This window comes from Mycobacterium conspicuum (assembly GCF_010730195.1).
Taxonomy (GTDB): Bacteria; Actinomycetota; Actinomycetes; order Mycobacteriales; family Mycobacteriaceae; genus Mycobacterium; species Mycobacterium conspicuum.
The window spans coordinates 6118302-6174046 of sequence record NZ_AP022613.1 but is presented as its reverse complement, the minus strand read 5'-3'; the positions used below and the strand labels follow the sequence as shown (position 1 = coordinate 6174046).

The following is a 55745-nucleotide window of genomic DNA, read 5'->3' as shown; positions in this document are numbered from 1 at the left end:
CGATTCTTCGGCGGCGTCGTCTTTCTCCGCCGGGTCGATGGTCAGATCACCTGCAGCAGGTTGCTGATCTTCCATTGGCTCCCTTCCTGCTTGGCGGTTGCCGTCCAACGATTGGTGTTCTCGAAGACCTGCTTTTCATCCGGCGACTTCGAGGTGACGCCGGTCGCCACCAACACGTTGACGCTGCCGTCGTCGTTCCACCTTTCCACGCCGGCGTCGAGGACCGCACCGGTGGTGGGCTCGGCGCGAGCCACCTGGAGCAGGATCTCGTTCGCCTTGTCGTGGTACTGCTTGGCGAAATCGCCGGTGGCCTGGGCCATGATCCGGTCGATGTAAGCGTTGGCGTGAAACGGATCAATGGACGTGAAGTCCACCATGAACCATCTGACATAGCTGAGCACCGCGCGGTCCTTCGCCGCGGCGCGCTCCCGGGATTGATGCGAGATCAGCATCATCGTGGACACGGTGAGCGCCGCGACCATGAGAAGCGCGGAAACCGTTGCCGCAAGCGGCAATCCCCAGCGGCGCCGCGACCGCGTCGGGTTTGCGACGAGGAGCGCCTCCTCGCCGGGCTGAAACTTGCGTCGGGGACTCATTTTCCGTTCCCCGGCGGCTTCGGCTTGGCCACGACGGTGAGGTCGTCGACGCGCCAACGGTGGTCGGGGCCGTCGGCGAAAACCACCTGGACGGTTGCGGTGATGTAGCGTTCTTCGGCGCCCTCGCCGCGCCGGCCGTGCATGAAGAGCAGCATCGTGATCCGATCGGGCGTCGCCGACTGAATCGCGGCGTCGTTGGGCCAGTATTCGTTGATGATGGGGTGGCCCGTTTTCACGATCTCTTGCTGCTCAACCAATTTCGGCCGGTACTTGTCGGTGGCCAACGACTGCGCCCGCGCGAAGTCATCGGGCAGCGTCTTCGGGTCGTAGGTCAGCATCTGCGCGACCATCTTCGGCCCCTGAATCGAAACCTCTTGACGCGCTTGATCGGTCGCCCGTTCGCGGGAGTACACGACCGCGTAGCTCAATGCCGCCCCCGCTACGCACACGCACGCGCACGTCAGCACCGTCGCCGCCATCCACCTTCGCACGAGGGCCGGCCGGTCTTGTGTTTGGGTGCCTCGCGCCTCGGTGCGCAGCAACATGTCCGCAAACGTCCGGCGTCGTGAATCCCACAGCGGCCATAGCCATCCGACGAACAGCGACAAGGTGTCGAGCAGATGGGCCAGGTCCCGCAGCAGCAGTCGCCATGGGCCGGGAGATTGCCCATCGCGCCCCACCACCGCGATTCCGCAGACAGCGCGCCCCAAACTCCACCCGGTGACCGTCGGCAGCACCAGGCGGTTGACCAACACCAGCAGGAAGGCCACTGCGGCAACCGACATGCTCACCCACCACCACACGCCGCGCGGCGGGACGGTGAAGGAGACCAACAGCATCGTGGCCACCACGGCCAGCCCCGGCAGGACGTCGACGGCGAACGCGCCGACGCGAATTTGCCAGGGCGCCAAGCTATTCTGCGATGACTCTGCGATGACCTCGGTGGCCTGAGTCTCCTCGACCACCATCGTCAGCACTTCTTCGTCACCTGGTCGGGCTTGGTCACCTGATCGAGTTTGGCGATCTTGTACTGGCCGTCGGCGGGCGCCATCCTCACCCGCAGGCGGTAGCCGGATTCCTGGTCTTTGGCTTGGTCGTTCGAGACCTTGACCCGCAGCGCGACCAGCACGTCGATCGAGCCGTCACAGTTGATGCGCTCGACGGCGGCCCGCTCATCGGACACCTGAACATGAACGTTGGCGGCCTGATACGCCTGCACCAGCATGCTGGTGTACAGCAGCGCCTGACTGCGGTACACGTCGGTGCCGCAGTCGATGATCTTCTGCTCGCTGGCGGCCATCGCGTTGGTGTCCGGCGCCTGCGTGACCGCCACGCAGATCTTCGCGGCCTCCAGCGCCGCCGCGGTGTTGCGCGCCGTCGTCTGGCTTTGGCGGTGGGCCCGCAGCGCGAAGTAGCCGCCGACCCCGACGCCGCCGGCGAACAAGACGAGCGCCACGGTGAGGCAGGCGGCCCACGCGAGACCGAGGCGCGACGGCCTCCGCTCGACGGCGGGAATCGCCGCCTCGGATTCTTCAGTCGCCTCGGATTCCGCCGACTCGGTCGGCGTCTCGTCCGGTTCCTCGACGCGGGCCTGCTCGGTCGCGGCCTCGCTCGAAACCGCCACCTCCGTGTCGGCCGAGTCCTCGGCCGTCACCTCCGCGGAATCTTGCGATTCCTCGGCCGTCACCTCCGTGGATTCCGCAGGAATCGTTGTCCGCCGATTACGCAGACGTCGTCTCATCGACATCGGTGGTGGTTCAGCCGGCGATTGGCGCCAGCATCTCCTTCCATCCGTCGTCCCCCGTCTTGACCGAATTCTGGACCGAGTACTTGATCCCGTCGGGTCCTACCAGCTCACCACTCTGCGGACTGTATACCGCAGTCGGGGGCCCGCCCGGAGTGTAGACACACGGGTTGGGCTGCTGTCCGTTGCACTGCACGCTGCCCGAACCGGGCCGTTGCAGCGGGTCGCTGATCGGGGGCGGCGTCAGCCCGCCCGGCGGCAGCCGGTCGGCCGGCGCCGGGTTCAACCCGTTGTCCACCGACGGCGCGGGGATCACCATGCCGGGCCGCACCGACTGGTCGCAGCGCGCCGCGGGCGCCGGGCAGGTCAGGATCTGGTTCGGCTCGCCGAACCAGGGGTTGGTGCCCAGCGGGACATACGGCTTGTCGGAGCGGCACTCCCGCGGCGAGGCCGCCCGCTTGCCCGGGACGTCGACACACGGAATGTTGCGCGATCCGCGCACGCTGTTGGCCGGCGTATCCATCGGGATCTTGCAGTAGGTGCCGGTGGGCAGCGGCGCCAGGCTGGTGTCGGCCGGGGACCGCCACTCCGATGCCGGAATGAAGCCCGTCAGGCAGGGCGGCGGCTGGTTGATCGACAACGCCAGGTCGAGGGCGGCCTGGCGGGGGAACGGCGCCGACACCGTCTGCGCGATCGAAGCCCCCTGCGGCAGGAACACCAGCACCTGCTCGACCCCGGCGTGGTACTTCTTCAACAGGTCGAACACCACCTCGAGGTTCGCCAGCGTCTGCGGCAGCGAGTCCCGGACGTCGTTGAAAAGCTCGTTAACCTGATCGGCGGTCGGCGCCGCCTGCCTCAGGGTGCTCCTGACGTGCTGGTCATTTTGCGCGGTCTGGGCCGCCAACGTGTTCAGGTTGCGCGCCCAGCGTTCGATCGCACTGCCCGAGTTGACCTGACTGTCCAGGACCGGCCCGGAGTGCTGAATGATGTCGTTGACGTCGTGGATCTGGTTTTTGAAGTCGCCGACGATCGCCTGGGTCCCGTCGACCAGCCGTTGCAACGCCGGACCCAACCCGCCGACGGAAAGCGCCGTCTCGTCGAGCAATTGAGGGATCTTGTCCGCCGGCAGCGCCGCAAGGCCCCGATTCGCGGTGTCCAGCGCCGGCCCGATCTCGCTGGGGACGGTGCCCTTCGCGATGGTCTGGCCGTCGGAAAAATACTTGCCGGGGTTGCCCGTCGACACCAGGTCCAGATACTGCTCACCGACCGCCGACACCGAGTGCACGTTGGCCGTCGCATCGATCGGAATCTTGTAGCGGCTGTCGATGCTCATCGTGGCCCGCGCGCCCTGTTCGGTCGGTTCGACGTCGGTGACCTTGCCGATGGTGATGCCGCGGTAGGTCACGTTGGCCGTCGGGTACAGCCCACCGGACGCCGGCAGCTCGGCCTTGAGGTCGTACCGGCCGATGCCGACCAGGCTGGGCACCTGCAGGTAGTAGACGCCCAGCACGAAAATCGACACCACGGTCAGGATGGCGAACGCGATCAGCTGGCGTCGGACGAACGGGGTCAGCATTGGCCGCGCTCCGCTCGCTCGATCAGCGGTCCGCCGGGCGCGTCATTGGGGTTCGGCGTGTAGCGGACGTCGGGAATCATCGTTTCGGGGTCGCGGCCGAACGACTGCTCGAGTGCGCGCAGGGCGCCGGACAACCCGGTGCCGGTGAGGAACGCGTTGTCGATCGAGCTGTAGGTCACGTCCAGCGTCAGCGACACGTTCTGGTAGTCGCCGCGGAAGATCTTCGGCACCGTGTCGATGTCGTACGGCTGGGTGAGGATCAGCTTCAGCGCGCCGATCAGATACGGCGAGGAGCGGCCCAGTTCACGCAGCGGGCACTGCAGCGCCTGCAGGTTCTCGTGCAGGGGTCCGCGCGTCTCCGAGAGGTACTGGTCGGCGTACTTGGACAGCATCCCCACCGAGTCGACGGCGTTGATCAGCAGTTGCTTGGTGTCGGCGAAATGCTTGATCAGCGGCGGGATGTCGGTCAGCACCCGGTCGATGACGTCGTTGCGGTTGCCGACGTAGGACAACAGCCGGTTGGTCGAATCGATCGCGTGGGTGATGTCGTCGCGTTGCTGGTTGAGTTGATCGGTGAAGGTGTCCAGCTTGCCGAGGAAGGCCCGGATCTGGTCGCCTCGCCCGTTGACGATGTTGTAGACCTCGTTCTGCAGGGCTTCCAGGTTGGGGATGCCGCCGCCGTGCAGGATCAGCGCGAGGCTGGCCAGTGTCTGCTCGGTGGTCGGATACGACGACGAGTTCTTCAGCGGAATGGTGTCGCCGTCCTTCAACAGCTCCGACGACGGGTGCGGCGGCGCGAGCAGTTCCACATGCTGCGAACCCAGCAGCGAAGTCTGGCCGATCTTGGCGAGCGCGTTCTTCGGCAGCTTGACGCTCTTGGACACCCCGAGCGTCAGGGTGGCGATCCAGTTCTTCAGGTTGATGGCCTTGATCGAGCCGACGTAGACGTCGGCGACCATCACCTTGCTGTTGCCGTTGATCGCCAACGTGTCCGGCACCTGCACGTAGAGGGTGTAGGAATTCGGGCCGCCGCCCGGTCCGCCCGGAATCGCCACGTTCGAGATGCCACGCCAGCCACACGAGCTTGCCACCAGCGCGATCACCAGCAGGACCAGCGCCTGCCAGCCCCTTCGACGCAACGCGCTCACTGGCCACCCCCGAACTCAGCCGGCAACGGCGGCCCACCGGCACCCGGGGCCGGTGCCGACACCGGCGCCGGCGTGGGCGCGACGGGACCGGGGCGCACTTCGGGTCCCGGTGGCGGGGGCTGGATCGGTACCGGGGCGTTGAGGCCGGCGGGCGGCACCCAGGGGTGCTCGTCGTAGGCGTTGGGCGGGCCCGGCGGCGTCTGCAGGGTGGACTGGACCGGCTCGATGTTGGGGCCACCCATCAGCTCGTTGAGCGACTCGGGGGTCATCAGGCCCGCGGTGATCGGGCCGACCTGCGCGCCCTGCATGCCCGGAGCGACGATCCAGCCGTGCTCGGTGTTGCGGTGCGACAGCGGCGTATCGGGCACCCAGATCCCCGGCACGGTGGTGTCCTTGTAGCCGTTGGGCGGCTGCAGCCGCGGCTCGGAGTAGGCGACCTCCTTGGGCAGCGTCTCGGCGGTGCTGAACAGGTTCAGCCCGAACGGCAGGTAGTTGAACTTGATCGCGTCCAGGATCGGGCTGAGGTATTCCGCGCACAGTTCGGCGGACTCCTGATACCCCAGCCGGCTGCCGGCCTGGATCGAGCTGCAGATGAACTGCAGCGGGTTGGAGAAGGTGATCGCCGGGATCGCGACCACCGAGCCGTGCGACGGGTGATAGATCTGGTTGATGTTCGCCGCGGCGGTGGGCACCACGTGCAGCGCGGTCTCCAGGCCATTCAGCGAATCGGGCTGCAGGATCGTGTTGGTGACCTCGGCGAGGTTGTTGACGTCTTGGGTCAGCACCGCGCGGTTCTGGTCCAGCCACGGCCGAATCGTCGTGAGCAGACCGTCGAACTGCTGCACCGCGTTGGCCAAATCGCTGTCGGAATGCGCCAGGTGCGTGGTGAAATCCGCGAGGTTCTGGTTCAGCGCGACGAACTGCGCATCGTCTTGATGCAGCGCGTTGACGAACAACGCCAGGCTGCGCACCACCGCAAAGAAGTCCCCGCGACCCTGGTTCAGCGCCGTCAACGCCTGCGACAAGCTGTTCAGCGTCGTGTTGATCTGCTTGCCCTTGCCCGCCAACCCATTGGCGAACGACTCGATGGCCTCACCGAACGGACCCTTGGGCTGCTCGGGCGTGGGCCCCAGCTTGGAGATGATGTTGGTGATGCTGTTGCGCAGCTGATCCCATTCCACGGGCACCTGGGTGCGCTCCTCGGGGATCACCGCGTTGTCGGCCATCACCGGCCCGCCCTTATAGGGCGGCTCCAACTGGATGGCCCGCGAGGCCACCAGCGTCGGGTTCAAGATCACCGCCGACGCGTTGGCGGGAACCTTGTACTTGTTCTGGTAGTGGAAGGTGACCCGCATCTTGTCCCCGACCGGCTCGATCTTGTCGATCGACCCCACCCGCAGGCCCATGATCTGAACCTTGTCCCCGGCATACAGCGCGTTCGCCGCCGGGAAGTAGGCCACCACGGTGTTATTGGTCAGCTTCTGATACAGCCGGAAACCGACATAACCCACGACCAGCGCCAAGATCACCACCAGCGACCCGATGATCACCGACGCGCGCGACAACTTCGGTAGCCGCAGGTTGCGAATGTCAAAGGCGGTACTCAATTCTGGCTACCTCCCGTCACGCCACTACCCCCTGCTCCGCCGGGATTGATGAACGGGGCCGGCAGCTGCGGCCCGGGCCCGGGTGGTGGAGGCGGACCCGGCGGGAACGCCGGCGGCAGCGAGAACGGCGCCGGCGGCGGCCCCGGGTTGCGGCGCGCGCCGGGCGGTGCGTCCGGGATCGGCACCGGGGTGCCCGGGACGTTCGCCGGCGGCGCGCCCGGAAGCGCGGCGCCCGGGATCAGGCCCGGCGTGGGCGGCAGCCCGTTCGGGTCCGGCGGCGAAATCTGCACGTCGACCGGCGCCGGGAAGGCCGGGCCGCCGAAGGGCCCGATCGTCGCGCCCGCGCAGGGCAGCGGGTTCCACGGCCGCGGCAGCCCGCCGTCACCGATGGTGACGTTGCCGTTCGGGTTCGCCGGCGCGTAGGAGCACGGCGACCCGGGCGGGACCGCCGGTCCCGGATGCTCCGGGGTGCCCTCGAGCACCGGCGGCGCGGGCGGCGGCGCCCCGTTGGGGAAGCGGGTGCCGTTCGGGTCGGGCCAGCGGTATGCCGGCAGCGCGGCGCCGCGCCAGAAGTTTTCCGGGTCGAGGCCACGCCGCTGGAACGCGGCGTCGATGAAGGGCTGCACGATCTGGCCCTGGGCCAGGTTGTGCAGCACCACCTTGAAGTACGGTCCCGACGCGATGGCCTCGTTGAGCGACGGCAGGAACGCGCCGACCTCGGTGAGCCCCTTGGCCAGGTCGTCCTTGCGCTGCACCAGGACGTCGCTGAGCGTGTGCAGTTGCTCGAGCACGTGGTTCAGGTTCGGGTTGTCGTTGATCAGCCCCTTCACCTGTTCGGAGAAGGCCGCGACGTTGCTGAGCAGCGCGTCGATGGCGCGGCCGCGTTCGTCGAAGGCCGCCAGCAGCGTCTTGGCGTTGACCAACAGCCGGTCGAACTGCTGGCTGCGGTCACCGAGGATGCTGGCCACCTGGTTGGCCTGGGCGAGCAGGTGGGTGATCTGCTCGTCGCGTTTGCCGATGGTGTCGGAGAACTTCGCCACCCCGTCCAGCGCCGCGCTCAGGTGCGGGTAGGTCTGGTCGACGGTCTGCGACAACACGTGCAGTGATTCCTTGACCGTGTCGATGTTCCAGCCCTGGGCCGCCTTGGTGACGTCGAAGAACGCGTCATAGATCTGGTAGGGGGTGGTGCTTTGACCCAGCGGCAGGGTGCCCCCGGGGGACAGCGCCTGCTTGCCCCGCGCCTCGACCTCGAGGACCTTCTTACCCAGGATGGTGTCGGTGCGGATCGCCAGCCGGCTCTCGGTGCCGATGCTGTTGGTGCCGATGGAGAACTTGATCACGACGTGGTCGCCCTCGATCTTCAGGCCCTCCACCTTTCCGACGTCCATGCCGGCGATGCGCACCTTGTCGCCCTTGCTGAGTCCGCCGCTGTCGGTGAACTGCCCGTAATAGCTGGGCTTGGCGAAGATCATCGGGACGCTGGTGAAGCTCTGGCCCACACCGATGACGAGCAGCATGACCAGGATGCCCATCAGGCCGATGCGCATCCGATTCGGAGGTTCCAGGGTTCTCATTGCGGCGAGCACCTACCCGAGGGCTGGTTGAAGAGCCGAACCGTGCGGACTGGGCCGCCGGGCTGCAGGCCGTTGATCTTCAGTGAGATGTCGCAGGCGTAGAAGCTGACGAAGTCGCCGTAGGAACCGATGTTGCGCCCGATCAAGTTCAACGCGGTGGGGACCTTGTGCAGGTAGTCGTCCAGCGCGGCACGCTGGTCGATGAGCGGCTGCTGCACCGCGTCGAGGTAGTTCAGCGTCTTGTGCAGCAGACCGCGGTCTTCGGCCAGCAGGTCGGCCACGGTTCCGGCGGCATTGCTGATGTGCGCGGTGCCGGCCGCCAGCGGATCGGCGTGATTCTTCAGGCCGGTGATGAGCACCTCGAGGTTGTTGATGGTCTGGTCGAATTGCTGGCGGTGCCGAACCGTGGTGTCCAGCACCAGGTTCAGGTTCTTGACGACCTCGCCGATCGCCTGATCGCGCTGGCCGAGCTGTGAGGTCAGCTGCGCGGTGTTGTCCAGGATGTCGTTGATGGTGCCGCCCTGACCCTGGAACACGGTCACGATGGCCGTCGCGATGGTGTTGACCTTCTCCGGGTCCAGCGCCCGGAACAGCGGCTTGAAACCACCGATCAGCGCGTCGAGGTCCAGCGCCGGCGAGGTCCGGGCCAGCGGGATGAACCCGCCCGCCGGCAGCACCTTGTCAGAGCCTTCGCCCTCGCCGCGCTTGAGCTCCAGGTAGCGGTTGCCGATCAGGTCGAGGTAGCGGATCTGCGCCGTCGTCGACTGGTACAGCGGTATCGACCGGTCGACGTTGAAGTCCACCCGCACCCGGGTGCCGCCGTCGATCAGGTGCACCGAGTCGACCTTGCCGATCTCCACGCCCGACGCGCGGACGAACTGCCCCGCCCGCAGCCCGCTGATGTTGCTGAATTCCGCCGAGTAGCCGGTGGTCCGGTCGAATCGGAGCTGGCCGAAAACCACGAAGATCATGGCAGTGAAGATCAGCAGCACCACGGAGAAGATGCTGAGTCGGATGATGGTCCCGGTGATTTTCATGGGTTGATCGTGTTATCCCCTACCTGACGGCCCCACACGTACTCGATGGCGTAGGGCGAACCGGTGTCCAGGTGGTTGTACGGCGCGATGCTGTTGCCGGTGTCCATCACCAGCTCCGGGGCGGGCCACAGGTCGTGGGTGATGTGCTGCCAGCAGCCCGGCGCTCCGCCGGGTCCGCCGCGAGCGTTGACCCGCGGCAGGTTCTCCGGATAGATGTACGGGTTCGGTGCCCCGCCGACCACACCGGCCAGTCCGCCGACGAGCGAGGCGACCGCGGCCACCGCGGCGACCGGGTTGAGGAACAGGCCCAACCCCGACAGCGCCTCGGTGTGAGTGTTCAGTGAATAGCCGTTGCCGCCCAAGAACTCTCGGGCCTTGGGCTCGATGTCGTGGTAGTTACGCACCGTGCAGAACAGCTCGGGGCTGTAGGTGTCCAGCAGCTGGGCGGTGGGCACCAGGTCTTGGGAACCGCGCGCCAGATACGGCCCGCCCCGTTTGAAGATGTCGGCGCCGGTGTTGCCGAACCCGGCCGCCGACAGCAGCGCCTGGTCCAAATCCTTCTGTTGGGCGTTGATCGTGCGCGACGTGACGACCGCGTTGTTGAGGAAGTCCAACAAGTCCGGGGCCGCGTTGGCGTAGGTGTCGCCGAGACCGGCCAGCTGCTGAATGTCGTGCCGCGCCTGCGGCATCTGCGGGTTGACGTCGTCGAGGATCGCGTTGCCGTTGACGATCGACTGCCCGAACTTGTCGCCGAGGCCGGTCAACGCCTGCGCGGCCGCGCTCAGCGTCAGGTTCAGCTTGACCGGGTCGACCTTCTCGGAGATGTCGGTGATGGTCTGGAAGAGCGTGTTGATCTCGGTGGTGACACAGTCGTGCGAACGCTTGCCGTTGGGGTCGATGCACGACGACGCGTCGATCGTGGTGGACGGGTTGAGGTGGCCCCTGGCGATGCTGTTGCCGTTGGCGTCTTTGGGCGTGGTGAACGAGACGTATTTGCCGCCGAAGACGGTGGTCGCCTTGATCTGCGCGTCGACGTTCGCCGGGATGATGGCGAGATACCGCGGGTAGACCTCCAGGTTGAACTTGGCCGCCGGCTTGCCGTCATGCGTGGTTTCCGAGATGCTGCCGACCCGCCCGATCTCCACCCCGTTGTAGGTGACCTTCGAGCCGGGATCCATCACCAGCCCGGCCCGCGGGGCGACCATCGTCAGATGGGTCTTTGGGGTGAAGTTGCCGCGGAACTGCCCGTAGATCAGGTAAAACACCACCGCCGCGATGACCAGCATGCCCACCGCGGCCAGCTTGTACGGCGGGGTCCGTTGCGAGTTGGTCTTAAACGGTGTGGTCATGGCGGTTACACCGTGAGCGCGAAGTTGGGATTGACGCCGTAGAGCGCCAACGCGGCGGACAACACGACAACCTGCACCGAGACCAACGAGAACCGCATCGACCGGCCGACGGCCTCGCCGACGCCCACCGGCCCGCCGCCGGCGTTGTACCCGTAGTAGCAGTGGGTGACCATCACGACCAGCGTGATGATGATGGCCTCCAGGAACGACCAGAACACGTCGTCGGGGCGCAGGAAGGTCCGGAAGTAGTGGTCATAGGTGCCGTGCGACTGGCCGTACAGCACCGTCGTGGTGACCTGCGGGGACAGGAAGCACATGATGATGGCCAGCGCGTAGATCGGGATGATGACGACCATCCCCGCGATCACCCGGGTGCTCGCCAAAAACGAGATCGACTTGATCCCCATCACTTCCAGCGCGTCGATCTCCTCGCTGATCCGCATGGCGCCGAGTTCCGCGGTCGCGCCGGCGCCGACGGTGGCCGCCATGGCGATCCCGGTGACGACCGGGGCCGCGATACGCACATTGATCAGGGCGGCGAAGAACCCGGTGAACGCTTCGACACCGATGTTTCCCAGCGACGCGAAACCCTGGATGGCGACCAGGGAGCTGCCGGACAGCGTGACGAACCCGACGATGGCGACGGTCCCACCGACGACGGCCATGGCGCCGGTGCCCATGCCGATCTGCGCGACCAGCCGCAGCGTCTCCTTGCGGTAGCGGCTCAGCGCGTTGGGGATGTTGCCGATGGACTGCAACGCGAACCAGGTCATCTGGCCGGCGACGTCGAGCCCGCGCGACGCGGCGCCGCCGTACTTGTTCAGGTTGGCCGAGGCCCGGGGGAAGCGGGCGCGCAGGACCGCGGTCGTCGACATGTCAGTGCCCCGTTCCGAATCGAACACCGATCGTGGTCAGCACGACGTTGACCGCGTAGAGCGCGACGACACAGAGCACCACGGTCTCGTTGACCGCGGTGCCTAGGCCTTTGGAGCCGCCGCGCACGGTCAGCCCGCGGTAGCAGCCGACCAGCCCGGCGATCAGGCCGAACACGGCGGCCTTGACCGTCGCGATCACCACCTCGGGCAGGCCGGTGATGGTGGTCAGGGTCGCCAGGTAGGCGCCGCCCGACACGTTCTGCAGATAGACACCGAACAGATAGCCGCCGACCAGGCCGACGGTGATCACCAGCCCGTTGAGCAGCGTGGCGACCAGGGTCGCGGCGATCACCCGGGGCACCACCAGCCGGTGGATCGGGTCGATGCCGAGCACCTCCATCGCGTCGATCTCCTCGCGGATGGTGCGCGCGCCCAGGTCGGCGCAGATGGCGGTGGAGCCGGCGCCGGCTACCACGAGCACGGTGGTCAACGGGCCGAGCTGGGTGACCGCGCCGATGGCCGCGCCCGCGCCGGACAGGTCGGCGGCACCGAACTGGGCCAGCAGCACGTTGAGGGTGAAGATCAGCAGCACGGTCAGCGGGATCGAGACCATGATGGTCGGTAGGAATGCGACCCGCATGATGAACCAGCACTGCTGGATGAATTCACGCCATTGAAATGGCCAGCGGAACAACGCTTTTCCGGTCAACACGCACATCCGGAAGAAGCCGCCGACGAGGGTAAGCGGCGTCTGCAGCTGGTCGCGGAAATAGCCGACCAGGTGCGGGCGCGTATCCGTCGTCACCGCTTCCCCCCTTGCCCAGCGTGTGTGATCATCGGCTCCCTACCGGCAAGTAGTAACGGAGACCACAGGAATCTACCCGATGGCCGAAACCGTGTGAACCGCATCCGCACAATTAACCCTTCGTCAACAGCTGGCAAACTTTATAGATAACCTCCGGCGCTCCTTTCACGTGTTCAAACTATTGACACATAACGGTTTTCAGGTTTATGAGCCTCCGTACCGCAAACGCAGTTCAGTTTTTAGAACCTTGCCCGCGGGGTTGCGGGGCAACGCGTCGACGATCTCGAGCGCCTTGGGATGCTTGTAGCGCGCGAGCCGGTCGCCGAGAAACTCAACCAAGTCTTCGAACCGCAACTCGTTGTCCGTTACAGCCGCGACCGCGATCGGCACCTCGCCCCACTTTTCGTGCGCGCGACCGATGACGGCGACTTCGGCGATGCCGGGATGGTCGGCGAGGACGTTCTCCACCTCGGCGCAGTAGATGTTCTCTCCGCCGGAGATGATCATGTCCTTCTTGCGGTCCACCACCCAGACGTATCCTTCCTCGTCCATCCGGACGAGGTCTCCCGAGTGGAACCAGCCGCCCGCGAACGCCTCCGCGGTGGCCTCGGGGTTGTTCCAGTAGCCGCTCATCAATGTTGGTGCGCGATAGACGATTTCGCCTACCTCGCCGATGGGCACGTCGTTCATGTCCTCGTCCACCACCCGGGCGGCGACGGTCGGAATCACCTTGCCGACGGACCCGCGCTTACGGATCGCGTCGTCGCCGAGCAGCATGCAGGTCACCGGCGACATCTCGGTCTGGCCGAATGCGGCCAGTATCTGGGTTCCGGGGAACACCGCCGACATCTCCCGCAGCAGCGCGTCCGGCGCCGGCGCGGCACCCCACGACATCACCCGCAGCTTCAGGTCGCGGGGGCGCGCCTTCTGCTCGGCGCAGACCGCCTGCCACTGCGCCGGAACCAAGAAGATGCCGGTGACCTTCTCGGCGGCCAGCACGTCGAGCAGCTGGCCCGGGTCGAACGCGCCCAACGGATAGATCACCGTGGGAGCCCCGAGCAGCAGCCCGGACAACAGGTTGCCGATTCCGGCGATGTGGAACAGCGGGACACCGATGAAGCCGACGTCGTTGTTGATGTCGGCGCCCATGGTGTAGAGCCCGGTCATGGTCTCGCCGGTCAAATTGTCGTGCGTCAGCACCGCACCCTTGGGGCGGCCCGTGGTGCCCGAGGTGTACATGATCAGCGCGGGCGCATCGTTGGGGATGTCCACCAGCTCGGCCGGATCGCCGGGCTCACCGACCACATCTTCATAGCCGAGCACGCTCTCGCCGGAGGGCCCGCCGGCCACGATGATCGTTTCCAGCAGCGGCTGGATGTCGCGCACGCCCGTGGCCACCGGGGCCAGCACCGCCTCGGTGATCAGCACGCGCGCTTCGCAGTCCTCGACCAAGAAGGCGATTTCGGCGGCGGTCAGCCGGAAGTTCAGCGGGACCGCGATGGCCCCGAGCATGTTGGCCGCCAGCATCGCCTCGATGAACTCGGTGCGGTTCAGCATCAAGATCATCACCCGGTCCCCGAAACCGACCCCTCGGCGGCTCAGTGCGCCGGCCAGCGCCGATACTCGTTCACGCAGGCCGGCCCAGGTCACCGTGCGGCCCAGATGCCGCAGCGCCGTGGCGCCAGGCTGCATCAGCGCGTGCCGCTCGAGCTGGTTGACCCAGTTCTGCCGGCGAGCAAGATACGGCTGCTCTTGCGCTGGAGTTTGGCCTTGCGTCTGGTGGCTGGCCAATTGCGCGGTCACTTAACCCGTCCCTTCACTTCCGCACCGCTTGCGCCAGGTTGATATTTGATAAAACATAGTGTTGTCTGGGTCACACTATGGCCTCAGAGGCACGGATGACAAGCCCCTAAAAGTCCTGGCAGCCCTTGTGAATGCGCAGTGAACGCACCAGTGAACGCACCGGTATCCGCGCGACCGCGTGGCCGGCGCACACTGCGCCGGGCGCAGCTGTCCGACGAGGTTGCGGGTCACCTGCGCGCGGCGATCATGTCCGGGAAGTTGCGGCCGGGGACCTACATCCGCCTCGACGAGACCGCGGCCGAACTCGGAGTGAGCATCACGCCGGTGCGCGAGGCCCTACTGAAGCTGCGCGGCGAGGGCATGGTGCAGCTCGAGCCGCACCGCGGCCACTTCGTTTTGCCGCTGACCCGACAGGACGTCAACGACATCTTCTGGTTGCAGGCAACGATCGCGCGCGAGCTGGCCACGTCGGCCACCGATCTGATCACCGAGGCGGAGATCGGCGAGCTCGACCACATCATCGATGCCATGGTGGCGGCGGTCGGATCCGCGCCGGGAGCCGAGCGCGCGGAAACCATCGCCAGGCTCGAGTTCGCTTTTCATCGCGTCTTCAACCAGGCCAGCGGGCGGATCAAGTTGGCGTGGTTTTTGCACAACGCGGCGCGCTACATGCCCGCGCTGATCTACGCCGCCGACCCGCAGTGGGGTGAGGCCGCGGTCGATCACCACCGGCAGTTGGTCGCCGCGCTGCGCCGCCGCGACACCGCGGCCGTCGTCGAGCACACGGTCTGGCAATTCACCGACGCGGCGCGCCGGTCGACCGAGATGCTCGACGAGGCCGGAATCTTTGCGCTGCGCCCCGCCTGAGGCGCCGTCACCGCGAGGCCAGCTCCTCGGCGCGCTTCTTGAGGGCTTCGGCGAGGCTGTCGAGCACCTGGTTGAGGAGCATCTTCACCATCGGCGCGGGCACCGGCAGCGTGGACTCGACGTCGGCGTCCACCGTCAGCAAGCTCGTCGACCCGGTCTCCACCACGCTGAACAGTTGCTCCTGCTTGGCGAACAGGTCACCTTGTTGCATGACGGTCTGGATCTGGTTCTCCCCGGGGTAATACACGGCCTGGATATAGGTGCCCGGCATGCCGTTGATCTCAATGTCGAGCCGCAGCTGGCTGGGGCGCCCGTCGTCGTAGCGGGCAAGTATCCATACGCCCTTGATCGGCTCGTTCCACTCGGGGTAAGCCTCGAAATCCGCCACGATCGCCATGATCGATGCGGCGGTGGCGCTGACCTCGACGGTTTTGCTCAAAACTGGCATCCGCCAAGCATATCGGGGTCCGCGGCGGGCCCGGTCACCGCGCAACCGTGCGCGGCCGGCGGGCTCACGTCACGCAGGCCGTCGACAGCAGCGACCGGATCGCGTCGGGAATCGGGACCGATTTGCGGTTGGTCCGATCGACATACACGTGCACCCAGTGGCCGAGCGCGGTGATCGGTTGGGCCTCTTCGCGGAACACGCCGAGCCGGTAGGTCACGCTGCTGCGCCCCAGCCGGGTCACCGCCAGGCCCACGAGAAGGCTCTCCGGGAAATGCAGTTCGGAAAAATAGCGGCAGCCCGACTCGGCGACGATGCCGAGCGCGGGCGTACTCAACGGGTCGAGCCCGGTCGTGGTGTTGATCCACGCGTTGATCGCGGTGTCGAACAGCTGGTAGTACACGGCGTTGTTGAGGTGGCCGAACATGTCGTTGTCGGCCCAGCGGGTTGTGACCGGCCACAGCACCGGAAAGTCGTCGGTGGTGAGCTCATCGGGTGCGGGCGGAACCATCTCTTCAGTATCCAAAAGCGTTCGACAGGGCGTGCCCCTGCAGCGCGTAAAGCCGCTGCGACACCGACCAGTCGGGCAACAGCGAATCGAATCCGTGACAGGTGCGGGCGAACACGTGCAACTCGGTGGAGACGCCGGCGCGCAGCAGCCGCAGCGCGTAGTCGACGGCCTCGTCGCGGAACGGATCGATCTCGGCGCAGGTGATCAACGCCGGCGCGACACCGGTGAACGCGTCGCGCCGCGCGGGCACGGCATCCGGAGTGCCGTCAGTGCCGAGATAGTGGCGCCACATCAGCTCCGCGCCCTCGCCGTCGAAGGCCGGGCTGGTGCGGAATTCCGCCTTCGACCCGGTCGGACGGTCATCGAGCACCGGCTGATGCAGCAGCTGGAACACGATCGCCGGCAGCGACCCCTCGGCCGCCCGGTGGGCCAGGCACGCGGCCAGGGCACCGCCGGCGCTGCTGCCGGCGACGGCCAGCCGTGCGGCGTCGACGCCCAGTTCGGCGGCGTTGGCGGCCAGCCAATTCAGCACCACTGCGGCGTCGTCGAGCGCGGCCGGGTAGGGATGTTCCGGTGCCAGCCGGTAGTCGACCGACACCACCGTGCAGCGCGCGCGCCGCGCCAGCTCCAGGCACTGCCGGTGATCGGTGTCGAGGTTGCCTAACGCGAATCCGCCTGCGTGGCAATAGATTACCGTCGGCGCTGGTGGCTCGCCGCCGCGATAGATCCGCACCGGCACTGTGCAGTCTTGCGATTCGGTGATGCTTACGCTCGACGAGTCGGTGTGCTCGGCGGTGTCGCGCCGACGCTCGTTGAAGGGCTCCCGAGTGGCCCGGATCGATTCGACCGAAAAATCCGTTCGCGTCGTCGCGACGGCGCGCAGCACCGGGTCGAGCCGCTCGGCGCCGTCGAGTTCGGTTACCGGATCTGCAGGCATTGCCCACCATCGATGACCAGCTCCGCACCAGTGATGAACGACGCGTCCTCGGAGACCAAAAACGCGACGGCGTCGGCCACCTCGTCGGGCTCGCCGATCCGGCCGAAGCTCGACGCCGCCGCCAGCCGCTCCTGGGTGGCCGCATCCAGCATCGGGGTGGCGATCGGTCCGGGGAACACGGCGTTGACGCGAATGCGGTCCGGGGCCAATTCGGCCGCGGCGGTTTGGGTCAGGCCGCGAAGGGCCCACTTTGACGAGCCGTAGGCGCTGTGCTGCGGGAAGGGGCGGATCGCTCCGGTGCTGCAGATGTTGACGATGCTGGCGTGCTCCGCCTCGCGCAGCCGGCTCAGCGTGGCCTGCATGCCCAGGAAGGCGCCCAAACAGTTGATCCGCCAGGCGTTTTCGAAGTCCTCGACCGTTTCGTCGGCCAGCGGGGCGCGGCGCAGCATGCCGGCCGCGTTGACCAGCGTGGTCAGCGACCCGAACCGTTCGACGGTCCGGGTGACGGCGGCCGCCCATTGGGGCTGCGAGGTGACGTCGAGTTGAATCGCGATGACGTCGTCGTCGCCCAACCCGTCGACCATCACCGACAACTCCTCGGCACGCCGATCGCAGGCGGCCACGCAAAAGCCAGCGGCGCGAAGCCTTTTGGCGATCGCCCAGCCCTGCCCGCCGGCGGCCCCGGTCACCAGCGCAACACGTCGAGTCGTCATGGAACCTCCGGGCTGTCGGACAGGCCGGCGCTGGTGACGAATCGGCAGCGCCGCCGCCGGAAACGCCACCGGCCGCCCTGGCGAACGAACTCGTCGTCGTACAGGGCCGGGCGCTGGTGTAGGTCGACGGCCCTGACGAACAGCACCTGCGACCGGCCCGTGGCGGTGTCGCCGTGGACCTCGATGCGCGAGACGCCGGTCAGGTGCAGGCCGCGCGGCGCGTCCTGGAACATCTTGCGGATACCGTCATGCCCGTCGTAAGTGCGCCCGTAGACCAGAAATTGGCCGTCGGGGACGAACAGCTGCACACACGCCTCGATGTCTCCCTCGTCAAGGGCCAGCGCGTAGGCGGCGATCAAATCGCGGATCGGTTCTGTCACTGTTCGTTCGCCTCGCGTAGGTGCTCGGTCGCTCCCCGCCGTAGCGCCTGCGATTCGGCCGCCAGCGTGATCATTCGAAACCCCAACTGGGCCATGGCGCGACCGGCCTTGCCCTCGCTGGCGTGTATCCCGGCGACGATCCCGGCTTCGGCCGCCGCGCGCTGGATGCGCCCGATCGCCTCCAGCACCTGCGGATGCTTGAGTGCGCCCACGGCTTCGGCACCCAGTGACAGCGCCAAATCGGCTGGGCCGACGTAGATTCCGGCCAGGCCGCTGACGGCGCAGATCTCGCTCAGGTTGTCCAGTGCCGCCGCGGTTTCGATCATCGCGAAGACGCTCACCCGGGACTCGAGCGCGGCGCTGTCATATCCCAGGCTGGCCCGCAACGGGCCGAAGCTGCGCACACCGGCCGGCGGAAACCGGGTGGCCGCCACCGCCGCGGCCGCCTCGTCGGCCGACTCGATCATCGCGATGATGACGGCGTCGGCGCCGGCGTCGAGCACGCGCCCGATCGGCGCGGCGTCGGCGTTGGGCAGTCGCATCGCGGTCGCGATCGGCACGTGCTCCAGCCGGCGCAGGATGTTCGCGACGTCGGCGTCGTCGAGGTAGCCGTGCTGCGCGTCGAAGCCGACGTAATCGTAACCGGCGTGCGCGAATTCCTCCGGCCCGATCAGCGTGGGGCCGGTGATCCAGCCGCCCCAGATCGGGGTCGTATTGTCCTGCTGAAAGACGCTCACTCGGCGATCGCGATCTTCACGCGCTGCGGGTCGGGCCGGCAGGCCAGGTCGAACGCGGCCTGCGCGTCGTCGACCCCGAACGTGTGCGTGAGATATCTGCCGAGCAGTTCCGGGTGTTCGGCGGCGAACTTGCCGGCCAGTTCCAGGACCCGGCGACGGTCAAGCGTCACACCGGATTTCAACGTCAGGTTGTTGCGCAGCATCAAACGCATGTTAATCGGATAGGCCTCGTCGTCGGCGACGCCGAAGTACAACACGGTGCCGCCGAACGCGGTGGCCTCGATCGCGTGCCCCAGGGTGGCCACCTGATGGCCGACCGCCTCGACGACGACGTCGGCGCGATCGGCTGCGGCGAGCCGGCTCACCCAGCGGTCGCTGGTGGCCCGCACCGCGTCGTCGACCCCGAATGCCGTTGCGAGGCTGTGCCGGTCGACGGGATCGACCCCGGTGACGCGCCGGGCGCCGGACGCCTTCGCGACGTAGGAGAACAGCAGGCCGATCGAGCCCTGCCCGATGATCGCGACGTGGCGGCCGGCCAGATCCGGCAGTTGTTCGCAGGCATACAGCACACACGCCAGCGGTTGCAGGCCGACCGCCTGCGCCGGGGTCAGCCCGGGATCGTAGGGCGCCAGCCCGTTGCCGTCGCTGATCACCCGCTCCATCAGGCCGTCGAATCCGGAGGCCCAGCCGACCACGCGATCGCCCGGACGGTGCTCCGGGTGGCGGCTGGCGATCACCTCGCCGGCGATCTCGTGGATCGGGAACCCGTCCTTCTCGGCGGCGCTGGCGCCGTCGTCACCCGGGAGGCGGCCCTTGGCGCCGCGAAAGGCCGGCATGTCGCTGCCGCAGAGGCCGGCGGCCAAGAACCGCAGCAGCACTTGGCCATCGGCCAGGTCGTCGGGCGTCTTGTCGGTGATCGACGTGCGCTCCAACAGATAGGGGGCGATGATCCGGTAGGACCACACGTCAGACCTCCACCGGGATCTTGTTCCATCCCCACTGGAAGCTGGACGGCAGCCGGGTGGCGGCGTCGCCCTGGATGGCGAAGTCCGGGACGCGCCGCAGCCATTCGGTCAGCAGCACATCGATTTCCAGGCGCGCCAGGTGGTAGCCGATGCAGAAGTGCTGGCCGCGCCCGAACGCCAACACGCGGCGGATCGGTCGGTCCCAGATGAATTCGTCGGGCTCGGCGTACTCCCGCTCGTCGCGGGCGGCCGAGGCGAGCAGCGTGATGATGCGCTGGCCCGGTTCGATGGTCTGTCCGTGAATTGTGTACGGCTTGCGCGCCGTTCGGGCGAACCACTGCGCCGGGGCGCAATAGCGGATCATCTCCTCGCGGGCGATCGGCACGTTGCCGGCCAGGTCGGCGCACACCGCGGCCATCTGGTCGGGCCGCTGGCTGAGCTCCCACAGCCCGTGCGCGACGATCTTGGGCACCGTTTCGGTTCCGCCGATGAAGATGCACAGCATCTGGGTCGCGACCTCGGCGTCGGATAGGGCGCTGCCGTCGGGCAACCGGTAGCCCAGCAGGCCGTCCACGACGGGCAAGCCGTCGCCGGACGGGTCCGCGCGGCGGCGCTCGACGACGGGGATTAGGTATTCGAGGTAGTTGGGTCGGGCTTGCGCGGTGTCGACGCCCTCGCCGGGCTCGGCCAGGCTGCCGGCATTGACCGCGGCCAGCACGTCAGGCGCGAGATCGTCTGGCAGACCGAGCAATCCGCACACCATCGAGGCCGCCACGATGCCGCCGTATTCCTGCGTCAGGTCGAAGGAACCCCGCGGCAGCAACACGTCGAGGCGCTCGTTGGCCAGCGCGCGGATCCGGGCCTCGAGTCCGGCGACGGACCGCGGACGCAACGGCTGCGAATGCGCGCGACGGATCTCAGCGTACAAATCCGTGTCGAACACCGCGTGAAACGGCAGCGGATGCAGCGGCGGGTCGTCGAGCGGACCGTCGTTGTGCCGAGCCAACACCGACGCCGGGGGCAGCGTGCCCTCCGTCGCGACGAACGTCCCGTCGTTGACTTCCAGTACCTGCCAGATGTCCTCGAACCGGGACAGCGCGAAGGTGTCCCACTGCGGCATGTAGTACGCCGGATGCTGATCCCGCAGAATGCGGTAGTAGGGCAACGGGTTTGCCATCACCTCGGGATCGAAGGGGTCGTAGCTGAAGCTCATTGCAGCGGCGACGGCGGTAGGGCCTGCAGGATCGAATCCTCCCAGCCGTCGCGCAGCGCGGGCGCCACGCTCATCCACGTGACGATCTCGGCGGGCGGGCTGTCCTTCCATGACGGGTAGTGATTGGCGAAGCATTCCCAGCCGCCGTCGAGCGCCCAGTAGTGGATGACCTCGTTGAAGCGGAAGGTGGTGGTGAACGAGCCGAGCCAGCGTTTGCCCGTGCGCTCCGACCAGGGCACGTAGAGCCGCTCCAGTTCGCGGATGTAGTCGTCTTGACGGCCCGGCTTGGTCTGCATGATCTCCTGAATCACCACCGGCGCAGTGAAATTCGCCTCGCGCAACTGTGCCAACGTCTTGTTGCTGGGCCCGGGGTACATGATGCGCCCCTCCCCCGACGCTCCGATGTCGGCCAGATACGCCGACCACTTTCCGGCGGCGGCCTCGTGGCTGCCGCCGCGTGCCTGCGCGGCACCGATGCGAGCGTAGTCGGCGAACTTGTCGATCTCCCAGATGATCGTGACCTGCGGCCAGTGGCCGTTGTAGGGAGTTGATTCCCAGATCGCGAAGAGCCGGGCGCCCAGCTCGGCCATCATGGGGTGATACGTGTCGGTGAATACCTCGGTGAACCGATCACTGCGCCCGGACCCCAGGTCGATCGTCTCGTGCAGGTAGAGCAGCGTATGACCGTAGTACTTTTTCATCGGCTAGCCGAGCCGGATGAGTTCGAAATCGGCCGGCGAACACGCCGCCATGTCGTAGAACATCGTCTCGGTGGGATCGACGGTCTCCCAACCCATTCCGGCCGCCGCCAGCGCGTAGCCCTTGAATGTCCTTGCCGCGGCGCTGAGTACGTGCTGCACGCGGTCCATGCCGCGACTGACCGCCAGCGGCCACCCGTCACCCCACAGCGCGACTTCCGTCAACGGGTGGTTCAGCGCCTTGAGCACCGTGCCACGGATCCGCTCATCGGCGGCGAATGCCTCGGCGCTGACCGCCAGGCTGTGAAAGGTCGAGGCGGTCCGATCCAACCCGGAGTCCAGGTCCGCCGCGTCTGCCCCGAGGATCCGCAGGGGTCGCGCGTCGCAGCTGCCCGCCAGCAGCACGGTCACCTCCCACCCCGCCATCGCCCGGTCATACAGCCACCCCCCGGCCGAGCACACCGCGTCGGCGGCGCTGGCCGCGACGACGTCGAGCCGATAGCGCGCGGGTTCTTTGGTATGGGCGCTGCGGGCGGTCCGGATGGACCGCACTCTGCTGTTGTCACCGATGTCGAATGTTGGCGTGACCATTCAATCCGTTCCTCATCGCCACGTGAGATGGCTGTGGGTGCGTCACCCAGGGTGACGCAATTCCACCGGACAGCGTGACACTTTTGCCGAAATTTGTAAAGGTACGCCGGCCGGTCAGGCGTCGCGCCGCACCTTCAGTTCGGCGAGAATTTCCTCGGTGTGTTGCCCGAGTTCCGGTGCGGCAGAACGCGGCGCCCACGGTGTGCCGTGGAAATCCGCCGGTGTGGCCACCATCGCGACGCCGGATTCTCCGTCCGGCACATCGACGATCCCGCCGGCGGCGTGAAACTGCTCGTCGGCGACGACGTCCTCGAGGCTGTTGACCGGAGACCAGAAGAAATCGGGTTCGCCGGCGAACACCTCGGCCCATTCGTCCAGCGGGCGGGTCGCGAAGATCGCGTCCAACTCGGCGATTAGCTCCACCCCGTTGACGAAGCGGGCGCGGGCGTCGCTGAATCGGGGGTCGTCGAGCCACTCGGGACGGCCGACGGCGCGACACAACGGGGGCCAGTGCCGGTCGCCCTCGAGCCCGACGATCCAGAACCGCCGTCCGTCGGCGGCGGCGTAGTTGTTCATGCACGGGTTGCCCATGGTCTCGCGCTGCCCGACGGCGATCGGCTGACCGGTCAGCAGGTAGGTGTTGAGGTCGAAGCTCACGGTGTAGGCGCCCTGGCGATAGAGCGAGGTGCTGACCAGCTGGCCGGTTCCGGTGCGTGCCCGGGCGACCAGCGCGGCGCAGATGGCCGCGGCCAGGGTCATGCCGGCCGAGTGGTCGCCCATCCCGCCACGCTGGAAGGGCGGGGTGTCCCCGGGCCGGGTGAGCAGGCTGGCCACGCCGGCCCGCGACCAGAAGGCGGCCACGTCGTAGGCGGCGCGCTCGGCGTCGGGCCCGGTTTCGCCGTAGCCGGTGATCAGGCCGTAAACCAGGCGGGGGTTGCGGGCCGACACCGACTCGAAGTCCAAACCCAGGCGCCGCAACGCCCCGGGACGCACATTGGTCACGAAAACGTCTGCGTCGGACAGCAATTCGAACGCGGTGTCGCGTCCCTCGTCGGTGGTGAGGTCCAAGACGATGCTGCGCTTGGACCGGTTGTCCATTTCGAACGGCGGGTTGACCCCGAGATCGCAGCCCAGCATCCGCCCGAACATGCGGCCCGGGTCACCGGTCGGCGGCTCGATCTTGACGACGTCGGCGCCCCAGTCGGCCAGGATCCCGGCGGCGGCCGGCCCGGCCACCCACACCCCGAGCTCGATGACTTTGATGCCCTCCACCGGTCCAGCCATGAGTGGACCTTAGCGTCTGGGCGGACGGAACGTCACGCGCACAGTTCGTGGTGATGAAACTGATTGCCCCCGAGGCGCTTAGCGCGGTACATCGCGGCATCCGACGCGGCGATCAGCGCGTTGAGAAATGACTCGCGATCGCTGAGCGCGGCGTCGTCGAGCCGCGCACAGGCGGTGCCGATGCTGGCGGTGACCCCCGCGTTCGAATCCGCGATGGCCTGGCACGTGCGGGCGGCCAACGCCTCGGAGTTGCAGGTCGCCGAGGTCCCGGCCAGCAGGAACTCCTCACCGCCGCTGCGCGCCACCACCGCCTGGTGGTCCTCGGCGGCCGCCAGCATCGCCTGGGCGGCCTGGACCAGCGCGCGATCGCCGGCGGCGTGGCCGCGGTTGTCGTTGAGGGCCTTGAAGTTGTCGAGGTCGACCGACAACACCAACAGGTGCGCGTCGGTGCCCCGGCGGGCCAGGATCATGCCCAACGCGTTGTGCTGGAACGCACGCCGGTTGAGCAGGCCGGTCAGCGGATCGCGATCGGCGCGCAACAGATCACCCGCCAACGCCCGCACCAAGACCTGGATGGCCACCGGCAGGGCGATGTTGACCTCGACCACGAGCCACAGATCGACCCCGGCCAGCGCGGGGTGTCCGGATCGGGCCAGCAGGATGGCCTCGTACAGCGCGACGGCGCTGGCCACCGCGAAGTTGTACAGCACGAACCCGGTGGTGTGGAAAAACGCCATGTACGCGCCGAAGGTCGCGAAGGCGACGCATCCGATCAGCGCGCCGAGCGGATTCGGGTGCGCCAGACATGCCAGGGCGACGGCGGTGTTGCATGTCAGCGCGAAGGCAATCGACTGTCCGCGGGTCGGCCAGCGCCAAATCCACAGCAACATGCCCGCCGTCCCCCCGGCCGCGGCGGCCCACGTCATCGCGACGGGAACGGTTCCACGCGGACCGTCGGCGCTTGCCAGCAGCGCGATGAGACACAGCACCAGGGAGGCGGCGATCGATGCCATCAAAATCCGGGTGGCGCCGCTGATGCCGCGCGCGGCCATGTAGCCGGACAGCCAGCCATGGTGGTCGGCCCGCCACCACCGGCTGAACGTCGCGGTCATGGTCGACCCCCTTTCGGCGCCGTCAAGTATTCCCTCAGAGGCACCCCCCGTCGGAAATCTACGGCCCCCCGCTGGGGTTCGAGTGCCGAATGGCCGAACGGTTTTCCCGGCCGCTATAGCGTGGAGGGATGAACGCGCCGCTGTGTCTCGGCCACCCCGAGGTGAACCCCACGGACTACCCGACCTACTCGGCATACGGCACCACGGGCTCGCACATCAGCGAAGCCGCGGCATCGTTGGTGCGGTGTTGGGGCGCGTTGCCGGGCACATCGCACAATGTCGTCGGGGTGAGCTATCCGGACGGCGCAGCGACGCTTTTGGTGGTCAAGCCCCTTCCGCCGCACGGCAAGGTGACCTACAACGGCAGCTGGACGCTCCGATGAGCCTGGTCGCGGGGCGCGGTCCGCTCAGCTCCGATCGCGCGGGACGGTTCTCCCCGGCGCTACCCGCCGACCTGAACATCGGGGTGTACATCGAGCCGCATCCGCGCCGTGTGCAAGCAGTCCTCAACGGGGACTTGGTGATTGACACCGAGGCCGCGCTGATGGTGCACCGGCAGGGCCATCCACTGAGCTACGCGTTCCCGGCTGATGCGATCGCCGGGCTGCCGGGCGAGCCGGTCGCCGAGGCTCCAGGCTTCGTCCGGGTGCCGTGGGATGCCGTCGACGCCTGGTTCGAGGAGGGCCGCAAGCTCGTGCACTACCCGCCCAACCCGTATCACCGCGTCGACTGCCGCCCGACCAAGCGCCGGCTGCGCGTCTCGGTCGCCGACACCGTCCTGGTGGACACCGACGACACCACGATCCTCTTCGAGACCGCGCTCGAGCCAAGGCTTTACGTCGACCCCGCGCACGTTCGCACCGATCTGCTGCGGCGCTCGGAGACGACGAGCTACTGCAACTACAAGGGCTACGCCACATACTGGTCCACCGACGACGTGGACGACATCGCGTGGAGTTACGAGGATCCGCCCCCGGAAAGCCTGCCGGTCAAGGGATTTCTTAGTTTCGACGACGCTCGTGTCGATGTGGTCGCCGAGCTACCGGTCAGCCGCCGTAGCTAGGGCGCCCGAGCCCGAGTTCGTGCTGGGCGATCATGTTGCGGAAAACCTCGAGGGTGCCACCATAGATCCCGGCCGGAACCGCCAGTCGCAGAAGGGCTTCCGTCTCCCCGTTGTCGACGGCGCGCTTCGCCTCGATCGGCAGCGACGACGCCGTGCCCAGCAGGTCCATCAACTCCGGGGAGATGTCGCGCATCGTCTGCGCGATCGCGACGCGCCCGTACGGCCCCGGGGTGGAGATCGACGCCTCCATCCGGGCGACGCAGCGCCCGAGCCGGTATTGCACCGCCTCGTCGTCGATCGCCACCAGCGATGCGACCGTGTCCACCGCTTCGGACATCTCGGTGCCGTGGGCGGCCATGGCCGAAATGTATTGCAAGCCTTGGTCGTCGCGTTCGACGATGCCGTGCTCGGCATCGAGTGCGAACCGCATCACGGTCCAGCCCCCGTTGACCTCGCCGATGCGGTAACCGTCGTCGACGCGAACGTCGCTGTAGTAGACGATATTGGTGCGGTCGCCGTCGAGGGTGCGGATGCCCTGGATCTCGATGCCGGGCGAATCCAGCGGCACCAGAAACATGGTCAGGTTGCGGTGCTTGCGCCCCTCCGGGTCGGTGTTGGTGAGCAGGAAGACGTACTGGGCGTTGTGCGCGTTCGAGGTGAACATCTTGGAGCCGTTGATGACCCAGCTTGATCCGTCGCGCGCGGCGCGGGTCTTGCAGGTGGCGACGTCCGAGCCGCCCTCGGGTTCGGTGTAGCCCAGGCACAGCCGGATCTCGCCGGACAGCACGCCGGGCAGCACCTTGTCGGCCAGTTCGGGGGAACCGAATTGCTTCACCATCTTGGCGACCATGGCGGTGGTGCCCCAGTGATACCACGGCGTGTGGGCGCGGGCGATCTCCAGGTGGAAGATCCGCCGCTGGACGGCAGTGAAGCCGCCGTCGGCCGCGTCCCGCCAGTCCCGGGCCAGGTAACCCTCGGCGCCGAGCGCCAAATGCACTCGCTCGTCGAAGTTTTCGCCGGTCTCCCGGTCGCGGCGCAGCACGTCCTCGGTGACGATCTCGGCCAAGAGCTTCCGGGTCTGGTCCTTGAAGTCTTGGTCCTCCGCCGAAAGGGCGACCTCGGAGAAGTCCATCAGGCGGCGTCGACGACGAGGGTGCGGAACCGGTCGAGCGTTTCCAGAACGTGCGCCATGCTGTCGCCCGGCAGGTGGACGCTCACCCACGTCACGCCCAGTTTCGCCAGCTTCTCCAAGCCGTCGAGGTAGGCGTCGGCGTTGAAGTCGTCGCTCGCCGGGCTGCCGCCCTGGGAGTTGGTGAAGGTGATGTCGACTCCCGCCCAGTCCTTTCCTACCTTGTCGCAGCGGCGGCGCAGATCGTCGATGAGCGGCGCGAGGTCCTCGACCGAGGTGATGGCCGCGGTGCCCGCGGTCTGGGCCAGTTGCGGCGGGGCGGGGAACGGGCACCAGCCGTCGCCGTACTGCGCCACCCGCTGCCGGGCGGTGGTGGTGTTGCCGCCGATCCAGATCGGCGGGTGCGGGTCACTGACCGGCCGGGGATGCGCGGTGATGCCGCGCGCGCTGAAATGCTTTCCCTCGAAGGTGATGTCGTCCTCGGTCCAGATGGTTCGGATGACCTGCAGCGCCTCGTCGAACAGCTCGGCACGCTCGTCGTAGCCGACACCCAGCGCCGCGAACTCCCGCTTGAGGTAGCCGACGCCGACCGCGAGCGTGAACCGGCCACCGGACAGCAGGTCCAGGGTCGCACCGGACTTGGCCACCACGAACGGGTTTCGATACGGCAGCACCACGATGTTGGGAATGAGCCGCAGCGTCGTCGTCGTCGCGGCCGCGAAACCCAAAGCGACAAAGGGATCTACGGCGTCGTGGCCGCCGGCTTCCAGCCAGCGCTGCGAAGGCGCCGGGTGGTCGGTGAAGCCGAAGCCGTGGATACCGGCCGCCTCGGCCGCCGCGGCCACCTTCCCAATGCCGTTGCCGCTCACCAATTCCGGGTTGTAGGGATGGGTGTGCATCGGGTGGGTGATGGTGAAGTGCATGGCGTTAGAACCGCGCGCGAGAGTCGATCGCCGTGTCGGAGGTGCGCAGCGGGCGGATCAACGCCTCCTGCGCGAACGAGCACAGCAGGTCGCCCTCTTCCGAGTGCACGGTGCCGCGCACGTAGGACATCCCGGCGCCGACCTGGGTGCTCTCGTGCGTGTAGAGCAGCCACCCATCCCAGCGCACCGGTTCGTGGAAGGCGACCGAGATGCTCATCGGCGCCGTCGACACCGTCAGGTGCGCCTGGCTGGTGCCGATCCCGGCGTGCGCGCGCATGGTGGTGGAGATGCCCAGGTGCCCGGTGAAGTACGCGACGAGCGCCTTGGCCAGATCGTCGCGGGTCGGGATCGGGTCGTAGTGCAGCCAGGCGAACAGCTCCGGCGGTCCCACCTCGTCGGGGCTGTTGACGTCGACCACGTCCACCAGCCGCAGTTCGCGCCCGACCATGGGCATCGGCGAGGGGTGGGCGTCGGCGGGCGGGGCCACGTCGGGCCGCGGCAGGTGGTGCCGGATGACGTCGCCGGTGGGGACGTCGGCCAGCACCGTGATGCTCAGGCAGCGCCGGCCGTTCTGATGCACCGCGACCACCGCGGTAGCCGTCGACCGGCCTTCGGCCACCACGTCGAGGACGAGCTCGATCGGCGGACCGACGGTGATCGCCCGGGAAAACACGGCGTGCGCCGAACGCACCGATTTGTCCGGGAATCGTTTGGCCACCGCGACAATCGCCTGGGCGAGCACCTGGGTGCCTTCCACCACCTGCCGTTCGTCGCCGACGGCGATGCCGGTGTCGGCGGTGAACCGATCCTGCCCGTCGGCCTGCACGTCAAACAGGTCCAGCAGGCCCTGCACCGTCCACTCGGTCTGCTCAGATTCGGTGGTCAAATCCGCTCCATCTCTCGTCGGCAGCTCATCGCACAGCGTGACACTTTGCTCAAGATTTGTAAAGCTTGGCTAAATATACGCGGACGGGGGCAGATTGACACCGAAGCCCGCGTTGCCTGACACTTTTGCGGTGTTTTGTAAAGGTGCGGGCGGGTGATCCCCGAGCCACTCGCCAAGGGCTTCTGCTTCGGCGAGGGCCCGCGGTGGTTCGAGGGCCTGCTGTGGTTCTCCGACATGCTCGGGGAAGCCGTCCACACCTCGACGCTGGGCGGGGCGCTCACCACGCTGCCGCTGCCCGGACACTCGCCGTCCGGCCTCGGGTTCCGGCCGGACGGGTCGCTGCTCATCGTCTCGACCGAAAACCGGCAGGTGCTGCGCTACGACGGTGACACCGTCGTCACCATCGCCGATCTTAGCGACCTGGTGCCGGCCAGCCTCGGCGACATGGTCGTCGACGACGCCGGGCGCGCCTACATCGGATCACAGGCATTCGAAGGCGGCGTGATCGTCCGCCTCGACCCCGACGACCGCGCTGTCGTCGTCGCCGACGGCCTCGAGTTCCCGAACGGGATGGTGATCAGTGAGGACCGCGCGACGCTGATCGTCGCCGAGTCGACCGGCCGGCGGCTGACCGCGTTCACCATCGCCGAGGACGGCGCGCTGCGCGACCGCCGGGTCTTCGCCGACGGCCTCGACGGCCCGCCCGACGGCATCGCGCTGGACGCCGACGGCGCGGTGTGGGCGGCGATGACCGTGGCGCACCAATTCGAACGGATCCTCGAGGGCGGCGAGGTGACCGACCGCATCGACATGGGCGAGCGCGTCGCCATCGCCTGCGCGCTCGGCGGGCCCGAACGGCGCACACTGTTTCTGTTGTCGAGCACCGACGCGTATCCGAAGCGCCTGGTCGGCACTCGACTCTCGCAGCTGGACGCCGTGCTGGTCGACACGCCGGGCGCCGGGCTGCCCTGACGAGAAGGGGACATGTGACGGATTCCTATTACGAGCTGCTCGACGATTCGGACGCGCTGGGCGAGAAATTCCAGGCGACCGACCTGGCCCGGGGCACCTGGTCGTCGGCGATCCAGCACGGCGGTCCGGTTTCGGCGCTGCTGGTGCGGGCACTGGAGCGGTGTGAGCAGCGCGACGACACCCGGCTGTCCCGGGTCGTCGTCGACCTGCTGGGCGGGGTGCCGGCCGAGGGCGACCTGTGGGTCAGCGCGCAGGTGCAGCGCGGCGGCAAGCAGATCGAGTTGGTCAGCGCCGAGATGCTAGCGCCGGGTCCCGACGGGCAGCCCCGCCCGGTGGCCCGCGCCAGCGGGTGGCGGTTGCAGCACCAGGACACCGAGCCGATTGCGCACTCGAACGCCGTTCTGCCCCGTTCGCGGACCGAAGCGCGCGTCCGGGACATGAAACCGTTGAATTGGGACCGCAATTACGTGCACAGCCTGGAGTGGCTGTGGCTGACCGAGCCGCTGACGCCGGGCCCCGGGGAGTCCTGGATCAACCCCACGGTGGACCTCGTCAACGGCGAGAGCATGACGCAGCTGGAGCGGCTGTTCGCCGTGGCCGACTGCGCCAACGGCATCGGCAGCAAGCTGGACATCAGCAAGTGGACGTTTTTGAATACCGACCTCGCCGTGCACGTGTTCCGCGTTCCCGACGGCGACTGGATCGGCATTCGCGCCGAGACCAGCTACGGCCCGGACGGCATCGGGACGACGATCGGCACGCTGTTCGACGAGCGGGGTGCGGTCGGGGCGATTCAGCAGTCGGTGTTGGTGCGGGCCCGCCCGGGGCGGCAGACATGACCCAACCCGCTGCTATTTCAGCGACAGACGCTGACAGCACAACGCGTCAGCGGATCCTGTCGGCCACCGCCGAGGTGCTCGGCCGCAACGGCAAAACCAAGCTCAGCTTGTCGGAAGTCGCTGCGCAGGCAGGGGTTTCGCGCCCCACCCTGTACCGGTGGTTCGCCTCCAAAGAGGAACTGCTGTCGGCGTTCTCGCGCTACGAACGGCAAGTCTTCGAATCCGGCCTGGCCAAGGCGACCGCCGGGCTAAAGGGCGCCGACAAGCTCGACGCCGTGCTGCGATTCATCGTCGAATACCAGCACTCCTACTCCGGGGTGCGGATGATCGACGTCGAACCCGAGCACGTCATCTCGCAGGTCGGCGGCGTCATCCCAGAGATGCGCGCCGGCCTGGAACGCCACCTACCCGGGCCCAACGCCGCGGTCAAGGCGGCCACGGTGATTCGGATTGCCATCTCGCACTACATCGTTCGCAGTGATGATGCCGATCAGTTCCTTGCGCAGCTGCGGCATGCGGTGGGGATGAAAGTGACTGATTAGCAAGGCCGTTCGCGTTCTGCCGAGCGTCAAGGCCAACATCCCCGCATCTTTCTTGATAGCAAGGAGCGGTTGTGCCTGATCATCCATCTTTGGCAATAGCTGCGGTGGGCGAAGTTCGCACCGTGGCATCGCGCCCGGGCAGCGGTGTCCGTTGGGCACGACGGCCGCGGTGCCGCGATGGCCAGCAATAGCTTCGTCAGCGGACAGCAGGCCAGTGATGGTTGAGGCTTCGCTACACGCAGACCGGATTTCATTGCTATTCGCAACGGAACTAGAGAAGGAGCGCCGCCGCGCTAGGTAGTCAGGCGTGGAAGCTCACTAGTCAGGAGTGGATGCCTGGCTGCTCGGTTTCGGCTTGACGCGCCTATGTTCAGAGCAGCGCCAGCACTCATAGCTCGTGTCGGCCTCAGGAATGTAGTTATCGGCCACACAACGCGGGCAAACGAAGTGTCTGCGACCCTCCGGGGTTTTGGGCTGAGAATCTGGGCGGCCTAGAACCTGCGCATCCTCAACCGCGCCGTGCGGTGCGATCAGAGCGAAGTCGGGACCGATTGGCCCGAGGAAAAGAAAAGTGACCACCCCCCATGTCCACGCGCTTTGCTCGCGACCGTAGGCGATGGTGGCCGCCACGATGGCACTGACCAACCAGACAATTAGCAACACAAACAGCACAAACGTGTCGATTTTCATGTCCGCGCACGTTATCAGAGCTGCTTGCTCCGGGGCATGCCCGGTTTCCGCGCATGCAATTGAACTCGTGATTTCAAGTAATACGTTGCAACGCAATGAAATTAGGTATATGCCGGATAGTGAGATTGCCGCTGGCTCCTACGGTGGGGGCTGGTGCGTGTTGAGGGTCATGCGCAGGACGCAACGATCACTCCATTCCCCGGACGATCACGACGACGAGCAGGATCAGCGCTGCCTACTTCGGAAAGATAACGCCCTTTTTCGGATCGTTGTTCAAACCGATTCATGCGGCGCAGGAAATGAACAACGCGGTGGCTGCGAGGAGACTGCCGGCCCAAGTAAGTGCAACCTCGAGTATGGCGTCCTGCAGCTCAGCGTCTGCTGTGCAGCGTGGTTCGCCAGTTTGAGACGTTCGTCGGAATCAGCCAAGACGCAGGTTCACGGGCGGCTTTCAAGGCGCATCCGCACGCTCATCAGTATGACGCCGAGCGCGTTGGCGCCGGGAACGGCGCGGTGCGCGGCGCACCGGCAGGAGCCCCAGGTCTGGTCGTGCCAGTCGTTTCCTTCCACCAGCACGCTGCCGGCGGTCCCACGCAGCTTGCCGGCGAGGTCGAGATTATTTACGAACTTGGCGGTGACGATCTCTTCCATGACAGCGAACCGCTGCGGTTCCCACCCGTGGATGGCCGCCTAATCGAAAAGCACTGCGGCATTAAGGTATCCAGTCGGATCCAGCGCGGCCTTGATGCTCCGCATCGCCGCGACGTCGACCGGCCCCCGCGACATCCCAAGATAAGCGCGCTTGCGGCTACCAACGCCATGTTCGGAGCTAACGTTGCCTCCAAACCGCGCAATCAAATCCATCATCGGCGCGTACAACGCCGCCTCCCGCTCGACCGGGACGCGCAGCACGTTGAGATGCAGGTTGCCCTCACCGATATGACCGAACAACACCGGCAGCGCCTCCGACACGTGCGCCTCAATCAAAGCGACTGCCTCCGAGGCGAATCCGCTGATCTCGGCCAGCGGCAGCGAAACGTCGAACTTCAGCGGCGGCCCGTACACGCCGAGCACCTCCGCCAGACCCTCGCGAACCCGCCACAACCGTTGCTGCGCAGCCACATCCACGCCCACCGCCGGCTCACCGCACAGCTCAACCCCGTCGAGCAGCTCGGCGAGCCGCTCGGTCTGATCGTGGTCGGCGGCCAGCTCCACCAACAACAGCCAATCCCCGTCGACGGGCGCGCCCACGCCGAGATGCTCGCGGGTCAGCGCCGCCGCCCGGCCGTCGATCAACTCCAGCGCCGCGATCCCGTCCACGTCACGAAACACCCGGCCGGCCTCGACCAGCGCCTCCAGCGAGGCGAACCCGCACACCGCCGTCACCCGATGCGACGGCGTCGGGTGCAGCCGCAAGTCCAACGCGGTGATCACGCCCAAAGTGCCTTCGGCGCCGACGAACATCGAAGGCAGATCATAGCCGGTGTTGTCGCTGCGCACCCGGCTGTCCCGGTGCAGCAGCGAACCATCGGGCAGCGCCACCTCTAACCCGAGGACCTGCTCGCCCATGTTGCCGTAGCGCACCGTCCGCAGCCCGCCCGCGTTCGTCGACGCCATGCCACCGACCGTCGCCGTGTCGCGCGCCGCCAGATCCACCCCGAACACCAGCCCCGCGGCAGCGGCGGCGTGCTGCACGGCCGCCAACGTGGCGCCGGACCCGACCAACACCCGGCGCTCGATCACATCGACATCGCCAACAGCACAAAGCCTTTCGGTCGACAGCAGCACGTCGTCGTGCTCCGGGACGGTTCCCGCCACCAGCGAAGTCCGCCCGCCCTGCACGGTGACGTGCGCGCCGGCGTCGCGGCACACCCGCAGCACCGAAGCGACCTCCAGAGCCGAACCCGGCCGCACCAACGCGCTCGCGCGCCCACTATAACGCCCGGTGTGATCGACGCTGCGGCCGGCCAGGACGTCAGGATCGGTGACGACGTGGCTCGACCCGACCACATCAGCCAGGCGGTGCAGCATCGACACGACTCCTCCTACGCCGAGCGTGCACGGGCGGCGAGAAATCGGGCGAATTCTCGCCCTGAGTTCACGCTCGGCGACGAACCGAGTCTAGAAGTCCTTGTGGTTCACGTCGGTGATCAGCCCACCGTCCATGACGAACTCGCTGCCGGTCGCATAGGACGACTCGTCGCTGGCCAGGAACAGCACGAACGTCGCGACCTCGCGGACCTGGCCCGGACGCCCCAGCGGGATCGTCACCATGTCCTCCGGCAGGTGCGCCGTCATCGGGGTGCGGATGAAGCCGGGATGAATCGAATTCACCCGAATGTTCAACGGCGCCAACTCCAGCGCCGCCGACTTCGCCAGCCCGCGCACGCCCCACTTGGACGCGACGTACGGGTGCACCATCGGCGCGCCGCGCAGGCCCTCGATCGACGAGACGTTGATGATCGAGCCGCCGCCGGCCGCGGTCATCGGCTCGACGGCCGCCCGCATGCCCAGGAAGGTGCCGGTCAGGTTGACGTCAATCACCTTCTGCCACTTGTCCAGCTTGAAGTCCTTTAGCGGGCCCAGCGCAACCGTTCCCGCGTTGTTGACCAACACGTTGAGCTTGCCGAACTCGCCGACGGCGGTCGCGACGGCGGCGTCCCACTGGTCGGGCTGGGTGACGTCGAGGTGCACGTAGCGCGCGGCGTCGCCGAGCTCGTCGGCCAGCGCCTTGCCCTTGTCGTCGAGGATGTCGCCGATCACCACCTTGGCGCCCTCCTCGACCAGCAGGCGCGCATCCTCGGCGCCCATGCCGCCGGCGGCGCCACTGATCAGCGCTACCTTGCCGTCAACCCGTCCCATAAGAGCTCCTTCGCGTGAATTTATTGAGCCACCAAGGCTTTTGGCGCATACAGGCCCTTGCCCGTGACCAGCGGCAGGTCCAGCGTGGTCCGGATCCCCGGCGGCGCGGCGATCACCGCCGGGATGGCGTTGACGATGCGGCCGGCGGCGCCGGCGATCGCGGCGTGGTTGTGGTCGCCCTTGCGGCTGCTGGGAATGATGTCGACCGCATAGGACGGCTCGCCGGTGATCTCGACGCGATACGACCCGTCGCCCGAGGCGGGCTGCGGCAGGTCGGGCCGCAGGTCGGGCCGCAGCCGGGTGACGTGTTCGATGACGATCGCGGGATGGCCCTTGACCATGCCGCAGATCTCGAACTGCAGCACGGCCAGCGTGCCCTTGGCCACGTGTCCGATCGCGATGTCGAAGTCTTCCGGCGCCGGCTCGCGCTGGTAGGACTCCTTGATCTCGTCGACCTCGATGCCGAGCCCGGCCGCCAGCTGACGGATCGCCGTGCCCCACGCGATGCTCAAAACGCCCGGCTGCAGCAGCATCGGAATCTCGTCCATGGGCCGGGCGAACCCCATGTAGTACATGACCTCCGCGCCGTTGTAGGACGCGTAATCGTGAATCTCCATGCAGCGCACCTGTTCGATGCGCTGACAGGTCCCGGCCAGGGCGAACGGAATCAGGTCGTTGGCGAAGCCCGGGTCCACACCGCTGATGAAGATGCTCGAATTGCCTTGCCGGGCAGCATCTTCCACGCGCGAGATGTACTTCTCCGGCATGACGCCCCACGGATATTGCAGCAGTCCGGGCGACGATCCGACCACGTTGATGCCGGCGGCGAGGATCTTCATGACGTCGGCCATCGCGTCGGGCAGCCGGGTGTCGCCCATGGCGCAGTAGACGACGCAGTCGGGCTTGGTGGCCAACAGCGCGTCGAGGTCGCCGACGGCCGTGATACCGGTGACCGTCGAGGCGTCCAGCCCCACGCCGCACAGCGCGCCGGCGTCGCGACCCACCTTCTCCGGCGTCGACACGCACACCCCGGTCAATTCGAACGCCGGATTGGTGATGAGTTCGGTCAGGGCCAGCCCGCCGACGTTCCCGGTGCCGACGTGCGCGACGCGGATCGCCATGAGTGTGCTCCGTCCCTCGCTGTGAACGCACAAAACTTTTCTAGACACTAGTCCATAATTTCTGCGGTGCCTACCGGCCTCAAGCGCAACCCGCTGGGGCAAACGCGGGAAATCCGGCCACGACGGCCTTACCCTCAGTTAATACCTCATACCCGCGGTTACGGGTCGGTCGGGAGGGACGGGGAGATGGCGTATCTGGTAACTGCCCCAGAGCTATTGGCGGCGGTCGCCGCCGATCTGGGCAAGATCCGATCGGCGCTCACCGACGTCAACGCAAACACGGCCGGCCCCACCACCGCGTTGGTGGCGGCCGCCAAAGACGAGGTGTCGGAGGCCATCGCCAAACTGTTCGGCGGATACGGCCAGCAGTACCACGCGCTGCTCAGCAAGGCGGCGGCCTTCCACGACGAGTTCGCCACGGCGCTGGCGACCGCGGGCAGCACCTACGCCAACGCCGAGGCGACCAACGCCGCCCTGGTGGAAGGTCCGCAGGCGCAGCAAGTGGTGGCGTTGATCATGGGCGGCACCTGGAATCCGCTGCCCGGCCCGGTCTACCTGAACAATGTCAACCTCTCGTACATCCTCCCGCACTTCCCCGGCGCCATTCCGCTGGCCCAACTCACGCCCGAACAGTTCTGGCCGGTCGCCGGCACCGGCGAAACGTTCGGCACGTCCATCGCGCAGGGCGTCAGCCTGCTGAACAAGGGCATCGCCCACCAGATCAACGACCTGGGCAACAACGTCGTCGTGTTCGGCTACTCGCAGAGCGCCACCGTCGCCACCGACGAAATACGAAACCTCATGGCCGCGGGATCGCCCTACCAGGGCCACCTGTCCTTCGTCCTGGCCGCCGACCCGAACAACCCCAACGGCGGCATCCTGGAACGCTTCACCGGCTTCGACATCCCGTTCCTGAACGTGCATTTCAACGGCGCGACCCCGCCGAATTCCCCCTACCCGACCAGCATCTACACCATCCAGTACGACGGCATCGCCGACGCGCCCCAATACCCGCTCAACCTGGTGTCCGACCTCAACGCGTTCCTGGGCTACTTCGTGTTGCACAGCAGCTACCCGTTCCTGACTCCCGATCAGGTTGCCGGCGCGGTGCAGTTGGCGACCTCGCCCGGCTACACCGGCAACACCACGTACTACATGGTGATGACCCAGAACCTGCCGTTGATCCAATTCATTCGGGACATCCCCTACGCGGGTCCCCCGATCGCGGACATCTTCCAGCCCGACCTGCGGGTGCTCGTCGACCTGGGCTACGGCGACATCGGGCCCGGCGGCGGCTACGCGAACCTGCCGACCCCGGCCTCGCTGCTCTCGGTGCCCAACCTGCCCGTCGTCGCCTACGACCTGGCCAAGGGCGCCGTGCAGGGTCCGTGGTCGGCCGTGGTGGACATCGTGGTCGAATCCGGCTACACGCCGGCCACGGCGTGGTATCCCGACTCCTACCCGTACCTGCCGTCTCCCGATCCGCACCTGCACATCTATTTGGGCCAGCCCAACACCACCGGGCTGTCCAGGGCGTTAACCGGAATCGGTGACATCTTCAGCAAGATCCCGGTGTTCTCGTAGAGCCCTAGATGGCGGCGACCCGCTGCGCCCGGCTTCGCCGCGCTTGCGATCGCCGCTAGGGTCCGAGCGGGGCGGTGGTCCGGATGGACTCGTCGCGGATCAGGCCGCGCAGCAGCGCGGTGCTGAACTCGGCGGCGATTTCCTTGGCCGTGCGCCGCCCGCTGGGCCGCAGCCATCGGTAGCTGCCCAGCGTCATCCCGATGTAGCCGAGCGCCAAGACGTGCGAATCGCATTGGTAGAACTCGCCACTCGCGATGCCCCGGTCGATGAGGCCATGCACGTGGTGGTAGACCTGAGCCTCTTTCTCGCGGACCTCGGCGACCTGCTCGGCGGTGAACCACTCGGTGATGTACGGCTGTTCCTGGAAGTACACCGCGGCCCGCTCCGGGTCGCCCGCAATTCCGGTGAGCAACCGGACCGTGTACTGGTAGAGCGCCTCGCGCGCGGTCCACGACGGGTCGTCGTGCACGGCGGCCAACGTGCCCTCGGCGGCCTGGCGGTAAATGTCGAACAGAATCAGCGACTTGCTCGCGTAGTAGTGATACACCGTCGCCTTGTTCAGCCCGATCACATCGGCGACGTCGTCCATCCGGGTGCCGTGATAGCCGCGCGCGGCGAACAGCTTGGTGGCGACGGCCAGCAACTCCTCACGGCGCGAAAGCCCGTTCTCGGATGGCATCTCTGGTTCCCTCTGCGAAGCGGTCATCAATCAACTGGTTGGACAGTCTATGCAGGCCCCTGCCGCGATGGTGCGGATGGGACTAGACTCCGCCACAGGAGTAGTCGCGAGTCGAGAGGTGGGGTTGATGGATCCGAGTCCGGACTACGACGTCAGCGACGAGATCGAATTCTTTTTCAGGTATTTGACCTGGGGGCTGCGCGGGGTCGAGAACGGGCAGGGCTACCCGCCGCAGGCCTACCCGCCGGTCTAGACAGCTAAAGCGCCTTCAGCTCCTCGGCGACCTCGGTCACCGACTTCTTCGCATCGCCGAACAGCATCGTGGTGCCCTCGCCGTAGAACAGCGGGTTGTCGATGCCCGCGAACCCGGAATTCATCGACCGCTTGAGCACGATCACCGACTTGGCCTTGTCCACGTTGAGGATCGGCATCCCGTAGATCGGGCTGGACGCGTCGTTGCGCGCGGCCGGGTTGGTGACGTCGTTGGCGCCGATGACGATCGCGACGTCGGTGCGGCCGAACTCGTCGTTGATGTCGTCCATGTCCTTCATCGCGTCGTAGTCGACCTCGGCCTCGGCCAGCAGCACGTTCATGTGCCCGGGCATGCGGCCGGCGACCGGGTGGATCGCGTACTTCACCGCGACGCCCTTGTCCTCCAGCAGCGACGCCATGTCCTTGACGGCATGCTGGGCCTGCGCGACGGCCAGCCCATACCCCGGGACCACGATCACCTGGTTGGCGTAGGCCATCTGGATCGCGGCGTCGGCGGCCGAGGTGGACTTGACGTGCTTGTCGCCGCCGCCATCGCCGCTGGGTGCCACCCCGCCGCCGCCGAAACCGCCGGCGACGATCGCCGGGATGGAGCGGTTCATCGCCTTGGCCATCAGGTTGGTCAGGATCGAACCGGACGCGCCGACGATCATGCCCGCCACGATCATCGCGGTGTTGTTCAGAGCCAACCCCGCCGCCGCCGCCGACAGCCCGGTCATCGCGTTGAGCAGCGAGATGACCACCGGCATGTCGGCGCCGCCGATCGGCAGCACCACCATCAGCCCGAGCACCCCGGCGGCGACCAGCAGCCCGATCATCCACCACAGCGATGCCCCGCCGCTGCCCGGCTGGGCGTGGATGCCGACCACCACCGCGGCGGCGATGGCTCCGATGAGCAGCAGCAGGTTGAGCGGCTGCTGCAGCCTGCCGACGCCGATCGGCGATCCGGAGATGATCTCCTGCAGCTTGCCGAAGGCGATGATCGACCCCCAGAACGAGATCGACCCGATGATCGCGGCGAACAACGACGCCACCACGATGTGCGCGGTCGGCGACTCGCCGTGCTGGAACGCCGAAAAGCCCTTGGTCTCAATGAATTCCGCAAGCGCGATCAGCGCGACGGTGCCGCCGCCGACGCCGTTGAAGAACGCCACCAGCTGCGGCATCGCGGTCATCTTGGTGTAGCGGGCCGGCGGCACACCGAGCACCACGCCCACCACCAGGCCGACGATGATCAGCACCCACGACTCGGTGTGCCGGATCTTGATCAGGGTCGCCGTCACCGCCAGCGCCATGCCGACCGCGGCGATCAGGTTGCCCCGCACCGCGGTCTTGGGCCCGGTCAGGCCCATCAGGCCGTAGATGAACAGCGCGAAGGAAAGGATGTAGAGGCCGATCACCAGGTAGTTCATTTGGCGGCCGACTCCTCGGTCTTGACGGGCGTCTTCTTGCCCTTGAACATGCCCAGCATCCGGTCGGTGACGATGAAGCCGCCGATCACGTTCAGCGTGCCGAACACCACCGCGACGAACAGGATGATCTGCACCGCCAGCGACGGATGCTCGACCGAACCGAACACCACCAGGGCGCCCAGCACGACGATGCCGTGGATGGCGTTGGTCCCCGACATCAGCGGGGTGTGCAGGGTGTTGGGCACCTTGGAGATCACGGCGAAGCCGACGAACCCGGACAGCACCAGGATCGCCAGGTTGGCCAACAGTTCGTCGTACATCTAGGAGTCCTTCCCGCGAGTCACGCACGACTCTGCGATGACTTCGTCGTCAAAGTCCGGCGCCAGCTTGCCGTCCTTGATCAACAGATCCAGCAGCGCGGTGATGTTCTTGCTGTACAGCTCGCTGGCGTGCTCGGGCATGGTGGCGGGCAGGTTCAGCGGCGACGCGATGGTGACGTCGTGGCGCACCACGGTCTGCCCCGGCTCGGTGAGCTCGCAGTTACCGCCGGTCTCCCCGGCGAGGTCGACCACCACGCTGCCCGGCTTCATCGCCTCCACCGCCGCGGCGGTCACCAGCCGCGGCGCCGGACGACCCGGCACCAGCGCGGTGGTGATCACCACGTCGAACCCGGCGATCGCGTCTTCCAGCGCCTTCTGCTGCTGCGCGCGCTCGTCGTCGGTGAGTTCGCGGGCATAGCCGCCTTCGCCGGCCGCCTCGATGCCGACATCGAGCCACTGCGCCCCCACCGAACGGACCTGGTCGGCCACCTCGGGCCGCACGTCGTAGCCGGTGGTGCGCGCGCCCAGGCGCTTGGCCGTGGCCAGCGCCTGCAGGCCGGCCACGCCGACGCCGAGCACCAGCACCGTCGCCGGCTTCACCGTTCCGGCGGCCGTCGTCAGCATCGGGAAAAACCGGGTCGCCTCCGAGGCGGCCAGCAGCACGGCCTTGTAGCCGGACACGTTGCCCTGCGACGACAGCGCGTCCATCGCCTGCGCCCGCGAGATCCGCGGGATGGCTTCCAGCGCGAACGCCTGCACACCGGCCTGCTTGAGCGCGTCGATGGAGTTGTCGACGTTGCGGGGCGCGAGGAAGCCGATCAGCGTCTGCCCGCGGTGCAACCGGGCCACCTCATCTTTGGTCGGCGGTGCGACCTTGACGACGACGTCGGCGGCCCAGGCGTCGCCGATGGTGGCGCCGGCCTCGGTATAGAGGTGGTCGGGAAGCAGCGCCCCCTCGCCGGCGCCGGCCTCGACCACGACGGCCACACCACTGTTGACCAGCGACGCCACCGCCTTGGGAACCAGCGCGACGCGCCGCTCGTCGGTCCCGGACTCGGCGACCACGCCGACCTTGACCGGCACCGTCTGCGGTTCTGTCATGGCGTTAACATCTGCTTTCGTTAGTTGCGCTACCTGCTCGTGTACCCCCGTTGGAGTGAACACCCTAGCGGCAGCTACCAGAGCGGGAAATCTTGGCCGTGCTCCGACGTCGGGCGAGGCCCGAAATAGCGACGCTCGGATTCGGCGATCGGGACGTCGTTGATGCTGGCCTCGCGGCGCGCCATCAAACCCGACGGCGCGAATTCCCAGAGCTCGTTGCCGTAGCTGCGATACCACTGCCCGTCAGCGTCGTGGCACTCGTATTGGAATCGCACCGCGATGCGGTTGCCGTCGAAGCTCCACAGGCCCTTGCGCAGTGAATAGTCCAGCTCGCGCTGCCACTTGCGGGTCAGGAACGCGACGATCTCGTCGCGGCCGACGATGTGCTCGCCGCGGTTTCGCCACTGCGAGTCGATCGTGTACGCGCGGCTGACCCGTTCCGGGTCGCGGGTGTTCCAGGCGTCCTCCGCGGCCTGAACCTTCTGCAGCGCGGTTTCGAGGGTGAACGGCGGGAACGGCGGCAGCGACTCGGTCATGAGTACATCGTGTCTGTCGGCGAGCAGACACAAAAGTACCCATTCGGCGGCGTGCCGAGGGGTTTTCACGTCTGCTCGCGCCAGAAGATATCGTGACGGACATGGACTTTGCGATGTCGCCCAAGGCCATCGACTACCACAAGCGGCTGTCCGACTTCATGACCGAGTACGTCTTCCCGGCCGAGGCCGAATACGACAAATACCGCCACGAGGCCGGCCCGAACGACCACACCGTTCCGCCGATCGTCGAGGAGCTGAAGGTCAAGGCCAAGGCGGCGGGCCTGTGGAACCTGTTCCTGCCGGCCGAGTCGGGCCTGACCAACCTCGAATACGCGCCGCTGGCCGAGCTCACCGGCTGGAGCCTGGAGCTGGCGCCGGAGGCGCTCAACTGCGCGGCGCCCGACACCGGCAACATGGAGACCCTGCACCTGTTCGCCACCGAGGAGCAGCGCAAGCAGTGGCTCGAGCCGCTGCTGGCCGGCGAGATCCGCAGCGCCTTCTCGATGACCGAGCCGGCGGTGGCCAGCAGCGACGCCCGCAACATCGAAACCTCCATCGTGCGCGACGGCGGCGACTATGTGATCAACGGCCGCAAATGGTGGACCTCCGGGGCGGCGGACCCGCGGTGCAAGATCCTCATCGTGATGGGCCGCACCAACCCCGACGCGGCCAGCCACCAACAGCAGTCGATGGTCCTGGTGCCGACCGATACGCCGGGCGTGAACATCGTCCGCTCGACGACGGTCTTCGGCTACCAGGACCAGCCCGGGCACTGCGAGATCATCTACGACAACGTCCGGGTGCCGGCCACCAATCTGCTCGGCGAGGAGGGCGGCGGCTTCGCGATCGCGCAGGCCCGGCTGGGGCCGGGCCGCATCCACCACTGCATGCGCGCCCTCGGCGGCTCCGAACGGGCCCTCGCGCTCATGGTGCACCGGGTCCAGAATCGGGTGGCGTTCGGCCGCCCGCTGTCCGAACAGGGCGTGGTGCGGGAGGCAATTGCCAAGTCCCGCAACGAAATCGACCAGGCCAGGCTGTTGTGCGAGAAGGCGGCGTGGACGATCGACCAGCACGGCAACAAGGCGGCGCACACGCTGGTCTCGCAGATCAAGGCGGTGGCCCCCCAGGTGGCGTGCAACGTGATCGACCGCGCCATCCAGGTGCACGGCGCCGCCGGCGTCAGCGAGGACACCGCGCTGGCCCGGATGTACGCCTGGCACCGCGCCATGCGGCTCTTCGACGGACCCGACGAGGTGCACATGCGCACCATCGCGCGCTCGGAGATCGGCCGAGAGCAGTCCGCCCTCGCCGCGGCGGTCACCGCTCATGACTGAGGCGCTGCAAGAACTGTCCGGCGCGTGGAACTTTCGCGATGTCGCCGACGGCACCACGGGCCTGCGCCCGGGCCGACTGTTCCGGTCCGGCGAGCTGAGTCGCCTCGACGACGACGGCCGCACGACACTCCGGCGGCTGGGCGTCACCGACGTCGCCGACCTGCGCGCGGCTCGGGAAGTGGCCCGCCGGGGTCCGGGACTGGTTCCCGACGGCGTCGACATCCACCTGCTGCCCATGCCTGACCTTGGGGAGCAGAATGACGTCGAGCCCGACGCCGAACCGCCGCACGAGTTGGCATTTCGCAAGGCTTTCGAAGCCGGCGGGCCGGACGATTCCGGCGAGTCTCCCGCCGAGGTCGCGGCCCGGTACATGATCGACGAATATCGCCAATTCCCAACGCGCAACGGCACACAACGCGCGCTGCGCCAAGTCGTCACCCTGCTCGGGGAAGGGCGCGCGGTGCTCACGCACTGCTTCGCGGGCAAGGACCGCACCGGTTTCGTGATCGCCACCGTGCTGGAGATGATCGGCCTCGATCGCGACGCCATCGTCGCCGACTACCTGCGCAGCAACGACTCGGTATCGGTGCTGCGGGAGCGGATCACCGAGTCGCTCTCGCAACGCACCGACATCGAGGTGACCCCGGAGATCCTGAAGTTCACCGAGGCGCGCCTGTCCGATGAGGTCCTCGGGGTCCGCCCGGAGTACCTGGACACTTCGCGCCGCACCATCGACGAGACGTACGGGTCACTGGACGACTACCTGCGCGACGCCGGCATCACCGCGACTCACATCGACCGACTGCGCGGCGCGCTGCTGTCCTGAACCGCCTGGGCGGCAACGCTTTACCGCAACAGCCGGACAGGCGCGCGCGATGGACCTAGGCTGATCATCGGCAATGGTGTCCCAATTCGCCCAGGGGGATGAAGTCGATGGCCGACCTTCTCGTTGAACCGCAAGCGCTGGCGTCGGTTGCCGCGGACATCGAACAGCTCGGGTCGACGATCACCGGCGCCAACGCCGCGGCCGAGAGCCCGATTTCGGGTCTGGCGCCGGCCGCCGCCGACGAGGTGTCGGAGGCCATCGCGAAACTCTTTGGCGCATACGGTCGGCAGTACCAGGCCGTCGCTCGGCTCGCGGCCGCCTTTCACGACGAGTTCACCGCGGCGCTGGCATCGGCCGGAAGCAGCTACGCGGCAGCAGAAGCGGGCGCCCAAGCGCTACTGGGCGACTCACCCCTGACCGGAAATATCGTCGCCGTCGTCATGGGCGGCAGCGGCAACCCGATACCGGATTCGAGCTACGTGACCGGCGTTCTCAACTGGGCCAAGCTGCATTACACCTGGAACGGCGTGGACACCATCTTCACACCCGAGAACCTGTACCCGCTCACCGGCACCAAGAGCCTGCCGCTGAACATCTCGGTGAACGAAGGCGTCCAAATCCTCGACGCCACCATCAAACAACAAATCGGGGCCGGCAATAGCGTTCTGGTGCAAGGCTATTCGCAGAGCACCATCATCGCGTCGCTGGAAATGCAGAACCTGATGAATCCCCAACTCACCCCGAACCCGCCGGCGCCCAACCAACTCGCCTTCAACCTGTTGGCGGATCTCATGGCCCCCAACGGCGGTCTGCTCGCCCGCTTCCCGGGCCTGACGCTGCCGAGCCTGGGTATCGACTTCTACGGGGCGACGCCCGCGGATACCCCGTACACGACCAACATTTACACGATCGAATACGACGGCTTCGCCGACTTCCCGCAATACCCGCTCAATATCTTCGCCGACCTGAACGCCGTCGCGGGCATCGTCCTGGTGCACCCCCTCTACCCGCACCTCGACCCGTCGGCGCTGCCACCCGGCTACTCCCTCGAGCAATTGCCGACATCGCCGGACTACACCGGAAACACCAACTACTACATGGTTCTCAACCCGAACCTGCCGCTGATACAGCCGCTGAGCAAGATCCCGGTGATCGGCCAACCGCTGGTCGATCTGCTGCAGCCGGACCTGCGGGTGCTCGTCAATCTGGGGTACGGCGATCCCAACTATGGCTATTCAACCGGGCCGGCGAATCTCACCACACCGTTCGGGCTCTTCCCGCACGTCAGCCCCGGCGTCATCGCCGCCGATCTCGCCACCGGGGCCCAGCAGGGAGTCACCGCTGCGTCACACGACATCGCGGCCGAGATATCGGGCATGTCGGTACCGAGCATCCCGCACTCGCTGCCGACGATTGCGCCACCGTCGACCGACGGTTTCATCAATCACCTCGAAACGGTGACCACCAACGTCACAAATGCGTTCTCCCAGGCCCTTTCGACCGGTTACGGCGTGCTGCTCCCCACCGCCGACATCGTCAACGCCGCCCTGATCTCGGTGCCCGCCTACGACGTCAACCTCTTCCTCGGCGGGATCGCGCAGGCGCTGGCCGGCGACCCGATGGGGTTAGTCAACGCGATCGGCTACCCGATCGCCGCCACCACCGGCCTGCTGATTGTGGCGGGCGGTGTCGAGGGCTTGGTCGTCTTAGGCGCGGTCGCCTCGATCATCAAAGACTTCACCGACCTGATCCCCTAAAGGGTTCGCGCGCAACTGATACGGGAAATGCCCGACAGGCTGGCCAGATCCCTCTACGCTGATGAGCACCATCGCGGGGAAGGACGTGCTGATGACCTTTGTGATCACTGAGCCGCACATCATCGCGGCGGTCGCCACCGATGTCGAGGGGATTGGTTCGGCGATCAGCGCGGCGCACGCGGCCGCCGCGGGCCCCACGTCGGTGCTGTTGGCGCCGGCCGCCGATGAGGTGTCGGCGGCGATCACGAAACTCTTCGGCGCCTACGGCCAGGACTACCAAGCCGTCGTCAAACACGCGGCGGCGTTTCATCACGAATTCACCCAAGCGCTGTCGAACGCGGGCAACGCGTACGCGAACATCGAGGGCGCCAACGCCGGCGCCTTGGCGGCGCCGCAATTCACGCCCATCAACTCCGACCTGACGTTGTTCTTGGGCCCCACCGGAAACCCGACCCCCACGACGACGTACGTCACCAACGCCAACAACCTCTACGTCCGATCGGTCAACGCGCTGCAGGCGCTGTTCACGCCCGAAGAGCTCTACCCACTCACCGGCGTCAAGAGCATGACGTTGAATAGTTCGGTAACCGAGGGCCTGAGAATCCTCGACGACGCGATCACCCAACAACTCCCCCAAGGCTCCACGAACACCCTCACCGTCTTCGGTTACTCGCAGAGCGCCATCATCGCCTCGCTGGAAATGCAGAAGCTCGCGGCCATGGGTCCGCTGGCGCCGACCGCGGATCAACTTCACTTCGTCTTGGTCGGCAACGAGATGAACCCCAATGGCGGCATGCTCGCCCGCTTCCCGGGCCTGAGCATCCCGAGTCTCGGGCTGACGTTCTACGGCGGCACACCCGCGGACACGATCTACCCCACCGACATCTACACGCTGGAATACGACGGCTTCGCCGACTTCCCGCAGTACCCGCTCAACTTCTTGTCCGACCTCAACGCGGTGATGGGGATCCTCACCGTGCACACGACGTACGTGAGCCCGTTCCTGGGTCATCCCGCGGTCACGCCGATACAGGTGGACAACGCGATTCCGTTGACGACGTCGCCCGACTACTACACCAACGGTGGCGTCACGCACTACTACATCATTCCCACCGAGAATCTGCCGCTGCTGGATCCGGTGCGGGCCATACCGGTCATCGGCAATCCGATCGCCGACCTGCTCCAACCCGACTTGAAAGTGCTGGTGAATCTCGGCTACGGCAACCCCGACTACGGCTGGTCGACCGGATACGCGAATGTGACCACCCCGTTCGGATTGGCCCCGCACGTCGGCGCGAGCGTCGTCCTGGGCGACCTGGCCACCGGAACCCAGCAGGGCATCCAGGCCTTCCACGCCGATCTGGCGAACATCCACTCGACGCCGATCACGCTGCCGAAGTTCGAACCGCAATTTGTGCAGGCCTTCTCGCCGCCGACACCAAGTTCGATGCCGCCCGCGGTCCCGCCGACCCCGCTCAACATCGCCAACACGATCGCGTCGATCATCTCGACGGACTACGCCGTCCTGCAGCCCACGGCGGACACGTTGCTCGCGTTCGTGACCACGCTGCCCGCCTACGACGCCACCCTGTTCGTGGGCCAGCTACTGCAGGGCAACCTGGCCAACGCGATCGGCTATCCGATCGCCGCCGACATTGGGCTGGCCACCGTCGCGGCCCTGGTCGAAATCGACGTCATCGGCTCAGCTATTGCCCAAAACATCGCCGATATCAGGAGCCTGCTGCCCTAGCGCAATCCGATCGGTGTCAGAAACCCCGCGCCCGCAACGGTTCTCGCGTGCGCCGGAACCGGCGCAGAAACAAAAGGTAAATCGCGGACATACTAAGCAAACCGCTCTAAGCTACTTCAATGCCGGGCACCGCGATGGCCGGGTTGGTCAGGTCATCGGTCTCACCGCGTTGTCGGTATGTACAGGCACCTGCGTGAAGGGAACAGCCGATGACGACCTTGATCACCGAACCGGAACTGGTCCAGACAGCGGCCAAGAGCGTTACGGCCATCAGGTCGTCGATCAGCGAGGCAACCGGGGCCGCCGCGGGTCCCACGACGGGTGTGGTGGCCGCGGCCGCGGATGAGGTATCGGCGGCCGCCGCGAAATTGTTCGGCGGCTACGCCCAGCAGTATCAGGCGGTCCTCAATCACGCCGCGGCATTTCACGACGAGTTCGCCGCGGCGCTGGCCGCCGCCGGGCACGCCTACGCGGGGGCCGAAGCCGCCAGTGCCAGCGCGCTCAGCCACCTGATCGGCGGCCCCATCGGCCCCATCCTGGGCGGACCGGCTCCGGTCGTGCAGCCGATGCTGCAGGGGACGACGTTCGGTTTGATCATGGGCGGCAGCGGTTTGCCGATCCCGCCGCCGGAGTACGTGACCGCCGTCCTGAACTACGTCAACCACGGCTTCAATGTGCTTCCGCAGAACGCGAACCCCCTGTTCACGCCCGAGGGCTACTACCCGCTGATCCTCAAAAGCCTGCCCCTCACCCCGTCGATAAGTCAGGGCCTGCAGATCCTCGACAGCGCGATCAAAACCACGCTGGCCGCCAATCCCGGTGACAGCGTCGCCATTTTGGGCTATTCGCAGAGCGCCGACATTTCCTCGCTGGAAATGATCAACCTCGCGAACCCATTGCTCAACCCGAACCCGCCAAGCGCCGACCAACTGAGCTTCACCCTGCTGGGTAACCAGATGAATCCCAACGGCGGCTTTTTTGCCCGCTTCCCGGGCTTCGGTGGTCACCCTCTGCAGTTCCCCGCCCTCGGGTTGACGCTGTACGGCGCGACGCCCTCGGACACCATCTACCCGACCAACATTTACACGCTGGAATACGACGGCTGGGCCGACTTCCCGAGATACCCGCTTAACCTGCTGTCCGACCTGAACGCGGAATTGGGCATCGCGTTCGTGCACGGCCAGTACCCGAGCCTGGACCCGTCGGCGCTGCCCCCGGGCTACGAGCTGGTGACGTTGCCGACGTCGCCGGGCTACAACGGCGTCACCAACTACTACATGATCACCACGCCCAACGGTCTGCCGCTGTTGGAGCCGCTGCGGTTGATCCCGGGCATCGGCAATCCGCTGGCCGATCTGCTGCAACCGGACCTGACGATGCTCGTCAACCTGGGCTACGGAGACCCCCACTATGGCTACAGCACCGCCCCGGCCGACGTGCAAACGTATTTCGGGCTGTTCCCCCACTACAACAAGGCCCTGCTGGCGCAGGACCTGATCCTCGGGGCCCATCAGGGGGCCGTGGCCTTCAACAGCGACATCCAAACGCAAACCGCGACGTCGGTGGCCAACGTGTCGCACCAACTGGCCGCGCTGGGCACGACGGGCGGCCAGCAGGCCGCGCTGCACTCCCTGAGCTCCGCAGTGGCGGGCCTGTCACCCGACAGCATCATCCCGGCGATCCAAACGGCGGTCACCAACGCCGCCAACGGGATCTCCAACACCGCTGCGAACCTCTACGGAGCCCTGCTGCCGACGGCAGACATCATCAATACCTTGGTCACCGTGATGCCGGCCTACGACATCAACCTGTTCCTGAGCGGAATTCAGCAGGCCCTCGGCGGCGACGTTTTGGGTGGCTTGCAGTATGCGCTCGTCGCTCCGTTTGCCGCCGACACGGCCTTGATCTCACTGGCAGCCCTCATCGAGCTCGAGGTCGTACTGAACGCATTCGGCATCAGCCTCTAGCTTCGGCCGTTACGGCTCGAGCACCAGCTTGCCGAGCACACCGCCGTCGGCGAGACACTGCAGCGCCTCCGGTGCTTCAGATAGCGGATAGCGTTGCGGCGGTGGCGGTTTCAGGCCCATGAACACCAGTTGGCTCAGCCCCGAGGCGAACAGCGCGGCCGAGCCGGGCACCTTGTTGAGGTACTCGCCCCACGCGACGCCGACCACGCTGACGTTGCGCAGCAGCAGCCGGTTGACCTGCACGGTGGGAATGCCGCCGGCGGCGAAGCCGATCACCAGCAGTTTGCCGTCGATGGCGAGCACGCGAATCGCGTCGTCGAAGGTGGGCCCACCGACGGGGTCGACGACGATGTCCACGCCCCGACCGTGGGTGTATTCGCGCACCCGCTCGGCCCACCCGTCGGTCAGCGGCAGCACCACGTCGGCGCCAAGGGACGCAACGTAATCGGACGCTCCCGCCCGGTGCACCACGGCGATCACCTGGCTGGCGTTCATCGCCCTGGCGATCTGGATGGCCGCCGTGCCCACCCCGCCGGCGGCGCCCAGCACCAGCACCGAGTCACCCGGGTGCATCGCGGCGCGCCGAGCCAGCGCGAAGTACATGGTGTTGTAGTTGACCAGCAGCGAAACCGCTTGGGCGTCATCGAGTTCCGCCGGGCTGCGCAGCACGTTGCCCACCGGGACCGCCACCCGCTCCGCGTAGCAGCCGAGCACGCCGAATGCCGAAACCCGTTCGCCCACTTGGAATCCCGAGTCCTCCGGCGCCGACAGGACGACGCCCGAGGTTTCCATGCCGGGGACGAAGGGCGGCGGCAACTTGAGTTGATACTCGCCCTTCGTCATCAGCAGGTCGGGAAAGCACACCCCGGCGGCGCGGACATCGATGATGACCTTGTCGTCGTCCTCGGCGACGTCATCGATATCGGAGTAGACAATTCCCGACGGTCCCGAAAGCTCCTGTACGACACAGGCTTTCATGCAGGCTACAAGCTAAAGTTGGCTTTTTGCGCAGCCGACAGATCGGTGATCTCAGCCCAACGGGAGGCGACCTCGTCCACCGACGGCGGCTTGCCGAAGGTGACGCCCTCGTTCTGGAACAGCGCGGTGCGCTGCACCTTGCCGCCGCCGACGATGAACACCGACCCGTTGTCCTCACATTCCTCGGTGCACAGGTAGCCGATCACCGGCGCGACATAGTCCGGTGTCAGCTTCTCGAACACCTCGGGCGGCAGGATGTCCTGCGTCATCCGGGTGGCCGCGATCGGGGCCAGCGCGTTGGCGTGGATGTTGTATTTCCGCCCCTCCTGCGCCAGCGTGTTGATCAGGCCGACCAGTCCAAGCTTGGCCGCGCCGTAGTTGGCCTGGCCGAAGTTGCCGAACAGCCCGCTGGTGGAGGTGGCCACGACCACCCGGCCGAAGCTCTGCTCGCGGAAGTGCGGCCATGCCGCGCGGATCACGTTGTAGCCGCCGTAGAGGTGCACCTTGAGCACGGCGTCCCAGTTCTCGAACGACATCTTGTGGAAGGTGCCGTCGCGCAGGATCCCGGCGTTGCTCACCACGCCGTGTATGGCACCGAACTCGTCGAGCGCGGTCTTGATGATGTTGGCCGCACCCTCGGGCTCGGCGACGCTGTCGTAGTTGGCGGCCGCGCGGCCACCCGCGTCCTTGATCTCCTTGACCACCTCGTCGGCCATGTTGAGGCCGGCGCCGGTGCCGTCGCGGGCTCCGCCGAGGTCATTGACGACGACGCTGGCGCCCTCGCGGGCGAGGGTCAGGGCGTATTCACGGCCCAATCCCCCACCGGCTCCGGTGACGACGACGACACGATCCTGCACTCCTGGCATCAGGTTCCTTTCTGGCAGAGCGATTCAGGGGCGAACAAACAATCAGAACATGCGACGTGCAAGCTTCAGCGCGCGCTCCGTGTAGGGCGGGTAGATGAAGCTGGACAGGTCGGGACGAGTCGGTTTGGTCAGCACCGACTTGCGGTGGCTGAACTCGTCGAACCCCCACTTGCCGTGATAGGCCCCCATGCCCGAGGCGCCGACACCGCCGAACGGCAGCTTGGCCGTCGACACCTGGAAGGCGAGGTGATTCACCAACATGCCGCCGGCCGGGACTTCCTTGATGAAGCGCTCGCGGGTTTCGCGTCCCTTGGTGAACAGGTACGCCGACAACGGCTTTGGCCGGGCGTTGATGAAACGTATTGCGTCATCCAGGTTTTGGACGGTGATGACCGGCAGGATCGGCCCGAAGATTTCGTTGGTCATCAACGGTCCGTCGGGGTCGGGGTCGACGACGACGGTCGGCTGGATCCGCAGGCTCGACGCGTCGCACTTGCCGCCGGCGGCCACCTTGGCCTTCCCGTCGGCTTCGGCGGCCGCGATGTAGCCGCTCAACCTATCGAACTGACGTTGGTTGACGATGCGCATCCCGGACTGGTCGTCCTGCGAGCGGAACTTGGTGAGGGCGGCGCCGATCTTGCTGACCAGTTCGTCGCGGATGCTGGCGTCGGCCAGCACGTAGTCGGGGGCCACGCAGGTCTGCCCGCCATTGAGGATCTTCATCCAGGCGATCCGCTTGGCGGCCACCTCCACGTCGGCGTCGGCCGCCACCACCACGGGGCTCTTGCCGCCGAGCTCGAGGGTGACCGGGGTCAGGTGCGGGGCCGCGCCCTGATAGACCTTGCGGCCGATCTCGGTGCCGCCGGTGAACATGACCCGATCCAGGCCCTGGGCGATCAGCTCCTGGCTCACCATGCCGTCGCCCTCGACCACCGCGATCGCGTCGTTGTCGAGGTAGCGGGGCACCAGCTCGGCCATCAGCCGCGACGACGCGGCGGCGATCTCCGAGGGTTTGAGGATGACGGCGTTGCCGGCGGCGATCGCGCCGACGGCCGGACCCAGCGTCAGATAGAACGGGTAGTTCCAGGCGCCGATGATCAGCACGGTGCCATACGGCTCGTACTCCACCCAGCCCCGGCCGGGCAGCTGCGGCAACTCCAACAGCAGGTGCCGGCGGCGGGTCCACTTGCGCAGCTTCTTGGCCGCGTATTTCGCCTCACTGGCCGTCGTCGCGACGTCGGCGATGAACGCCTCGGTCGGGTTACGGTCCAGGTCCTCGGCGAGCGCCTTGGCGATCGCGTCCTCGTTCTCTTCCATCAGCGCCGCGAGCGCCAGCAACTGCTTTTTGCGCCATTCGATGCTGCGGGTTCGGCCGGTGGCGAAGGTCTTGCGCAGGCGAGCCACGGTTTCGGCGACGCCGGTTGCGGAGCCGGTCGAGGTCTCGTGCTCGGATTCTTGCGTTTTCGGTGCAACCGATTCGGTGGTCATGGGAGTCCTTCCCTCGCACGGGCGATAACCGCCATGCTAACCATCCGGTTGGGAGAGCAGTAGGGAAGGATCCGGCCGTCAGGGCTTGGTGGCGGTGAGGAAGCTGTTCAGAAACGGCCGCGCGTCCGACAACGGCTCCCGGCCCAACCGGGCCGCTTCGTCGCGGGCACTGACCGATTTTGTGGCCCAGCCGCGAGCGGCGAACCGGTCGGCCGGCTCGGAGCGGTCCCCGTGATCGAACCAGAGATCGAACGGGTTGAACGACGTGTCTGAAATATCGGAGCCGCGCGCTTCCCGTTTGGCCCGCAGCGCCGCCCACTTCTCTTCGGCCTCTTTGCGCTTCTGCTCGTCGGCACCGAAGATTTCGACGGCCACCCGGCTGCCGGGCCCACTGAGCCGATCGACCGAGTCGAACATGGCTTCCTGCGCGTCGGCCGGCAGAAACGGCAGCAGCCCTTCGGCCAGCCAGGCCGTCGGGCGGGCGGGGTCGAAGCCGACCTCGCGCAACGCCCGCGGCCAGTCGTGGCGCAGGTCGACGGCCACGGCCCGGCGATCCGTCGTCGGCTCGGCGCCATGCCGCGCCAGGGTCTGGGCCTTGTACTCCAGCACCTTGGGCAGGTCGATTTCGTAGACGACGGTGTCGTCCGGCCAGGTGAGCCGGTATGCGCGCGAATCCAGACCCGCCGCCAAAATGACCACCTGCCGGATCCCGGCGTCGGTGGCTGCGGCGAAGTACGCGTCGAAGAAGTGGGTGCGCACCGCCTGGTAGTTGATCATCTGCTGCGCGCCGATGGCGAAGTCCACGTCATCGTCGGGGTCGCCCGCCCACCACGCCGCCACCTGCGCGCGCACGCCCTCGAGCTCGGGTGTGGACACCAACGGCTCGGCGAACTGGTCCCGGATCAGCGGGTCATCGCTGGCGGTCTCGCGGGCCCGGGCCAGCGCGACCATGACCGCGGTCGCCCCCACGCTCGTTGCGATGTCCCAGGAGTCGTCCGCGGTGCGCGGCATTACAAGCGCTCACCGATCACGAAGTCGGAGAAGGCCGCCTTGTCGAAGGGCAGCTCAAGGTCCTGATTCAGGCGGCCGACTCGGCGCATCTCCTCGATGGAGTGCTGCGCGTGCGCCCGCCAGCCGTTGGCGTTGAGCCACTCCGTCACGTCGGCCCGGTGGTCGTCGCGGTACATCAACTCTCCGATGTCGGGGGTCTCCTCCAGCCCGATCGTCTCGGCGACCTTCTTGAACCGGGCACGCATTTCCTGCCGCCGCTCGTCGGCCTGCGTCGCCGCGGTCTCGGCCGAAACCCGGCTCCCCGGCGGGCTCAACTCGCTGATCAGCGTGAACAGCCGGTCCTGCGCCTCGGCCGGCAGGTACATCAACAGGCCCTCGGCCAGCCATGCGGTCCGCTGGTTCGGGTCAAAGCCGGCGGCGCGCAGCGCGGCCGGCCAGTCCTGGCGCAGGTCGATTGCCACCTCGCGGCGATCGGCCGACGGGGTCACCCCATGCTCGGCGAGCGTCGTCAATTTGAACGCGAGAACCTCCGGCTGGTCCAGCTCGTAGACCGTGGTGCCGGCCGGCCAGTCCAGGCGGTATGCCCGCGAGTCCAGCCCCGAGGCCAGGATCACCACCTGCCGGATGCCGGCGGTGACCGCGTCGAGGAAGTAGGTGTCGAAGAAATGCGTCCGCACGGCTTGATAGCCACGCATGTGCTGCATGTGGTTGGCGGATTCCTCGTCGAGCTCTTGCACCCGAGCCGCGATCTCCGGGTCGAGCATGGCCTCCCACAAGACGCCCGCATTGGCCTTGGAGACCAGCAGCTTGGCGTAGGGATCGCGGATCAGCGGATCGGGCTGTTCGGTCTCGTAGGCCCGGGCGGCGGCCACCATCACGGCCGTGCTGCCGACACTGGTCCTGATGTCCCAGGTGTCGTCGTGGGTGCGCAGTGAACTCATTGCTTGGCTCCTTGAGCTTCGTGAATCGATCCGAGCCGCGCTCGCAGCAGCGTGCTGCGGACGGCCTCATCGGTGAGATCGTCGGGTACCGCGCGGCCCAGCCGGGCCATCTCGTCGCGGTTGTTGACGGCGTGCACCTGCCAGCCGTGCTGGGCCAGCCAGTCGGCGGCGTCCGAACGGTCGGGCTCGTGAAAGGTCAACGCTTCGACATTGACGTCCAGGCCAAGCCGCTCCCGCATCCGCTTCCAGCGGTTGGTGTTGCTGTTCTTATTCACCCCGAACACCTCGACGGCAACACGGCTGCCGGGCGCGCTGAGCGCGGTGAACTCCTCGAACAGGCGGTCCTGGGCGTCGCTGGGCAGGTACGGCAGCAGGCCCTCGGCCAGCCACGCGGTGGGTTGGGTGCGGTCGAAGCCGGCGGCCAGCAGCGCGCCGCGCCAGTCGTCGCGCAGATCCACCGCGACCGGGCGCCGTCGGCACGCCGGGCGCGCGCCGTGGGCTTCCAGGACTCCCGTTTTGTATTCCAGCACCTTGGGCTGGTCGATCTCGTAAACCGTGCTGCCCGCCGGCCACTGCAGCCGGTAGGCCCGCGAGTCCAGGCCGGCGGCGAGAATGACCGCCTGCCGAACGCCGGCGCTGGTTGCTTGGGCGAAGTATTCGTCGAAGAAGTGGGTGCGCACGGCCTGGTAGTCGGTGCCGAGCCGGTGGACCCGTTTCCCGTGTGGGTCGTCGTCCAGCCAGGCCAGCTCGGGATCGGCGAGCCGGGCCCAGGCCGGGCCGGCCGAGGACACCAGAATCTCGGCGAAGTCGTCCCGAATCAGCGGATCGGCCCCGCCCGTTTCCACGGCACGGCCGGCGGCGACCCCCAAAGCGGTGGCGCCGACGAGTTCGGTGATGGCCCAGCTGTCGCCCGCAGTTCGCAACGAGGGGGCCAACGAAGACGGTTCGTCGAGGTCAGTCATGGTTGCGACCATGGTACCCGAAAAAGTTAGGTAGCCTATGCGCTTTGTGGGCGACATCACCGACGCCGCCGGCAAGGCCCGGGTCAGGCGCCCCGCTCCCAAAACGCGCCCTCCAGCAGCCGACGCAACGTCTCGATCACGGCCCGCATCTCTTGGTAGTTCCCGAGATAGCCGGCATAGAAGCCGACGCCCACGAGCACGATCAGCAGCGTCTCGGCCAACGAGGGCACATCCGTGTCGGCTTTGAGCTCGCCGCGCTCGATGGCGTCGTTTACCGCCCAATTAAGGAATACGCGGCTAATTGCCACTGCGTCGTTTTCGTTTCGGCTCAATTCGGGATGCCGCTGCGATTCCAGCACGGCCGTAACC

Annotated in this window: 58 protein-coding genes (2 of these 58 cut by a window edge); 13 read left to right on the top strand and 45 right to left on the bottom strand. The window is 67.0% G+C overall.

The genetic code is table 11. The features are described from left to right. From G6N66_RS28475 to fadD5, 13 genes are all read right to left on the bottom strand, one after another. Nucleotides 1-75: the beginning of an Mce protein gene (locus G6N66_RS28475; protein WP_085232007.1), read on the bottom strand. 594 nt of this gene lie to the left of the window's left edge; only the first 75 of its 669 coding nucleotides appear in the window; it begins with the start codon at nucleotides 73-75; its stop codon lies off the left edge, out of view. After that, nucleotides 42-596 (bottom strand): mammalian cell entry protein, encoded by a 555-nt coding sequence (locus G6N66_RS28470; RefSeq protein WP_085232008.1) that lies wholly within the window; start codon nucleotides 594-596, stop codon nucleotides 42-44. The genes G6N66_RS28475 and G6N66_RS28470 overlap by 34 nt, the downstream gene beginning before the upstream one ends. After that, nucleotides 593-1570, bottom strand: coding sequence for an RDD family protein (locus G6N66_RS28465; RefSeq protein ID WP_085232061.1), 978 nt, complete (start codon nucleotides 1568-1570; stop codon nucleotides 593-595). The genes G6N66_RS28470 and G6N66_RS28465 overlap by 4 nt, the downstream gene beginning before the upstream one ends. Continuing rightward, complete coding sequence (locus G6N66_RS28460) at nucleotides 1567-2250, bottom strand: Mce protein (protein ID WP_232079437.1); 684 nt, start codon at nucleotides 2248-2250, stop codon at nucleotides 1567-1569. The genes G6N66_RS28465 and G6N66_RS28460 overlap by 4 nt, the downstream gene beginning before the upstream one ends. A gap of 103 nt (nucleotides 2251-2353) precedes the next feature. Further along, nucleotides 2354-3916 carry a virulence factor Mce family protein gene (locus G6N66_RS28455; protein WP_085232010.1) on the bottom strand — a complete coding sequence of 521 codons (1563 nt, stop codon included), beginning with the start codon at nucleotides 3914-3916 and terminating at the stop codon, nucleotides 2354-2356. Beyond that, nucleotides 3910-5064, bottom strand: a complete 1155-nt coding sequence (locus tag G6N66_RS28450; protein WP_085232011.1) for a virulence factor Mce family protein — start codon at nucleotides 5062-5064, stop codon at nucleotides 3910-3912. Before G6N66_RS28450 ends, G6N66_RS28455 begins: the two co-directional genes overlap by 7 nt. Further along, nucleotides 5061-6671, bottom strand: coding sequence for a virulence factor Mce family protein (locus tag G6N66_RS28445; protein ID WP_085232012.1), 1611 nt, complete (start codon nucleotides 6669-6671; stop codon nucleotides 5061-5063). Before G6N66_RS28445 ends, G6N66_RS28450 begins: the two co-directional genes overlap by 4 nt. Continuing rightward, the gene (locus tag G6N66_RS28440; protein WP_085232013.1) at nucleotides 6668-8245 is read right to left on the bottom strand and encodes a virulence factor Mce family protein; all 1578 of its coding nucleotides are present in this window, start codon (nucleotides 8243-8245) and stop codon (nucleotides 6668-6670) included. Before G6N66_RS28440 ends, G6N66_RS28445 begins: the two co-directional genes overlap by 4 nt. Further along, on the bottom strand, nucleotides 8242-9282 hold the full coding sequence (locus G6N66_RS28435) for a virulence factor Mce family protein (RefSeq protein ID WP_085232014.1): 1041 nt from the start codon (nucleotides 9280-9282) through the stop codon (nucleotides 8242-8244). The genes G6N66_RS28440 and G6N66_RS28435 overlap by 4 nt, the downstream gene beginning before the upstream one ends. After that, a complete protein-coding gene (locus G6N66_RS28430) occupies nucleotides 9279-10631 on the bottom strand; it encodes an MCE family protein (protein ID WP_085232015.1) in 1353 nt (450 codons plus the stop codon). Before G6N66_RS28430 ends, G6N66_RS28435 begins: the two co-directional genes overlap by 4 nt. A gap of 5 nt (nucleotides 10632-10636) precedes the next feature. Beyond that, nucleotides 10637-11506, bottom strand: coding sequence for an MlaE family ABC transporter permease (locus tag G6N66_RS28425; protein WP_085232016.1), 870 nt, complete (start codon nucleotides 11504-11506; stop codon nucleotides 10637-10639). A gap of 1 nt (nucleotide 11507) precedes the next feature. Continuing rightward, nucleotides 11508-12224: an MlaE family ABC transporter permease gene (locus G6N66_RS28420; RefSeq protein ID WP_372515559.1), complete on the bottom strand. Its 717-nt coding sequence runs from the start codon at nucleotides 12222-12224 to the stop codon at nucleotides 11508-11510. Nucleotides 12225-12515: 291 nt separating this feature from the next. Then, a complete protein-coding gene (fadD5, locus tag G6N66_RS28415) occupies nucleotides 12516-14114 on the bottom strand; it encodes a fatty-acid--CoA ligase FadD5 (protein ID WP_085232018.1) in 1599 nt (532 codons plus the stop codon). A 150-nt stretch (nucleotides 14115-14264) separates the two neighbouring features. Between fadD5 and G6N66_RS28410 the strand changes: the two genes are divergently transcribed. Next, nucleotides 14265-14981, top strand: a complete 717-nt coding sequence (locus G6N66_RS28410; protein WP_085232019.1) for a GntR family transcriptional regulator — start codon at nucleotides 14265-14267, stop codon at nucleotides 14979-14981. Between the two features lie 7 nt (nucleotides 14982-14988). Here the strand turns inward: G6N66_RS28410 and G6N66_RS28405 are convergent, their stop codons facing one another. The 12 genes from G6N66_RS28405 to G6N66_RS28350 form a co-directional block, all read right to left on the bottom strand. Beyond that, entirely contained in the window at nucleotides 14989-15429 is a 441-nt protein-coding gene (locus tag G6N66_RS28405) for an SRPBCC family protein (RefSeq protein WP_085232020.1), read from the bottom strand. 64 nt (nucleotides 15430-15493) lie between these two features. Next, complete coding sequence (locus G6N66_RS28400; RefSeq protein ID WP_085232021.1) at nucleotides 15494-15937, bottom strand: acyl-CoA thioesterase; 444 nt, start codon at nucleotides 15935-15937, stop codon at nucleotides 15494-15496. Between the two features lie 4 nt (nucleotides 15938-15941). Continuing rightward, the gene (locus G6N66_RS28395) at nucleotides 15942-16874 is read right to left on the bottom strand and encodes an alpha/beta hydrolase (protein ID WP_085232022.1); all 933 of its coding nucleotides are present in this window, start codon (nucleotides 16872-16874) and stop codon (nucleotides 15942-15944) included. Then, nucleotides 16856-17587, bottom strand: coding sequence for an SDR family NAD(P)-dependent oxidoreductase (locus tag G6N66_RS28390; RefSeq protein WP_085232023.1), 732 nt, complete (start codon nucleotides 17585-17587; stop codon nucleotides 16856-16858). Before G6N66_RS28390 ends, G6N66_RS28395 begins: the two co-directional genes overlap by 19 nt. After that, nucleotides 17584-17967: a nuclear transport factor 2 family protein gene (locus tag G6N66_RS28385; protein WP_085232024.1), complete on the bottom strand. Its 384-nt coding sequence runs from the start codon at nucleotides 17965-17967 to the stop codon at nucleotides 17584-17586. The genes G6N66_RS28390 and G6N66_RS28385 overlap by 4 nt, the downstream gene beginning before the upstream one ends. Continuing rightward, the gene (locus G6N66_RS28380; RefSeq protein WP_085232025.1) at nucleotides 17964-18704 is read right to left on the bottom strand and encodes an HpcH/HpaI aldolase family protein; all 741 of its coding nucleotides are present in this window, start codon (nucleotides 18702-18704) and stop codon (nucleotides 17964-17966) included. The genes G6N66_RS28385 and G6N66_RS28380 overlap by 4 nt, the downstream gene beginning before the upstream one ends. Further along, the gene (locus G6N66_RS28375) at nucleotides 18701-19669 is read right to left on the bottom strand and encodes a zinc-binding dehydrogenase (RefSeq protein ID WP_085232026.1); all 969 of its coding nucleotides are present in this window, start codon (nucleotides 19667-19669) and stop codon (nucleotides 18701-18703) included. Before G6N66_RS28375 ends, G6N66_RS28380 begins: the two co-directional genes overlap by 4 nt. A 1-nt stretch (nucleotide 19670) precedes the next feature. Further along, nucleotides 19671-20882 (bottom strand): cytochrome P450, encoded by a 1212-nt coding sequence (locus tag G6N66_RS28370; RefSeq protein ID WP_085232027.1) that lies wholly within the window; start codon nucleotides 20880-20882, stop codon nucleotides 19671-19673. After that, nucleotides 20879-21583 (bottom strand): NIPSNAP family protein, encoded by a 705-nt coding sequence (locus G6N66_RS28365; RefSeq protein ID WP_085232028.1) that lies wholly within the window; start codon nucleotides 21581-21583, stop codon nucleotides 20879-20881. The genes G6N66_RS28370 and G6N66_RS28365 overlap by 4 nt, the downstream gene beginning before the upstream one ends. Before the next feature lie 3 nt (nucleotides 21584-21586). After that, complete coding sequence (locus G6N66_RS28360; RefSeq protein WP_085232029.1) at nucleotides 21587-22171, bottom strand: hypothetical protein; 585 nt, start codon at nucleotides 22169-22171, stop codon at nucleotides 21587-21589. Nucleotides 22172-22285: 114 nt separating this feature from the next. Next, on the bottom strand, nucleotides 22286-23455 hold the full coding sequence (locus tag G6N66_RS28355; protein ID WP_085232030.1) for a CaiB/BaiF CoA transferase family protein: 1170 nt from the start codon (nucleotides 23453-23455) through the stop codon (nucleotides 22286-22288). 32 nt (nucleotides 23456-23487) lie between these two features. Continuing rightward, nucleotides 23488-24567, bottom strand: a complete 1080-nt coding sequence (locus G6N66_RS28350) for a GGDEF domain-containing protein (protein WP_085232031.1) — start codon at nucleotides 24565-24567, stop codon at nucleotides 23488-23490. Nucleotides 24568-24695: 128 nt separating this feature from the next. Between G6N66_RS28350 and G6N66_RS28345 the strand changes: the two genes are divergently transcribed. Then, nucleotides 24696-24950, top strand: coding sequence for a hypothetical protein (locus G6N66_RS28345; protein ID WP_085232032.1), 255 nt, complete (start codon nucleotides 24696-24698; stop codon nucleotides 24948-24950). Next, complete coding sequence (locus G6N66_RS28340; RefSeq protein WP_085232033.1) at nucleotides 24947-25630, top strand: DUF427 domain-containing protein; 684 nt, start codon at nucleotides 24947-24949, stop codon at nucleotides 25628-25630. Before G6N66_RS28345 ends, G6N66_RS28340 begins: the two co-directional genes overlap by 4 nt. On the opposite strand, the gene G6N66_RS28335 is transcribed toward G6N66_RS28340, so the two are convergent. The 3 genes from G6N66_RS28335 to G6N66_RS28325 are packed head-to-tail and all read right to left on the bottom strand — an operon-like array spanning nucleotide 25614 to nucleotide 28568. Next, entirely contained in the window at nucleotides 25614-26762 is a 1149-nt protein-coding gene (locus G6N66_RS28335; protein WP_085232034.1) for an acyl-CoA dehydrogenase family protein, read from the bottom strand. The genes G6N66_RS28340 and G6N66_RS28335 overlap by 17 nt on opposite strands. Further along, nucleotides 26762-27682, bottom strand: coding sequence for an LLM class F420-dependent oxidoreductase (locus G6N66_RS28330; protein WP_085232035.1), 921 nt, complete (start codon nucleotides 27680-27682; stop codon nucleotides 26762-26764). Before G6N66_RS28330 ends, G6N66_RS28335 begins: the two co-directional genes overlap by 1 nt. A 4-nt stretch (nucleotides 27683-27686) precedes the next feature. Further along, on the bottom strand, nucleotides 27687-28568 hold the full coding sequence (locus tag G6N66_RS28325) for an acyl-CoA thioesterase (protein ID WP_085232036.1): 882 nt from the start codon (nucleotides 28566-28568) through the stop codon (nucleotides 27687-27689). 153 nt (nucleotides 28569-28721) lie between these two features. On the opposite strand from G6N66_RS28325, the gene G6N66_RS28320 reads away from it, so the two are divergent. Genes G6N66_RS28320 through G6N66_RS28310 form a run of 3 tightly spaced genes read left to right on the top strand, consistent with a single transcriptional unit; the run spans nucleotide 28722 to nucleotide 30921 of the window. Further along, nucleotides 28722-29540 (top strand): SMP-30/gluconolactonase/LRE family protein, encoded by an 819-nt coding sequence (locus G6N66_RS28320; RefSeq protein ID WP_085232037.1) that lies wholly within the window; start codon nucleotides 28722-28724, stop codon nucleotides 29538-29540. Between the two features lie 14 nt (nucleotides 29541-29554). Continuing rightward, a complete protein-coding gene (locus G6N66_RS28315; RefSeq protein WP_085232038.1) occupies nucleotides 29555-30379 on the top strand; it encodes a thioesterase family protein in 825 nt (274 codons plus the stop codon). Then, complete coding sequence (locus tag G6N66_RS28310; RefSeq protein WP_085232039.1) at nucleotides 30376-30921, top strand: TetR/AcrR family transcriptional regulator; 546 nt, start codon at nucleotides 30376-30378, stop codon at nucleotides 30919-30921. Before G6N66_RS28315 ends, G6N66_RS28310 begins: the two co-directional genes overlap by 4 nt. 318 nt (nucleotides 30922-31239) lie before the next feature. On the opposite strand, the gene G6N66_RS28305 is transcribed toward G6N66_RS28310, so the two are convergent. The 5 genes from G6N66_RS28305 to G6N66_RS28285 all read right to left on the bottom strand — a co-directional run bounded on the left by G6N66_RS28305 (nucleotide 31240) and on the right by G6N66_RS28285 (nucleotide 35594). Further along, the gene (locus tag G6N66_RS28305) at nucleotides 31240-31611 is read right to left on the bottom strand and encodes a hypothetical protein (protein ID WP_139825113.1); all 372 of its coding nucleotides are present in this window, start codon (nucleotides 31609-31611) and stop codon (nucleotides 31240-31242) included. A gap of 438 nt (nucleotides 31612-32049) precedes the next feature. Next, the gene (locus G6N66_RS28300; protein WP_263987941.1) at nucleotides 32050-32295 is read right to left on the bottom strand and encodes an NADAR family protein; all 246 of its coding nucleotides are present in this window, start codon (nucleotides 32293-32295) and stop codon (nucleotides 32050-32052) included. Between the two features lie 6 nt (nucleotides 32296-32301). After that, nucleotides 32302-33642 carry an FAD-binding oxidoreductase gene (locus G6N66_RS28295; protein WP_085232062.1) on the bottom strand — a complete coding sequence of 447 codons (1341 nt, stop codon included), beginning with the start codon at nucleotides 33640-33642 and terminating at the stop codon, nucleotides 32302-32304. Nucleotides 33643-33732: 90 nt separating this feature from the next. Next, on the bottom strand, nucleotides 33733-34473 hold the full coding sequence (locus G6N66_RS28290) for a glucose 1-dehydrogenase (protein ID WP_085232041.1): 741 nt from the start codon (nucleotides 34471-34473) through the stop codon (nucleotides 33733-33735). Nucleotides 34474-34493: 20 nt separating this feature from the next. Continuing rightward, nucleotides 34494-35594 carry an NAD(P)H-dependent amine dehydrogenase family protein gene (locus G6N66_RS28285; protein WP_085232042.1) on the bottom strand — a complete coding sequence of 367 codons (1101 nt, stop codon included), beginning with the start codon at nucleotides 35592-35594 and terminating at the stop codon, nucleotides 34494-34496. Between the two features lie 186 nt (nucleotides 35595-35780). Here G6N66_RS28285 and G6N66_RS28280 point away from each other — a divergent pair, with 186 nt between their 5' ends. Beyond that, nucleotides 35781-37178 carry a PE family protein gene (locus tag G6N66_RS28280; protein WP_085232043.1) on the top strand — a complete coding sequence of 466 codons (1398 nt, stop codon included), beginning with the start codon at nucleotides 35781-35783 and terminating at the stop codon, nucleotides 37176-37178. Nucleotides 37179-37233: 55 nt separating this feature from the next. Here the strand turns inward: G6N66_RS28280 and G6N66_RS28275 are convergent, their stop codons facing one another. Beyond that, entirely contained in the window at nucleotides 37234-37884 is a 651-nt protein-coding gene (locus G6N66_RS28275; RefSeq protein ID WP_372515558.1) for a TetR/AcrR family transcriptional regulator, read from the bottom strand. Nucleotides 37885-37981: 97 nt separating this feature from the next. On the opposite strand from G6N66_RS28275, the gene G6N66_RS28270 reads away from it, so the two are divergent. Further along, nucleotides 37982-38110: a hypothetical protein gene (locus G6N66_RS28270; RefSeq protein WP_179968378.1), complete on the top strand. Its 129-nt coding sequence runs from the start codon at nucleotides 37982-37984 to the stop codon at nucleotides 38108-38110. A gap of 4 nt (nucleotides 38111-38114) precedes the next feature. Here G6N66_RS28270 and G6N66_RS28265 read toward each other — a convergent pair whose 3' ends face one another. The 4 genes from G6N66_RS28265 to G6N66_RS28250 form a co-directional block, all read right to left on the bottom strand. Further along, the gene (locus G6N66_RS28265; protein ID WP_085232045.1) at nucleotides 38115-39539 is read right to left on the bottom strand and encodes an NAD(P)(+) transhydrogenase (Re/Si-specific) subunit beta; all 1425 of its coding nucleotides are present in this window, start codon (nucleotides 39537-39539) and stop codon (nucleotides 38115-38117) included. Then, on the bottom strand, nucleotides 39536-39859 hold the full coding sequence (locus G6N66_RS28260; RefSeq protein WP_085232046.1) for an NAD(P) transhydrogenase subunit alpha: 324 nt from the start codon (nucleotides 39857-39859) through the stop codon (nucleotides 39536-39538). The genes G6N66_RS28265 and G6N66_RS28260 overlap by 4 nt, the downstream gene beginning before the upstream one ends. Continuing rightward, the gene (locus G6N66_RS28255; protein WP_085232047.1) at nucleotides 39860-40960 is read right to left on the bottom strand and encodes a Re/Si-specific NAD(P)(+) transhydrogenase subunit alpha; all 1101 of its coding nucleotides are present in this window, start codon (nucleotides 40958-40960) and stop codon (nucleotides 39860-39862) included. It abuts the gene before it with no gap. A gap of 74 nt (nucleotides 40961-41034) precedes the next feature. Beyond that, a complete protein-coding gene (locus tag G6N66_RS28250) occupies nucleotides 41035-41496 on the bottom strand; it encodes a nuclear transport factor 2 family protein (protein ID WP_085232048.1) in 462 nt (153 codons plus the stop codon). A 113-nt stretch (nucleotides 41497-41609) separates the two neighbouring features. Here G6N66_RS28250 and G6N66_RS28245 point away from each other — a divergent pair, with 113 nt between their 5' ends. The 5 genes from G6N66_RS28245 to G6N66_RS28225 all read left to right on the top strand — a co-directional run bounded on the left by G6N66_RS28245 (nucleotide 41610) and on the right by G6N66_RS28225 (nucleotide 49130). Then, nucleotides 41610-42830 (top strand): acyl-CoA dehydrogenase family protein, encoded by a 1221-nt coding sequence (locus G6N66_RS28245; RefSeq protein ID WP_163645981.1) that lies wholly within the window; start codon nucleotides 41610-41612, stop codon nucleotides 42828-42830. Beyond that, nucleotides 42823-43656, top strand: a complete 834-nt coding sequence (locus tag G6N66_RS28240; protein ID WP_085232050.1) for a tyrosine-protein phosphatase — start codon at nucleotides 42823-42825, stop codon at nucleotides 43654-43656. Before G6N66_RS28245 ends, G6N66_RS28240 begins: the two co-directional genes overlap by 8 nt. A gap of 107 nt (nucleotides 43657-43763) precedes the next feature. After that, nucleotides 43764-45413, top strand: coding sequence for a PE family protein (locus tag G6N66_RS28235; protein WP_085232063.1), 1650 nt, complete (start codon nucleotides 43764-43766; stop codon nucleotides 45411-45413). A gap of 91 nt (nucleotides 45414-45504) precedes the next feature. Continuing rightward, nucleotides 45505-47163: a PE family protein gene (locus G6N66_RS28230; RefSeq protein ID WP_085232064.1), complete on the top strand. Its 1659-nt coding sequence runs from the start codon at nucleotides 45505-45507 to the stop codon at nucleotides 47161-47163. A gap of 209 nt (nucleotides 47164-47372) precedes the next feature. After that, complete coding sequence (locus G6N66_RS28225) at nucleotides 47373-49130, top strand: PE family protein (RefSeq protein WP_085232051.1); 1758 nt, start codon at nucleotides 47373-47375, stop codon at nucleotides 49128-49130. A 9-nt stretch (nucleotides 49131-49139) separates the two neighbouring features. Here G6N66_RS28225 and G6N66_RS28220 read toward each other — a convergent pair whose 3' ends face one another. The 7 genes from G6N66_RS28220 to G6N66_RS28190 form a co-directional block, all read right to left on the bottom strand. Next, nucleotides 49140-50108 carry an NADPH:quinone oxidoreductase family protein gene (locus tag G6N66_RS28220; protein ID WP_085232052.1) on the bottom strand — a complete coding sequence of 323 codons (969 nt, stop codon included), beginning with the start codon at nucleotides 50106-50108 and terminating at the stop codon, nucleotides 49140-49142. A gap of 5 nt (nucleotides 50109-50113) precedes the next feature. Further along, nucleotides 50114-50974, bottom strand: a complete 861-nt coding sequence (locus G6N66_RS28215; protein ID WP_085232053.1) for an SDR family oxidoreductase — start codon at nucleotides 50972-50974, stop codon at nucleotides 50114-50116. 42 nt (nucleotides 50975-51016) lie between these two features. Next, on the bottom strand, nucleotides 51017-52462 hold the full coding sequence (locus G6N66_RS28210; RefSeq protein ID WP_085232054.1) for an aldehyde dehydrogenase family protein: 1446 nt from the start codon (nucleotides 52460-52462) through the stop codon (nucleotides 51017-51019). Between the two features lie 78 nt (nucleotides 52463-52540). Next, nucleotides 52541-53473 carry an SAM-dependent methyltransferase gene (locus tag G6N66_RS28205; protein ID WP_085232055.1) on the bottom strand — a complete coding sequence of 311 codons (933 nt, stop codon included), beginning with the start codon at nucleotides 53471-53473 and terminating at the stop codon, nucleotides 52541-52543. Further along, nucleotides 53473-54414, bottom strand: coding sequence for a class I SAM-dependent methyltransferase (locus tag G6N66_RS28200; RefSeq protein ID WP_085232056.1), 942 nt, complete (start codon nucleotides 54412-54414; stop codon nucleotides 53473-53475). The genes G6N66_RS28205 and G6N66_RS28200 overlap by 1 nt, the downstream gene beginning before the upstream one ends. Continuing rightward, a complete protein-coding gene (locus G6N66_RS28195; RefSeq protein WP_085232065.1) occupies nucleotides 54411-55376 on the bottom strand; it encodes a class I SAM-dependent methyltransferase in 966 nt (321 codons plus the stop codon). Before G6N66_RS28195 ends, G6N66_RS28200 begins: the two co-directional genes overlap by 4 nt. Nucleotides 55377-55459: 83 nt before the next feature. Next, nucleotides 55460-55745, bottom strand: the 3' portion of a protein-coding gene (locus G6N66_RS28190) for a TetR/AcrR family transcriptional regulator (protein ID WP_085232057.1). It continues 350 nt past the right edge of the window; the window shows 286 of its 636 coding nt (coding positions 351-636); its start codon lies off the right edge, out of view; the stop codon is at nucleotides 55460-55462.

What these genes read in the sequence shown, in the direction of transcription:
- G6N66_RS28470 (WP_085232008.1), bottom strand. Translation starts at nt 596, where the DNA reads ATGAGTCCCCGACGCAAGTTTCAGCCCGGCGAGGAGGCGCTCCTCGTC.
- G6N66_RS28455 (WP_085232010.1), bottom strand. Translation starts at nt 3,916, where the DNA reads ATGCTGACCCCGTTCGTCCGACGCCAGCTGATCGCGTTCGCCATCCTG.
- G6N66_RS28440 (WP_085232013.1), bottom strand. Translation starts at nt 8,245, where the DNA reads ATGAGAACCCTGGAACCTCCGAATCGGATGCGCATCGGCCTGATGGGC.
- G6N66_RS28435 (WP_085232014.1), bottom strand. Translation starts at nt 9,282, where the DNA reads ATGAAAATCACCGGGACCATCATCCGACTCAGCATCTTCTCCGTGGTG.
- G6N66_RS28430 (WP_085232015.1), bottom strand. Translation starts at nt 10,631, where the DNA reads ATGACCACACCGTTTAAGACCAACTCGCAACGGACCCCGCCGTACAAG.
- G6N66_RS28425 (WP_085232016.1), bottom strand. Translation starts at nt 11,506, where the DNA reads ATGTCGACGACCGCGGTCCTGCGCGCCCGCTTCCCCCGGGCCTCGGCC.
- G6N66_RS28420 (WP_372515559.1), bottom strand. Translation starts at nt 12,224, where the DNA reads ATGTGCGTGTTGACCGGAAAAGCGTTGTTCCGCTGGCCATTTCAATGG.
- G6N66_RS28405 (WP_085232020.1), bottom strand. Translation starts at nt 15,429, where the DNA reads ATGCCAGTTTTGAGCAAAACCGTCGAGGTCAGCGCCACCGCCGCATCG.
- G6N66_RS28400 (WP_085232021.1), bottom strand. Translation starts at nt 15,937, where the DNA reads ATGGTTCCGCCCGCACCCGATGAGCTCACCACCGACGACTTTCCGGTG.
- G6N66_RS28395 (WP_085232022.1), bottom strand. Translation starts at nt 16,874, where the DNA reads ATGCCTGCAGATCCGGTAACCGAACTCGACGGCGCCGAGCGGCTCGAC.
- G6N66_RS28390 (WP_085232023.1), bottom strand. Translation starts at nt 17,587, where the DNA reads ATGACGACTCGACGTGTTGCGCTGGTGACCGGGGCCGCCGGCGGGCAG.
- G6N66_RS28370 (WP_085232027.1), bottom strand. Translation starts at nt 20,882, where the DNA reads ATGAGCTTCAGCTACGACCCCTTCGATCCCGAGGTGATGGCAAACCCG.
- G6N66_RS28365 (WP_085232028.1), bottom strand. Translation starts at nt 21,583, where the DNA reads ATGAAAAAGTACTACGGTCATACGCTGCTCTACCTGCACGAGACGATC.
- G6N66_RS28360 (WP_085232029.1), bottom strand. Translation starts at nt 22,171, where the DNA reads ATGGTCACGCCAACATTCGACATCGGTGACAACAGCAGAGTGCGGTCC.
- G6N66_RS28355 (WP_085232030.1), bottom strand. Translation starts at nt 23,455, where the DNA reads ATGGCTGGACCGGTGGAGGGCATCAAAGTCATCGAGCTCGGGGTGTGG.
- G6N66_RS28350 (WP_085232031.1), bottom strand. Translation starts at nt 24,567, where the DNA reads ATGACCGCGACGTTCAGCCGGTGGTGGCGGGCCGACCACCATGGCTGG.
- G6N66_RS28345 (WP_085232032.1), top strand. Translation starts at nt 24,696, where the DNA reads ATGAACGCGCCGCTGTGTCTCGGCCACCCCGAGGTGAACCCCACGGAC.
- G6N66_RS28340 (WP_085232033.1), top strand. Translation starts at nt 24,947, where the DNA reads ATGAGCCTGGTCGCGGGGCGCGGTCCGCTCAGCTCCGATCGCGCGGGA.
- G6N66_RS28335 (WP_085232034.1), bottom strand. Translation starts at nt 26,762, where the DNA reads ATGGACTTCTCCGAGGTCGCCCTTTCGGCGGAGGACCAAGACTTCAAG.
- G6N66_RS28330 (WP_085232035.1), bottom strand. Translation starts at nt 27,682, where the DNA reads ATGCACTTCACCATCACCCACCCGATGCACACCCATCCCTACAACCCG.
- G6N66_RS28310 (WP_085232039.1), top strand. Translation starts at nt 30,376, where the DNA reads ATGACCCAACCCGCTGCTATTTCAGCGACAGACGCTGACAGCACAACG.
- G6N66_RS28305 (WP_139825113.1), bottom strand. Translation starts at nt 31,611, where the DNA reads ATGAAAATCGACACGTTTGTGCTGTTTGTGTTGCTAATTGTCTGGTTG.
- G6N66_RS28295 (WP_085232062.1), bottom strand. Translation starts at nt 33,642, where the DNA reads ATGCTGCACCGCCTGGCTGATGTGGTCGGGTCGAGCCACGTCGTCACC.
- G6N66_RS28290 (WP_085232041.1), bottom strand. Translation starts at nt 34,473, where the DNA reads ATGGGACGGGTTGACGGCAAGGTAGCGCTGATCAGTGGCGCCGCCGGC.
- G6N66_RS28285 (WP_085232042.1), bottom strand. Translation starts at nt 35,594, where the DNA reads ATGGCGATCCGCGTCGCGCACGTCGGCACCGGGAACGTCGGCGGGCTG.
- G6N66_RS28280 (WP_085232043.1), top strand. Translation starts at nt 35,781, where the DNA reads ATGGCGTATCTGGTAACTGCCCCAGAGCTATTGGCGGCGGTCGCCGCC.
- G6N66_RS28275 (WP_372515558.1), bottom strand. Translation starts at nt 37,884, where the DNA reads ATGACCGCTTCGCAGAGGGAACCAGAGATGCCATCCGAGAACGGGCTT.
- G6N66_RS28265 (WP_085232045.1), bottom strand. Translation starts at nt 39,539, where the DNA reads ATGAACTACCTGGTGATCGGCCTCTACATCCTTTCCTTCGCGCTGTTC.
- G6N66_RS28260 (WP_085232046.1), bottom strand. Translation starts at nt 39,859, where the DNA reads ATGTACGACGAACTGTTGGCCAACCTGGCGATCCTGGTGCTGTCCGGG.
- G6N66_RS28255 (WP_085232047.1), bottom strand. Translation starts at nt 40,960, where the DNA reads ATGACAGAACCGCAGACGGTGCCGGTCAAGGTCGGCGTGGTCGCCGAG.
- G6N66_RS28250 (WP_085232048.1), bottom strand. Translation starts at nt 41,496, where the DNA reads ATGACCGAGTCGCTGCCGCCGTTCCCGCCGTTCACCCTCGAAACCGCG.
- G6N66_RS28245 (WP_163645981.1), top strand. Translation starts at nt 41,610, where the DNA reads ATGTCGCCCAAGGCCATCGACTACCACAAGCGGCTGTCCGACTTCATG.
- G6N66_RS28240 (WP_085232050.1), top strand. Translation starts at nt 42,823, where the DNA reads ATGACTGAGGCGCTGCAAGAACTGTCCGGCGCGTGGAACTTTCGCGAT.
- G6N66_RS28235 (WP_085232063.1), top strand. Translation starts at nt 43,764, where the DNA reads ATGGCCGACCTTCTCGTTGAACCGCAAGCGCTGGCGTCGGTTGCCGCG.
- G6N66_RS28230 (WP_085232064.1), top strand. Translation starts at nt 45,505, where the DNA reads ATGACCTTTGTGATCACTGAGCCGCACATCATCGCGGCGGTCGCCACC.
- G6N66_RS28225 (WP_085232051.1), top strand. Translation starts at nt 47,373, where the DNA reads ATGACGACCTTGATCACCGAACCGGAACTGGTCCAGACAGCGGCCAAG.
- G6N66_RS28220 (WP_085232052.1), bottom strand. Translation starts at nt 50,108, where the DNA reads ATGAAAGCCTGTGTCGTACAGGAGCTTTCGGGACCGTCGGGAATTGTC.
- G6N66_RS28215 (WP_085232053.1), bottom strand. Translation starts at nt 50,974, where the DNA reads ATGCCAGGAGTGCAGGATCGTGTCGTCGTCGTCACCGGAGCCGGTGGG.
- G6N66_RS28210 (WP_085232054.1), bottom strand. Translation starts at nt 52,462, where the DNA reads ATGACCACCGAATCGGTTGCACCGAAAACGCAAGAATCCGAGCACGAG.
- G6N66_RS28205 (WP_085232055.1), bottom strand. Translation starts at nt 53,473, where the DNA reads ATGCCGCGCACCGCGGACGACTCCTGGGACATCGCAACGAGCGTGGGG.
- G6N66_RS28200 (WP_085232056.1), bottom strand. Translation starts at nt 54,414, where the DNA reads ATGAGTTCACTGCGCACCCACGACGACACCTGGGACATCAGGACCAGT.
- G6N66_RS28195 (WP_085232065.1), bottom strand. Translation starts at nt 55,376, where the DNA reads ATGACTGACCTCGACGAACCGTCTTCGTTGGCCCCCTCGTTGCGAACT.